Consider the following 57,671-nt stretch of genomic DNA (forward strand, 5'->3'; position numbering starts at 1 on the left):
TGAAACCTTTGGATTTAAAGATTCGGCTATACAATCTTTTGGAATTAAAACGAAGAATGATTCAAAGTTTATAGTCGAACATCTTGGTACGCATGTTTGCCAAAAAATAGCGACAAGAGCCTTTAAAGCGGTACAAAAAGTAGCTTTAAAGCAGGCGAAACGGGTCTTTTTCAAGCCAAAAGGTGAGTTTGTTTCTTTTGAAGGAAAAAACAATGAAACCTTTCTTACCTATTCCAATGGGTATGTATTCATCGGGGATATGACGTTAAAATGCCTAATTAACCCGAAGGATAAATGGCTTCAACATGCTTTACAGCATCGAGTGAAATTTTGCCGGATCATTTCTAAAATCATCAAAGGAAATCCACACTTTTATGTTCAGCTAATTTTAGAAGGATACCCCTATCAGAAGGTCAAAATGGGAGACGAGACAATGGGAATGGATATTGGTCCTTCCACGATTGCCATGGTATCGGACACAAAAGCGGAATTGAAAGAGTTCTGTGAAAAGGTGGTAAAGATAGATAAGGAAAAACGGGTAATTCAACGAAGGCTAGAACGTCAGCGAAAAGCCAACAATCCGCAACATTACAATGTGGATGGAACCATTAAGAAAGGCAAAAAGGTATGGAAAAACTCCAAACGCTATATCAAGATAAAAAAAGAGTTGGCAGAAATGGAACGGAGGTTAGCGGAGACCCGAAAAATGCTTCAATGATGGGAAACTAACCGAGTCATTGAAAGGGCGAATACCGTAAAACTAGAAAAGTTGTCGTATAAAGCCTTTCAAAAACTCTATGGCAAGAGCGTGGGAAGAAAAGCCCCGAGTATGTTTGTCAAAATGTTAAAGCGGAAAATGATGGCTTATGGCGGAACCGTACAGGAATTTTTCACTTACTCTACCAAACTATCTCAAACCTGTTTATGTGGAACAATAAAGAAAAAGCGATTGAAGGACAGATGGCATGTCTGTGAATGCGGAATCCACGCCCAACGCGATTTGTTTAGTGCTTTTTTAGCTAAACACGTTACCAAGTCCCATAAAAAGAAGCCAACAAGGAATGGGATAAAATCAAACCCTTGTTAGAAACTTGCGTCAGTGATTTAAAAGAAATGAAGAAAGAACGGAAATTAATTTCTGCGTTTGGAGTCTAAAATAATTAACAACGGTGTAGACACGCTCCGTGGGTCAATAAGCTGTGAGATGGAAGGAAATCCAACCACACGAACGAAGTTCGTCAGAACGGTTTCGACCTAAAAAGTTTCATTAGGCAAAGGTGATGCCAAGCCTCTTTCTTTTCGCATTAGGTTTGGAGAGCTAAAGTTGGTATGAAATAGAACCCCCTGCCTTCAGGCATGGGGAGTGTCAGAGGAGTGACCACTTTGATGGAAAAAAACAAAAAAAGGTACACCGCACGAAGGAAATGCGATAGCATTTTCGAGGATCTCGCGCCTTCCGCTCCAATCAACATAGTTTTAAAAATCAACAATGACCTTTAAAACAGCAAAAAAAAAAACGACCGTTTATACATGTCGTTAAAGAATCACACAAATGTATTTTTGGGGTGTCAGGTACCAATAATAACTTCAATTTTCTTAGCATAAAATGGTTTAATAAGATGCTTTTTGTTAGTTAGAAACGCGGGAAGTAAACGGGCTCTTCATTCTTTTTTTAGCCCTTATTCGATCCCCGCTATCGGGGGAGAATTTATGTTTAATTTTTTTTCTTTTAGAAAAAGGCAGAAAGAAAAAGAAAATACAATTACTCCTCTTATTATTACAAAGCTAGATAAAATTATTGAACTGTTGGAAAAACAACAAAAAGAAAATAATGAAAAAAACATTCACTTTGATCATGTACAAATACATCATCTTGAGAACATTATCTTCAGGTTAGACAATATTGAAATTGATGAATTAAGCGGGAAATTAATCATTGGAAACAATATCCATACAACCGAAGACCTAGCCAGCAACCTTGTTCAAAAGATAGATAAAGAAAAGGGAAAAAAAGAAGCCATGTCTGAAACAGCCACGTCTAATCAAATGGAAAACACCTCGAAAGGTTACCGGTTTCGCAACCATTTCTAATATTTTATTGTTTATTAATATTAGTAATTTTGATATCCTGATCTTCCATGATACCATCAATCACATCTTGGTCATTATTTAAATTAAAATTGTTTAACAATTGATTATGATTTCCAAATAGACTGCCTTGAGAATAATTCACTTTTTCATTTCCATCAATCCCTGTTACATGGGAGTTTCCTAAGAATACTGAACTATTTTGAAACATTGTGTTGACATTTATTTGTTCAAGTGTGAGGTTTGTTGTTTGATCTTCATCACTTAAATTATCAAAACAAATATTAACATCTCGGTCATCAATCGGTGTATCAATAAAGTCAGGGTCATTCAATATCGAAACATTGTGGAGAAGAAGATTAGACCTGCCACTAATACCTCCTATTACACTATTTTCTTTGCCGTGGGCACTCCAACCAATGGCATTGTTTCGTTCCCCGATAAAAATGCCACATTGTCTCTGCATTGTTTGGACATTTATATCTCCATTAAAAATAAATTGTGAAGGATTTAACATTCTTTTCTCACCACTATTTCGTTTAATCTTAAATCATATAGCACTAGTTATTTTACATTATGTTCCTAGTAGCAAGGTTGTGATATATGCCTAACGAAATTTGCAAAGATTGTGTCATTCGCCCAATGTTTGAATAAGATACTAGAAATAATAAAGGGGAACAGCAAATGATCAATATTACTTTTGAAGAAATATCAGTAGGTAGAATGAGTAATTCTTCCGGTATTTTCATTGGTAAAAAAAATACTCATAAAAAATTCCGAAAAGAAAGTGTTATTAACGAAGTAGTCGGAGTCTTGTCTGGGGACGAAAATATCGTTAGCCAAAATTATTGGGTTAAAAACAAAGAAAAATGGAAGGATGATCATTAATGTCTTCCCCCATTTTATCTCCAACCTTTCATATTGGAACGATTAAAATCGGGAGTATCGAGGGAGCCTCTTGCTTTAGCATTGGAAATAATTTTATCGAAGACTTTAAAAGCAGCAAAAGACATAACCAAGGCTTAGGTAACATTCATGGAGATCGAAACAACCTTTCACATACAAGCGCTTCATTAACAAACTGTGAGCATGAGCCTATGAAAAAGAAACCGTTGGGACAAAAAAGCAAGAACGAAAAATCATCAGAAAACCCTTAATTAATAAGGGTTTTTCTTTTTGTATTCTTCTAGATATTATTCCCAAAATTCGGTTTAAAATCTTGGTCAAAAATGGCACCGTCAACCACTTCAAAGCTGTCGTTAATGTTACTTATATTCCCTGCAACAACATTAAAAACTCCATAAAGACCCCCAAATCCCAAATTGTATTTCCTGTTGGCATCCATCCCTGTAACAATCGATTCACCGACAAAGATTGCAGCACTTGGTTGGGGAGAATTAATATTCATAATACCTAAATTGATGACTGAGGGCACTGTGATTCCTCCCGTTCAATCTTTTATTGTAAGGTATCTTATGTGTAAATGATTAGTCCTGTGAAAATAGTGAGTGAAAGTCTAGGTGTTTAACCAGACAAAAGAGGATGTCCAAAACAAAGTGCCATCCCCCTTTAACCTCCAATTTTATAGTTGAACTTAGTTTAATAAGCCACTATATATTGAGTGTTAAGCGAGGTCAGACCTTGTTGGAACATCCTCTTCCTTGTAACAACTTTACTGATTTGTTTGGCTATTTTGCGTTTTTTGGTAGTTGTATTTTGTTCGATCTACCGGAGTAAAACCTTTAGGTGTGTAAAAACGTAATAAATCTTCATTGACTACTTTATCCGATAAAGATAATTTTTCATCAACGATTTGTTGATCTTTGTTAGCTTCTGCCATTCTATCGGTTGGTAATTCCAATCCCGTAGTGGAATCATAGTATTTCCCGCCAACTGATGAGATTGTTGGACTTACAAAGTCACCATTACGGAAAGGTACTAATTGCTCATGCTGGTTAGAAAGTAAATCTGTTCCAAATTGCACATAATTTTTTGTGTCAATCCCTAGCAAGTGTAGAAGAGTCGGAAGTACATCGATTTGACCGCCATATTCGTGGTTAACTCCACCATTCATACCCGGAACGTGAATGAATAAAGGTACACGTTGCAGACCAGCATCATCAAAAGGTGTAATTTGTTTTCCGATTACTTGTGACATTTGACTATCATTGTCTCTTGAAATTCCATAATGATCCCCGTAAATAATGACTACAGTGTGGTCATACAATCCCGAACTTTTTAAATAAGCAAAGAACTGCCTTAATGCTTCATCTGCATAACGAGCGGTTTGGAAGTACCTATCGACAGATGGTACACCCGTATTATCCGGTGCAATCGTCGTATCTTTTTTATCAATTGTATACGGAAAATGATTCGATACCGTAATCAACTTGGTATAAAATGGCTGTGGTAATGTCTGAAGCATTGGGATTGTTTGCTTAATAAACGGCTTATCCATTAGCCCATATTGAGCAAGATCTTCAGGATTCATATTATAATAACTTGAATCAAAAAACTTATCATATCCTAATGACTTATACATTTCATTCCGATTCCAAAAACTTCCTGTATTCCCATGGAACACGGCAGTCGTATAGCCATGTTGATCTAGAATCGCAGGAGCAGCCTGGTACGTGTTTAAACTTTTAGTGACAAAAGCTGAACCTTGGGGTAATCCATATAATGAATTTTCTAACATAAATTCAGCATCAGATGTCTTACCATGAGCAGTTTGATGGAAAAAATTATCAAAATACATGGTGTTTGGATCCTTTGTCAAAGAATCTAAAAACGGAGTTACCTCTTCCCCATGTAATTTGTAATTGATCAGGAAATTTTGGAATGATTCCAAATGATAATAGATGACATTCATGCCCTTCGCAGCACCAAAATATTCTGGATTCGGCTCAGCGTAATTAGATTTTGTATAATTTAGAACTTCCGTAATATCATTACTATTGGCCAAAACCCTTTCGGTAGATGCTTTTGTACTTTGAATCGTATCGTAAATAGCATAATTGTACATTCCTAAATATTTCACAATATAATTTCGATCAAAACCTCTTGTTAATAATTCTGGTCGGTCAATTTCTGCTAGCCCAATATTTGTACAAGTAATGGCCAATGTTAATGAAAACAAAGCAGACATTTTTCGACGATCCCAATTAAAATCTTCCATTTTAGAAAAACGATATTTGTATAAAACAATCAAGATTATAAAATCTATGAAGAATAAAAAATCATATGGTTTTAATAAGGAAACGACACTACTGCTCACATCACCAAAATTTGATGTCTGTGTTAAAGTTGGTAACGTAATAAAATCATTAAAGAATCGATAATATAAAATATTGCTATATAAAAGTAGGGACATAAGAAAATAAATAATCATTAGCCAAGTATATTTTTTTCTTCCCTTAAAAAAGAGGGCAATCCCCAAAAAAAGTAAAGATGATCCCAAAGGATTGATGAATAATAAAAACTCTTGAAAAGGACCATCAACACCCAATTTAAACTGTGTTAATTGAGCTAAATATGTTTTTATCCAAAGGAAGAAAACAGCTAAAAAGAAAAAACTTATATTCTTATTAAAGATATTTCGAACTTTTTGATATGCAAAATTCATTTTGGTTCCTCTCCTCAAACTTCTTGCTCACTACGATATGGGTTTTCCCACTTTTGTTTATAATCCAATCATTTTCTAATGTCTATCTTACCAATTTACCATAAAAAATAAAAGAAAAGGCAAAAAAAGAAATAAAACCGTACACATGAAGAAAACGTCGTACGGTTTACGAAAATATTATATTCATTTTAGGTGGAATTTACAACTTATATGAGATTATTATTGAAATTATTTTTACGGATAGATTGTTTATGTCTCATTTTCATAAGCTTTTTCTCTTTTTCCTTTTCGTAGAAATAATAAACAACAAAGTAAGAAATAGTCCCCAACACAACACCGAATATGGCCATTCCAATTAACATGTGGATTCCTCCATGCAAAATGCTTACTAATTGATGGAAATCACCATGCATTAAATCATGAAAAGAAAAAGTTGTGTTGTGCCCTTCTTTAACTTTCATTGGAAAAATCAAATAACCAATTTTTCGAGCTAATGGTAAAAGGATTACAGGGAGAAACGATGCTTTTGCAACGACATTTCCAATGATAGCAGCTGGCAATGATCCCTTGGCTAAACGAACAATAGGTATAAACAAAATATAAATAAGTGATGCGGATGAAATAACTACCATTTCCAAGCCAAAGCCAATAGCAAAACCCATTGATACCTTTCTGGCCCCTCCTGGGGACCGAACAAGCTTTATAAAATTCAACTTAAAGGCGCGACCAATTCGTTGAAAAAAATTATACTTTTGTTGTTTTTTTTCTTTTTTTCTCAAATCAAATAACCCCCTTTTGTATATTTATCTATGCTATAGAGCAACTCGACTCCTACTGTTATTAATACTATAATTTAATAATAAGTGACTAAGTATCATTTGGAAACCAATTTAATTAAAACTTTCCCATTTATTTATAAATTTTTAAGGATTGACTACTTCAAAATCGCAAATAAGGAGAAAATCGATGAGTACACCCAACCCTAATATACTTGTTTATAGTCCAAAGCAGGCAAAAGCTTATGCTCAGTTTATCCAAGATTATGGTTTTACATCCGTAAAGTACGCCGAGTCTCTTGAGGAAGCAGAAAGATATTTACCCGATACGGAAATTATTTTGGGATGGAAATTTCCGACTAAACTACTCAGTCAATCAATTTCTTCATCGGTCAGATGGTTTCAATCGACTGGAGCCGGAGTAGATGATCTTATCTCAGATCAATCCATCCCTGAGAACATAATCCTAACACGTATTGTCGATCAGTTCGGAGCATTTATATCGGAATATGTTTTTACGTATCTCTTATACATAGTGAAAGATGTTCCACGTATGAGACAATCACAAATAGAACATCGCTGGGATTCCTTCATTTCTGAATCTCTTGCAGGAAAAACACTCGGCGTAGCGGGAATCGGATCCATTGGAGAGGAAATTGTGCGGAAAGCCCGAGCATTTAATATGAATGTTTATGGTTTAAGTTTTAGTGAAAAAAATGCTCAGATTGTGGATTGCCATTTTACCTCAGACAAATGGCGAGAATTTGTGAAAGAACTTGATTATTTAGTCCTTACGCTTCCGTTAACAGTGGATACTTATCAAGTCCTTAACCGAGAAATGCTTTTAGCAATGAAACAGGATTCCTGTCTTGTTAATGTCGGTCGCGGAGCATTGATTGATGAAACAGATTTAATCTCTGTCATGCAATCAGGTCATCTACGTGCTGCAGTTCTGGATGTATTTGAGTCAGAACCACTGGCAAAGAACCATCCCTTCTATTCTATGCCAAATGTTTATGTCACTTCACATCTGTCAGGACCTAGCACAGTAGAGGGGGTTAGTCAATTTTTTATTGATAATTTAAATAGATACGTAAATAATCAGCGATTACAAGGAATTGTTGATCGGAACCGCGGGTATTAAATACAAGCTATACTAAATCAATTAAAAGTGGGGATGTGATGGAAAGTTTACCTTTCCATCTTCCCTTTTTCAATCAGTCGATATACTTGCCTTTTTTCTGGCCTTTAGAATTTTAATTGCGTTTAAGACGATGGTTTTTACGACTGCATATGATGGCACGGCTAAAATCATTCCTAAGACTCCGGCAAGATTTCCGGCCGCAAGAAGTAATATGATAATGGTAGCAGGATGAATATCAAGACTTTTTCCAAGAATAAGCGGTGATAAAAGATTACTTTCAATCTGCTGCGAAATAATAATTACAAGCAATACTAACAAGACTTTGGTTGGCGAATCAAAAAATGCTACGATCACAGCCGGTGTTGCACCAAGAAACAAACCGATATAAGGAATAAAGTAGGTAACTGTAACTACTAAACCCATTACTAGTGCAAATGGTAAATTTATAATAAAATATCCAATAAGCACCATTATTCCAACAGTCAACGCAACTGCTACTTGTCCGTGAATATAGGAAGAAATCGTTTCCCCTGTCTCTTTTAAAATGTTCAAACCCTCATCCTTGAAAGTAGATGGGAAAAATTTAGATAAGGCAATCGGAAACTTATGACCGTCCTTTAACATGTAAAACAGTAAAAAAGGAACGGTTGCCAGAATGACCGTTATGTTGGCAATCACACCAAATATATTCGTTAGGCTTGCTGTAATCATCTCTGGAAAATTATTAGCATAGCTAATCAGCTTATGTTCGATTGTACCGAGAAGATTTATTTGTGCACCTGTTACCCATTGAAATTGTGTTGTATGAGTTAGATTGTTAAAAAAATTAATTGTTTCATTAGCATATCCTGGAATCGCCAGGGTTAAAGCAGCAAACTGCTTACTAATTGTCGGAATTAAGTTTCCAATTGCTAAAACTATCAGTAACACAGCTGCAACATAAATCAATAAAATAGCAATAATTCTTGGCACTTTTTTGCGTTGAAGATAATCAACTATAGGATTTAATAAAAAAAATAAGAAACCCGCGATGAGAATCGGAAAGAATAAGGTTGAAATGAAGATTCCGATAGGTTCGAATAAGAAAGTGATCTTGGAAGAAACAAAAATAATCGTTAAAATCAACAGTATTAGTATTAGCCAGTTTTGGAATTTTTTCAATATGCCGTCCCTCAATTTCTAAGCTCTAGTTTTGTGTTCCCACTGATTTAATAGTAGACCGATTTGTTTGTTAAAATCAAGAACTTCCTTTGTTTTTTGACTTTGTTCCCCAATTGCTTAAATCTTTTCCCATTAAGACATCTTCTAACAATTCAGGAAGATGATTAGGAGTGCATCCGAAGCATGGGATGTCCATGGACGCTAGCCTTCTTGCGTTGTTTTCATCATATCCCGGTACTCCGTGATCAGAAAGGGCCAGTAAGGCTATTACTTTAACACCTGATTCACGCATTTCTTTCATTCGTCGAAGCATCCCGGCTTGATTCCCACCTTCAAACAAATCGGAAATTAAAATAAAGATTGTCTTTGTAGGATCTGTAATGAATTGCTTGCAATAGCTAATCGATTTATTAATGTCTGTACCGCCGCCAAGCTGGATTCCAAACAACATGTCTACAGGATCGTCCTTACATTGCTCTGATAAATCCACAATCTCATTATCAAAGACTACAACATGTGTTTTCAATGCAGGTATACTGGCAAAAATAGAGCCGATAATCGATGCGTAAATCACCGATTCCGCCATCGAACCGCTTTGATCAATATCAAGAATGATATGCCATTGATTGCTTTTTCTCTTTTGGTCATAAAAATAAAATCGTTCAGGAATCATGATTTTCCGTTCTTGATCGTAATGCTTTAAGTTCCTTTTAATTGTGTACATCCAATCGATGCTTTTTGCGCCAGCTGATTGAAGCGAACGTTTTTTCCTGTTAATTGCTCCCTTTACTGCTCTCTGGACATCATTTTCAAGCTTAAGTTTAATTTCATCCACGACCACCTTCACCAGCTCACGGGCTGTCTCTTTTGTCCGTTCTGGAATTTTCCCTTTTAAGGATATTAATGTTGCAACCATCTCAATACTCGGCTTGATGTTCCTGAGTGTTTCCGGTTCAAACAATAACTGTGACAAGCCCTTACGGTCGATGGCATCCCCCTGTATCACTGAGACCACATCATCAGGAAATAAAGTACGAACATCACCGATCCATTTTGACAAATTATAACCGCCTCTTTGTCCAATTTCGGCCCCTATCTGTTGGTCATAAATAGCGGCAAGTGCTTCATCCATTAGCAATTCTTCTTGTGAAAGTAAGGAGGCTCCACCTGTGAATTGTGTTTCAGTCACTTGCCCCAATACCAATCTCCAGCGCTTCATTTTCTCATTTATACTCATGTTTAAATATCCCCAAAATCGAATTCATTTAATTCATCTATGATTGTTTCTTCCGTTGTAGTTAACGTATCATTTAAATATTCGCTGACCTGCAATTCATCATATCCCCAAATTCCTCCGAGTATTTCAGCCACCTTCGATCGATCGGACGAGGAAAAATTACTGAAAGAACGACGCAGGAATACTAGTGCCCGACGGAATTCCTCATCGCTTAATGTCGTAATATAAAGGTCCAGTTTTCCCCAAAGGTAAGTCCTTGATAAAAGAGCATATTTATTGCTCAAACAAAGGCCCTCAAACCAGCCAGCACCAAGATCAGGGGAGATACCAGGAGAAAGGCACCTAGAGACTTCTTCTTCAAGTGAACGAGAATCAATCTTATTTTTTTCAAGGAGAATCCCACAGCTATATCCTGAAAGGAGCGGATTTCGGTCATCATGTTGATATAATTCTGTCAGCATTCCATACCAAAGCGTTTCATTAACATATTCATAAAGAGCTGTTGCTGTTTCGTTCATTACCTGTATTCCAACCATAACCTCTTTTGCGCGGTCATTATTGCAGGAAGCAGCTTCCAATAATAGCAGGGTTCCGCGCAAAAACAGCCGTTCGACTAAAGGAATAAGTGTTTTTGTATCTAATCCTCTTACATTCCCAAAAAGGACAATTCGGCAAAGCTCATCGACTGCATGGGTATTTTCCACAAAATCTGCTGAATCTGTGCTCAAAAATGCAACTGTATTCCGTGCTTCCTCCATCATTTCGACCATTCCACACATATAGCTTGCACGAACTAAACGAGCCGCATCACCGATATTTTGGCATTTACTTAGTTCTTTTTTCAATTGATAGGCAGTAGCCAGTTCAATAGTTTCTCCTAACAATGTTGATTCAATAAGTTGAATTTCCACTTCAGGATTATATGTTACATTCCAAATTTCTGCCCAAGAAGCATGCTCTTGTGTATATACCACGGGCATTGCAAATTGAATACCTAACACTTGAAGTCGATGGAAAAAGAATGAGCGATGTAAATCTAAAAAGGCAGCATCTTTGCTTTTCACCCGCCTGTTTTCTCGCAAATCTAATTGAATCGGTTTGACCTCACTAGTCCTGTATTTAACCAACTTTAAACTTTTTAACTGACGAATAAAATCTTCCTGAATAGATGTCTGTGATACACCGTCCGGCAACTCTCCAATTTCCGTTCCAATTTCTATTAAAGTACAAGCGTCCACAATTACCGAAAAATCACCATTTCCAAGGCAAACGGTTGCAGCATCGCGTAAGTCCTTTAATGTAGGGATACTATTTCGAATCGATGCAAGGGCAGACGCAAGTCTGGTGGCTTCAATCACTTCTGCCGTTGAACGATAGGTCCCTGATGCTCGCAATGTTGAAACAATGTTTGTAAGGTAATAAGCTGTAAGCTTTTCTCTGTTTAGATCTTTTAAACAATTCCACATCATATGAAAATATGCAGGTGCATGATTCCCTGCACCATAACCGGATTGGGAGGATAATTTGAAGTTCGAGTACGGCATTAACGTTAAGCTGACATCTCTTTTAGGCAAGGCACTTACATCCACATCTGGAAAGGAATCTGCCAAAAGCGCCGGTACATGAAATGCACCGGTTATAACAACTACCTTATCCGGTTGATGCCCTTCATTTATAATTCGATTAATTTGTTTCCTCATATAGGATTCTCTTATTTGGTTATACTCCCATTCAGAGGAGCGGCCTGTATGTTGTTCCAGCTCTCTGAGTTGGAGGGCAAATGCATCCATTGCTGCTCGATAATTATCTAAAGAAAAGATTTGTTCAAATGAACGCTCCCAAAAGGTTTCATAATCAGATTCATCTGAGAGGCTGGCAATTCTTTCATAAATGTTGATAGGTTTTTTTTCAATATCTTCATCTTCCTGACTACGGTCAAATAGGATTGAAATTCCACTTGGCAGATCAATAAATTCTACGTGTGAATCATTTTGTTCAGCCCAAAGCATAGACCTGAATTCAGGAGAATATTCTGCTAATGGATAAACAATTGTGTTAATCGGTAATTCTGTAGTATAGGCCATCATTGCAATCGGGGGCTTCGTTTTTTGCCTTGTAATATCAGGAATTAATCCTGACATATCTGAAGGACCTTCAATTAAAACTGCAGTTGGTTTGATTTGCTCTAAAAGAGTTTCTAAATGATAAGCTGCAACAGGTGACAAATGGCGGACACCAAAGATGTGTGGCTTCATCGACCATTCAGCTCACTACAGGCATGATATAGATTTCGCCACTCAGTTCCTTTTTTCTTCATGACGTTCTCTAAATATTCCTTCCAAACCAGTTGATCCTTCCCATCTTCTTTCACAATCGTTCCCTGAAGGCCTGCTGCTAAATCATTGTCCGTAATTTGACCTGTGCCAAAGCTGCCGGAAAGTGCCATACTATTAGTAAGTAGTGAAATCGCTTCTGCAGTTGAAATGACTCCTCTTGGTGATTTAAGTTTTTCTTTACGATCCAATGTCATGCCGGATCGAAGCTCACGGAAAATGGTCACCACTTTTTCTACGACATCATCAGCAGGTAGTTCTGCTTGAAGGTTGTGCTGAGTAGAAAGTTCACCAACCCGTTTTCTGACAATATTTATTTCAGTTTCCATATCTGCTGGAGTCGGTAATATTAATATATTAAAACGTCTCTTTAAAGCTGCAGACATTTCATTAACTCCCCTGTCTCTTGTGTTTGCCGTCCCAATAACTGAAAATCCTCTGACAGCAGAAATATCCTCATCCAGTTCCGGTATGGAAATGTTTTTTTCAGATAAAATCGAAATCAGTGCATCTTGAACTTCTGACGAACAACGGGAGATCTCCTCAAACCTGGCAATTACACCCGTTTCCATTGCCCTAAAGATGGGGCTTTTAACAAGTGCCTCTCGAGTTGGTCCATTAGCAAGAAGCATGGCATAATTCCATGAGTACCTTACTTGATCTTCAGTTGTACCTGCTGTTCCTTGAATAATTTTTCCAGAATCACCATGAATCGCTGCTGTAAGCAATTCAGAAAGTAATGATTTCGCCGTCCCCGGCTCTCCAATTAGTAGGAGAGCTCTATCAGTCATTAAAGAGGCAATTGCCATCTCAATCAAACGATTATTGCCTAGATATTTTGAGGTGATATTCATAGTTCCGACCTTACCACCTGCGATAAATGTAAATACTGCACGAGGCGACATTTGCCATCCAACAGGGATAATTCCTTTGTCATGCTTTTTTATTTCTGTTAATTCATCTTCATACAACTTTTCAGCCGCTAAACGCAATAACTCCACTATAAATCTTCCCCCTTAGAATTTAAAAAATTGATTATTTCATGTAACTTGTCTTTTATAATTGGTTCTGTAATATCTTGTTCTGTTATTTGCTTTAATTCTTCGGTTACATTTTTGGGGAGTAAAGTAAATAAACCTAGATTATCGGCAATTATTCTAAAATGGAATCGGACCGATTTCATGTTTACATCTGTTTTTTTCAGGGTATCGACCATAACGTCAAATACATTTTCGTAGCCGATTTGGATCAGTGAAGTCATTACCGCCATCCCACGTTTACTTGAAAAATAAGGATTCAAAGCGATCTTGTCTAAAAGATATTGGATATGTTTTTTACTTATGACTCTTTTTGGCAGACGATAGACAAGATCCTCTTCATCAAGCGAAATGAGCAGCTCCACCCATCTTTCATCCCATTCCAAACTAAGAAACTTATTATTATCGAATTCGTGACCTGCAGTTTCATACTGGTATTCAATCTTATGAAACTTATCATCAAATGCTCTTAAGTCGAGGGTAAAGAAAATCATACGCTCCATCATTTCCAGCAGTACTTGGCCTGATGGATCCTTACGTGATCGCTTTACATATCGCGAATAAAGATCATATATTTCTTCTTTTGATCGAATGATTAAGCTTGCCAGCAAAGACAAGTCAACAAGCCCGGAGCGGCGCGGCATTCGGTGGATAGACTCAATATATTCCAGCGTTTCTTTTTCTTCACTAAATTGATACACGACTGCTGCTCTGGCTATGTTTGGCGGAATATCAATGTTCGCGATAATCTCACGGAGAAAGTCAGATATACGCTGATTATGTACTGGGTAAAAACAATATAAAACAGAAAGAAGAAGATTTCCCTTTTCCTGTTTTTTCGTTTGGAGGAATTCGTCGTATTGTGTTCTTGCAAACTCCAGCAATGCTTCCTTTAGGATGGCTGAGCTGTTGTTCACTGCAATTTCCAGGATGAGATCACAATCCTTACTTTCTAATGCCTTCATTAAACATTGTACTGCTTTTTCACTTTCTCGCTTTACCAATGCCTGATAGGCAGCTCTCCTTATTTCTAGTTTCTTGGCATTGGAATATTCCAAAAGAATTTCTTCTGCCTCATCATATGGTGTCAAAATTTCAATGGCAGCAATTCGTACCTGCTCAGATCCATTAGATACACAATCTAAATAGAAAGGCAATCCTTCTTCCCCGAGTATACGGCTTATGACCTTTAATCTACGACCATCCCCTTTTTTCCCCTTCATGGAAAATGACGATTGAAGGATTGGCAAAAGATCCTTACCATACACGGGCAATATATGTAAGGCAACGAAATCAGCAATCTCTTGGTAACTGTCATCAAGAGCATTTACGAGCGGATGGACCAATCGCAAATCAAATATTTTTTCAGTTTGATAGGCCTTCTCAATCACTTCAGCACGTCCTGAACCTTTCGTTGTTAATGCTTCAATGATCGGCTTTAACGTTAGATAGGAAAGCTCAGTTGGGTATTCGCCTTGTGCTGTTTCGTTTATCATTTCCCCCTCATCGCCCGTTTTTCCCATTGTATACAAAACGGAGGAAAGGAGCAGCGAGAGGTCCATTAAGTGTTCTGAAGAGGAATCATCTCCATTAATTAGTTTTTCTGTTAAAAGGGCTAGTCTTGTAAAAACGGGAGCCCTTTCGCCCATCTTTACGAGAACAGGCAGTTTTTTCCTTAGACTCATATCCCCGAGCGCTAGATCACTTCCGGCAATTGTGAGCCGCTTAACATCTTCATATAACTCATTTAATACAGGTATACTCATGTTCTTTCTCCTCTGTTTATCCTAGTAAACGGATCATACGGTTCGACGTGACAATCGTTAAAGGCTTAGCTGCTAATATCCCATTTTCAAGGTCATGGTGGAATCGAACTAGCATGGCATTGTTTTCAAGGTCTTTATTCGAAAGTAAATCTAATAATGGCATTGTGGTGGGATTTTTTCCGAATTCGTCTGAGAGTGTAAGCCTACTACCATCCATCCCCTCTAACATCCATTTTCCATTCACCTTCCCAAGCTTAGAAAAAGCTAAAAATTCAATTGGTTGCTTATCTGCTAGAGACTGCCTTAACTGATTTCTCACTTTTTTAACGACTTCCTCTACATTTTGCTTCGCTAGGGTTTTGATATGCTTAAGGTCTTCTATTTTTTCAAACTGGTACTCCTCGAAGCGGATACGTGGGGTTCCTTCACCAGGATACACGAACAATTCATTCATGCTGACAATAGAAAAAATCGAGTTTCCTTCCTTGATTTGTTTCACTGCTCTAAATGGACGGAAATTTTTTGTGTAATAAAGGGATCCCTTATTTAGATCCAGCCAGATTCCTTCTTCGATAAACTCCTTACGTGCACCACTTTTGGTGGAATAGAATGATAGTTGGACCAATTTGACATTAGGAATTGACAAATGGCGATCACGTAAATCAGCTAACTGCCAAATATGACCTAGTCTTTCTTCTATATCTGTCTCTACTTCCGGAAGGAGCTCTTGGTCTTCAAGTCTTTTTGTTAAATGCTGCTTACCTTTTTTACATAGTACATAAAGTTGCTGGATTTGTTCGAAGGCGAGCGAATATAATGGATCCTCAGGTAAATCCTCATGCCATAATAAAATCATTTCCCGAAGGTCGTGTTGAACCTCTTTTAAATAATAATTACCTAGTTGTTTAGCTATATCTTCTAGGTCTTTAAGTTTTTTTGCATCAATTGTCGCAAGACCAGAACGTAATAAGTGATGAATCTGGCGCTCAAGTACAGAGAGACCTTCGATCTGGGCTGTTATTTTTTTTGCTAATGCCGTTTTATTGACCTTCTTAGGAATGCTTTTTTGCTCTTTCTTTTTTTCCAGGCGTTGGGCAGATTTCTCGCGTTTTTCAACAATCTCTTCTGGTATCGGAGCTATGGAAAAATCAGCACCTTGGACAAAACAGTACATGAGCCCAAGCGAGTGCTTGCAAGGAAACTGACGGCTAGGACAAGTACAGCGGGCTACAGGTGTTTCATTGAAAAAGTCTACAGATGTTAAATAATTATTTTTCCCGCTTCCCTTACATTCCCCAAACAAAACGGAACCATCTTCACTTTTATATAAAGTGATAAATTGATTTTTCTTCACTAACCCCCAGCCGTTTTTCACCGCTGCCGCGTTAGGTGCTAAAGAGTCCACAAAAGCTTCTGATAATGTTGGCATAACTATTCCCTCTCAACTATTAAGATAGCAATATTATACCTGATAGAGTAAGTACATAAAAATAAAGATTCAAATTAAATGGAAGTTTAAAAATAATAAAGGTTATAATGGATTTACGAAAAAATTGAGGTGTGTTTTACGTTGAAAAAATCATTATTTATTTCTCTATTTTTTTCAATAGGCCTGTTTCTTATTCTCTCACCAGTCCTAATAAATTTGTCACTTACCTTAACCCAATCGTTCTAGCGGTTGTATTTTTTTGCATTCTGATCTGTTTTTTCTTTTTTGTTTTATTGATTCGTAAGCAAAGCTTTCGTTTTCCTTACGGACTGTTTTTAGGTGTGTTAGGACTGTATACCATCGCCATTTTGGTTTTGCTATTCTTTCGGCCAAACGACCAAAGCTATCAATCATGGAACCTGATTCCCTTTTCAACCATCTCATTCTATTTCTCAGGTAAGGTCAATTGGTTAATATCCTTTTATAATCTATCAGCAAATATTGGTTTGTTCATTCCATATGGGATTTTTCTGATGATCAAATATCAAAATCTGTCTTGAAACTTATTTTTATACCAATCGTTGCTATTGCTTTAATTGAAATTTTACAGTTTTTTACCCATCGGGGAAGCATGGATATCGACGATCTGATCTTGAATTTGCTTGGGGTTTTTATTGGATATTTGTTCTTTCCATCATTCAATCGGATCGTACAAATAAATCCAAGATGAATAATAATTTTCATCTTGGATTTTTTATGTGAAATTTTGAGGGTTTCTTCTAATGACATTGCTTTTAGGAGTACTGTAAAGTCTTATTTTTGAAAACCTTTAGAAAATTGATGTAATCCGGTACCTTCTCGACAGTTGTATATGGGGAAATACAATAAAATTTATGAACAAATAATGGTATCGCTTCGTTTGAATCTGAAGCAAATACAAGCTTCTGTTTTTTTGTACTTCCAAAGTAAACGATATTTCGATTATTTCCAATGTTGTCAGAAATATTTTCATTGTACTCATTTGTTGCAATTATTTCTTTTGAACTTATTCTCCCAAATAATTCATTCGGCCAGTTATTTTCTTTTTCATAGAATCTAAAAGTTGTAACTGGAGAAACTTCATTTGTTATTACAACATCAGGGAATGATTCCTTTAATGCTTTCCTAAAAGCTATATTAACTCTTAAATAATTTGCGAGGATTTTTTGATATCCTTCTACACCAAATGTTAATAATGATGCATAAATTGGGATTGAACTTCCCATTCTAGAACATTCAAGTGTATAACTTGTGTGGTAGCTTCCAAAACCCCGGTCACCTATGTATGGCGTTTCTTCAGCATCTAAATCAACGTACTTTAAATTTAACTTATCTTTAATGAGGAAAAGGCTTGTTGTGTATGGGGTTTGACCTAGTTTATGAAAATCAAAAACCATACTATCAGATAAAGAAACATATTTAAACTTTGTATGATAATCCATTAATACTTCAAGCACTTCTTCCTCAAAACCTAGTGGGTTTTCATGGAAATTGTAATCATTAAAAAATGTAAACATACCACCCATTGCGGTATCAGCGTGTAAATAAATATCTTCTAAATGATAGTTCACTTCTAATTGTTTCAAGATATTTTTAATTTCTTTTATATCATCTATACCAAATGAATCTGTAGTTCCCATAGTAGCTAATACATAAATCGGGACTCCACCATTTTCTATCACTTCAACCATCTTATTATGTAAATCCTCAAGGTTCATGGAATCATCTTCATTTACTTTTACTCTAATTAGATGGCTTGTACCAATCCCTGTTGCTTCCATTGATTTATATAAGCTGAAATGAGATAACTCAGAACAAAAAGCATACAAATTGTTTGGTACACCATCTCTATTTGCGTTTGGATACTTTTTTGCAATAGCAATTCTTAATGAATTAAAAACTGCTCCTTGTCCTCCCCAAGTCGTGTAACCTGAGCTAATCATTTCATCATACCCCACTATTTTAGAGAGGGAACTTACTATTTCTACTTCTGCTGAAGCTGCTGCTGATCCTTCAATATCCCAGATATTATTACCATTTAATAAAGTCATGAGTAAATTCCCTATGATACTAGCTGTATTTGGTAGTGGGGCTGCATTTGCTACATAACAACTGTTCACAATTCTTTGACCCTTAGCTAAATTAACTAAAGATGTAATGATTTCTTCTATTCCTATTCCCTGTTGTGGCACTGTAGATGTAACTACCTTTTGATTGTAAAAATCTTTGTTGTAATTTGGCATTTCACCTAAAGAAAGTTTATTTTCATCCTTTAATTCATCAATTTTTGTAAGTAAATCTCTAATATACGATAAAAATTCCTCTCTTTTTAATGAATCCCCATTTACACTTGGAAATAATTTTTGAATTTCTAACATTTTGATAACCTCTCGATGATATGGAAATTTGGGATGCAATAAAAAAATTAATTATGTAAAAATATGTTATTCTAAAAAGCCTACTAAATTATTTTTCCATCACTTCCTTCCATGCAATTAGATTCTTCTTAATTAAATAGATTTTTTTTATATACCTAAGTAATTTACTTAACAATGGCAAATAATCTTTCAATAAATAATATCTCTTCTGCCTAAGGTTACTCCTTTCCTGTATTACATAAATTTTACAGACAATATTATGATAGAATAATTATTCCTTCAAATCCACTAATTAGATTTTTTACTTTAAATGTCAAAATAGACCTTATATTTTAAAAATACCTACTCCTTAAATCACTTAGGAGTAGGCACTTTTTTATATTCCTCTTCCCCCATCAACATTGAGGATCGTTCCTGTTACTTTTTCTGAGAGTGGCGAACAGAGGTATAAGGCTGATTGGGCGATATCTTCTGGTTCGATTAGTTTCCCGAGCGGTATGCTACTAATAAAAACTTCCTGCTTCTGTTGCTCCAGCTCCCCTTCATGATCAGGGATGAATTTACCGAGCATTTCGGTATTGGTTGGGCCTGGGTTAATCGCATTTACTCTAATTCCAAATGGAGCAAGCTCGATGGCGAGGGCTTTTGTCAGCACTGCCACCGCACCTTTCGAGGCGCAGTAAGCATTTAGACCCGGACGGGCTCTTTCGGAAGCAATGGAGGAAATACTTAAGATCACCCCTTGTTTTTGCTTTTTCATAAAGGGAACAGCATATTTTGCTGTTAGAAAAACAGACTTTGTGTTCACGTTTAGGAGTCGATCCCATTGTTCTTCCTCTAGATCTTCGATCGGGGTAAAAGCTTGCGGGAGCCCGGCGCAATTGATGATAATATCGATTTTCCCTTCTCTTTCTGCAACTGTGTTAATGAGTTTTTTTACCGATTGAGCATTGCTTACATCCACTCCAATGGCAATTGCCATTCCATTTTTCGCTTGGATTAGACTGACTGTTTCCGCCGCAGCCTCGATATTGATATCAGCCACCGCAACGGTTGCTCCTTCATTCGCAAAGGATAATGCCATGGCTCTTCCCATTCCTGATCCGGCACCCGTAATGATGGCAATTTGGTTTTGTAACAGCACAAATTTCCCCTCCTTATCCCAGGTTCAACACAACCATTCGCACTTCAGTCATTTCTTCAATCGCATATCGAGGACCTTCTTTTCCAAGACCGCTTTTTTTCACACCACCATATGGCATTACATCATTCCTGTATGTAGACACATCGTTGACAATCACTCCACCGTATTCTAATTCTCGTGAAGCTTTTAATGCTAGATTCATATCTTTTGTAAAAATTCCAGCTTGAAGACCGTAATCCGATTTATTGGCTAAATGAATCGCTTCATCGATATTACTATACTGAATGATCGTAACAATCGGAGCAAAAACCTCCCTGCACACCACCTTCATCTCATGGGTGACATTTGTTAAAACAGTTGGATAAAAGAGAGCACCATCTCGCTTTCCTCCTAAAAGTAGAGTTGCACCAGCTGCAACAGCCTCTTGGACCCACTCTTCTGATCGGCGTGCCTCTCGCTCATCAATCATGGGGCCGACATCTGTTTCAACATCTTTCGGATCCCCTACTTTTAACTGTTTTACAATATTTAAATAAAGATCCATAAAATCATACGCTACTTTTTCGTGAACATAAATTAGTTGGACAGCAATACATGCCTGGCCTGCATTATGAAAGCTTCGGTGCGCTGTCTGTTCTGCAGCCAATAATAAATCCGCATCTTCATGAACAATGTTTGGTGAATTATTTCCAAGCTCTAAGGCGACTGGCCTCATTCCGCTTTTTGCTTTAATAGCAGCACCGACTTCACTTGAGCCAGTAAAGGTGTACATGGCAATTCTTTCATCAGAGAGCAGCCAGTCACCAACTTTATTACCAGATCCTGTGATTATTTGAAGGTATCCTTTAGGGAGTCCTGCTTCGTGTAGTAGGTTTAATAAATGGAAGGAAGCAATCGGTGTAACGGTTGCAGGCTTTAACACAACTGTATTTCCTGCCGCGAGTGCTGGAGCAATTTTGTGAGCCCCTAATAATAATGGATAGTTAAATGGAGTAATCGCACCGATAACCCCTTTTGGGACGCGAATCGTGAAACCGAGCCGATTCTCTGATCCAGGTACACCTTGTAAGGGAACCATTTCGCCCGCAATTCTTTTTCCCTCTTCTGCAGAGATTCGGAAGGTACTAATCGCGCGGTCCAATTCTCCTCTAGCATCTTTAACAGTTTTACCAACTTCTTGGACCAATGAGTGTTCTAGCATTTCCCGTCTTTGTTCCATAAGCTCAGCAGTTTTTAATAGAATTTCATATCGCTCATAAGCAGTTAATTTATTTTCCTTAAACGCTTTCTGGGCAGCAGTAACCGCTAGGGTGACATGTTCCTTCTTCGCCTTGGCAATTTTGGCAATTGATTCGCCAGTATATTTGTCATGTACTTCAGTATATTCTTCAGTCTCCACCCATTCACCGTCAATAAATAGGTGATATACAGGTACTTCCTTCGTCATTTTTTTTCCTCCAATTTGCGACTGTTCATTCATTCTATGAGAAATACTTTTAAAAATGGGGGTATAGGCTCAGATCCTTCTAATCATTTGTCTAGGTCAAAAAGTAGATTACATTAGTTTATATTTGGTCATTCAATAGTAAATAAATAAAAAATACAGTAACATTTACTATTTTCTTTTATTCATGACACTTTTTCCTTTTTCTAGTTCTATTTTTGTCGTCAATGAGCACTATTAGCGTCACTTTTTCCTCTTCCTGTTCTATTTTTGACGTTAATGAGCCCTATTAGCGTCACTTTTCCCTTTTCCTGTTTTGTTTTTGACGTTAATAAGCCCTATTAGCGTCACTTTTCCCTTTTCCTGTTCTGTTTTTGGCGTTAATGAGCACTATTAGCGTCACTTTTTCCTTTTCCTATTCTGTTTTTGGCGTTAATGAGCCCTATTAGCTTCACTTTTCCCTTTTCCTGTTCTGTTTTGGACGTTAATGAGCCCTATTACCGTCACTTTTTCCTTTTCCAGTTCTGTTTTTGTCGTTAATGAGCCCTATTAGCTTCACTTTTCCCTTTTCCTGTTCTGTTTTTGACGTTAATAAGCCCTATTACCGTCACTTTTTCCTTTTCCTGTTCTGTTTTTGGCGTTAATGAGCCTTATTAGCTTCACTTTTCCCTTTTCCTGTTCTGTTTTTGGCGTTAATGAGCCCTATTGACTTCACTTTTTCCTTTTTTATTTCTGTATTTGGCACCATTAAGCCTACCCTATTGGGTTAACATGTCCATAAAGGGTATTTCTTTTTTTATTAAAAAAATCAACAAAAAACTATAACATTTCTAATCATTTAAAAAGAACAAAGCGGTTTGCGCATAAATCCTCGATGCTTCTACTAGTTCGTCCAAATCGATATATTCATTGATTTGGTGTGGAATATGACGGTCTCCTGCCCCCGTCGTAACAATCGGAATCCCTGCTAAATGCAAAAATGTACCGTCCGTTGCACCAGGCACTCCGTTATATATAGGCTCTTTTCCAATAACAGTACGGTACGATTCTATACTTGCCTTGACAATAGGGTCATCCAAGCTTGTCTCTGTCCACGGTCGGCTTTCAATCACCTCTAACGTAGCTTTAAAATCAGGATCCTTCGAACCAAGTTGTGTTAAAATATTTTCCATATTCACTCTTAGCTGATCGTGATTTTGCCCCGGAACTGTCCGAATATCTAATGTGGTCATACAATTGTCGGGAATGACATTGATTTGTGGATCTCCCTTTTCAGGACCTAAAATAATCGTCGGGGTAATGCTCGGCCACCCTAAATAATGATGCTCCCCCACTCGTTTTTTCTCGAAATCCTCAAGAGCCATAAGCTCACAAATGATTTGCGCCATTCTCGTATTGGGATTTATTCCAGTCAGCGGCATCGCACCATGTGCCATTTTTCCGAAGGTCCGAAGTACTGCCCTCATTGCACCTTTTTGTGTGATACAGATTTGATTTTCCTCCGGCTCGCAAATGATTGCGCCATCTACCCCTTGGGCCCAGCCCCGCTTGATGAAGTGCTTGATCCCAATCATTAACCCCTCTTCATCGCATGGAATACATAGAATGATTTTCCCATTCCATTTTAGTTTGCTTTTTTTGATGGCATGGACCGCTGCGATAGCGGCTGAGAGGTTTCCTTTTGTATCATTCGTTCCTCTTCCATACATTCTGCCGCCCTCAATCACAGCTCCGAATGGATCATAGCTCCATGCACTATGGTCCCCTTCGGTTACCACATCGGTATGGCCTTCAAAAAGGATGGTTTTCCCCGGCCTTCCAGAATCGAGAATTCCGATGACATTCGGACGCCCCTTCACCACTTCTTCGATATAGACTTCTAGACCCAAGTTTTTCAAATACTCATATACGAACTGCGCAGCTCTAAGTTCATTCCCCTCGGGGTCATTTGGACGGTAAACGCTCGGTATCCGAACTAATGATTGCGTTAGATTAATTACTTCTTTATCATCGACATAATCACTGACAAGTAAAGACACTGCAACCCCTCCATTTTACAAAAAATTCCCTAAATCCTGATAAGCGGTGATTCCCAAGATACTTTCAGCAGAATGGACGGCATTTAGAATCGCCTGTTCCATAACCTTGGCTGCTAAACCACCTATAACATCCACTGACATTCTTATTCCACCAGTCGCAGCAGCAAACACGGTATCCCCGTCATACAACGTATGCGAAGGATAAATGGTCCTGGCGTAGGCGTCCTGTGCCATTTGCGCAACCTTCGTCGCTTCTGCTTTTGTTAATTCCGCATTTACAGCTACAACACCAATTGTTGTATTTGTGCCCCTTGGAATAGTCGGTTGATAGTTCTGTTCTAATAACTTCAAGCTATCAAGGATGATGCCTGTTTCTTTTACATAGGGTCCTGCTAGCATTTTTCCGGTAGAAGGATCGCGGACATCCCCCGCTGGATTAACAGCAACAATCGCACCAATCACGACCCCATTTTCCAGGCGGAGTGATGCACTGCCTAACCCGCCCTTCATACAAAATTCTAGCCCAGCTAGTTTTCCAACAGTTGCACCACAACCTGCACCGACATTTCCAGTGGGAAACTTCTCGTTTGTTGCTGTTTTTGCTGCTTCATATCCCATTTGTTTGTCGGGTCTGATTTTCGGATCCCCTACCACAAGATCAAATAACACTGCAGCCGGGACAATCGGAATTTTAGCAACACCAACATCCAGGCCAATTCCCTGCTCTTCTAAAAATTGCATCACTCCAGAAGAAGCATCTAAACCATAGGCGCTTCCACCACTCAAACAGATCGCATGTACTTTTTCTACCAGATTAATAGGGTTTAAAAGATCCGTTTCCCGGGTTCCGGGAGCAGACCCTCTCACGTCTACTCCCGCAACCGCACCCTCTTCGAACAGAATCGCCGTACAACCTGTTAATGCATTCTGATCTTCTCTATTCCCAACCTTAACTCCAGGTACATCTGTAATAAATCCAGACATTATTCGTCCTCTGAGATTTTTGACTTTTTGCTATTTCCAATCTGTTTCCAAGCTAACACAACGGCTAATGTAACGATCGTTCCGACAATTGCTTCTGGAATTCCGTTTGTGACTCCAACTGTCCATGCTACACCAGCAGTTAAATAATGCCTTACAACCGCCATCGTTAAAACAAGAACCGTATTGGTCAATGTTCCTAAAAACGCTGATACAGCTACAGCCAGATATTCATTTTTTCGATGTAGACCTGCATACACCAGCCAAGCCACAACCCCGATAAAAAGCCGCGGCAGAATGGCAACTAAGGGATCTTTAAATAGTGGAACCGTGGCATTTAAAAATGACGAAATACCAAAGATCGCACCGACAATTAAACCAACTAAAGGTCCTTGCATGATTCCGCCAATAATTGCCGGGATGTGCATGATTGTTGCATTTCCGGCAGCCGTTGGCACAGGAATATAACCGAGTCTTGTCACACCTAAAAGAATGGCCACTGCACCCAAAACGCCAGCAATCACAATATCACGAACCGTTAGTGACTTTTTCATTCCATATCTCCCCTTTTTAAATTATTTGTTTTACAAAAAATCAAAACATCTTTTTTTGAGACATTTTAATTAAAGGCTGTGTTAAACTTGGCTGTTTATTTGCGCTCAAGAAGCGAGCATCCGCGGGCGTTCCGGGGAGCCTCCTCGGCGCTTAACGACTGTGGGGTCTCCCCTTCCCAGTACTCCCGCAGGACGTTGAATATGCTTCCATGAATCATCACTGCACGAAGGAAATTCGTTAGCATTTTCGAGGATCTCGCGCCTTCCGCTCCAATCAACATAGGTTCAAAATCAACAATGCCCTTTAACATAGACTAATTAAAAAGGAAACCGATAAAAAAGCAGTAATAAGGATAATAAAAGTCCAATCAATAATACGAAATAATCTTTCTTGAGTGCTTTATAGTGGGAAAACGTACTTCTGTCATCTCCAGGGGTGTAGCAGCGTGATTCCATTGCTAGAATCAGGTCCTCTGCTCTTGATAATGCAATATTGAACAATGGGATGATGATTGGAAACATATCCTTTGTTCTTTGGATGATCCGCCACCAGCTTCCTGAACCAAAGTCCGCTCCCCTTGAGGCCTGAGCCTTCATCATTTTTTCCATTTCCATTGCAAAAGTTGGGACGAATCGAATCGAGATGGTGGTAATCAATGAAATTTCGTAGACAGGAAATTTGATTTTTTTTAAAGGACTTAACAGACTTTGAATGGCATGAGTTAACTCTGTGGTTGAAGTTGATAGGGTGAGAACGCTGCTTAAGAAGATAATTTCAATAAACCGAACGGCCGAGACAACCACTAAGCGAATACTTTCACTAGTAATCAAGACAAAACCATAATCAACGTATACCGTTCCATTTGAAAAAATTTGTCCTTGAAATAAGAGCTGAAGAATAGCCAGAATGATGATAAATGGAATAGCTGGTTTCACACCGGACAACCCGTAGCTGATCGGTATTTTTGAGACCCAAAATAAATAAACCGATACCAAAAGTCCAATGGCATTACCTATATAACTCGTATTTAGCGCAATCGCTAAAACGAGCAAAACAAATGCAAGCAGCTTAATTCTTGGATCCAAGCGATGAATAAATGATCCAGTTGGCACATACTGACCAATGGTTATATTGCGGGACAATTCAAATTCATTAGACATAACGGGTACCCTCCTCCTTTCCGGCAAGTACCTTAATAATTTCGTTTGACGCTTCATTGATGGTAAAGGCAGCAGTATTTACATTGAATCCAAGGTTGGTGAGCCGATAGAGGACCTGTACCGTTTCAGGGGTTCCGATTTGGTAGCGCTTCAGCTTTTCTTTATCCGTAAAAATCTCCTTCGGCGTGCCGTTTAACACATCGGTTCCATCAGCCATCACATAGACTCGATCAGCTAAATAGGCGACTTCCTCCATATTGTGGGAAACAAATACCACGGTCAGTTTCTCTTCCTTGTTTAAAAACTTAATCTTGTCTAGCAATTCATTCCTTGATCTTGGGTCTAAACCTGCCGTTGGTTCATCGAGCACTAAAATCTTTGGTTTTAAGGCTAAAATGCCAGCGAGTGCAACTTTACGCTTCTGACCACCACTCAATGCAAACGTCTGCCTGTCCTTCATCCTCGAAAAATCCAAACCAACAACGTCCATTGCCCATTTTACACTCTCCCTCACCTCCTTTACTGGCAATCCAAGTTTAAACGGTCCATAGGCAATATCGTCTCCAATTAATTTTTCAAAAATTTGATCTTCAGGGTTTTGAAAAACAAGCCCGACCTTTCGCCGCAACGCTTTCAAATCAAGCTTTTTCTTTGATAAGTCCTCTCCATCGATGATTACCTTGCCAGTTTCAGGTCTTATCAACCCATTGAAATGCTGAATCAGAGTTGATTTTCCCGAACCGGTGTGACCGATAATGGCGATACAATCGCCCTCATATGCATACATACCTGCTCCCTTCAAAGCTACATGCTCCATTGGTGTTCCTTTCATGTACGTATGGGAAAGGTTCTCAACTTCAATCATCATGTTACGATTCGGCATATCTCACCTTCTCACTTATTCCATTAGTTAATCTTTTTACTTCATTAATCAGCTCGTCTTCGTGGATCATATCCTTAGAGAAATCGGAATGATGATTGTGAATGATTTCTGCCAATTGGCTAATAGTTGGTATATCTAATTGAAGCTGCTCTAGCTTCTCTTTATATTTGAAAATTTCATACGGCGCCCCATCCATAACGATTTTGCCGTCTTCCACAACGATAATGCGGTTTGCTTCTGCTGCCTCAGACATCCGATGGGTGACTGTAATGATTGTCATCCCCATGCTGTTCATTTTCCGCATCAACTGGAAAACTTCTTTCCTGCCAAAACTATCTAACATGCTGGTAGCCTCATCAAATACGATACAATCAGGGTGCATTGCTAGAACTCCTGCAATCGCAACCCTTTGCTTTTGTCCCCCTGATAAATGATGCGGGGGACGTTTTCTGAATTCCGACATTTTCACCACATTCAATGCATCATCGATCCTCTTCTGCATTTCATCCCTTGGCACGCCAATATTTTCAAGGCCAAAGGCTACATCCTCCTCAACAATCGTCGCGACAATTTGATTGTCAGGATGCTGAAACACCATGCCGACCGCTTTGCGAATCTCCCTTTTGTTTATTAGTTCTTTTGTATTCAGATTGTGAACCCAAACATCCCCTGACTCTGGCGTTAATATCCCGTTTAAATGCTTGGAAAGTGTGGATTTACCTGAACCATTGTGCCCGATGATTGCGACATATTCCCCCGGGAAAACAGAAAAGGAAACATCTTTAAGAACTGAAACTGTAGTTTTTTCATTGATTTTATAGGAAAATGATACATTCTCTATACGTAGAATCGGTTCCATTTTATCCTCCTTTCCTTTTTATTTTATAATATTCAGATAATTATGTATGCATGTCTAAGATTTTAATAGGATCTCAGTAATTTGTAGTAAGTTCATATCTAATTTGTTGTTTGGGAATAACCTTTCTTTGCATGCACAAAGAAGCTGCCCAGTAGTTTGAGCAGCTTATTAAGTAGTTAAATATTTTAATAAATTGGCTGTGTTAAACTTGGCTGTTGATTTGCGCTCAAGAAGCGAGCATCCGCGGGCGTTCCGGAGAGCCTCCTCGGCGCTTAGCGCCTGTGGGGTCTCCCCTGCCCCGTACTCCCGCAGGACGTTGAATCAGCATCTTTGAATTCACACCGCACGAAGGAAATGCGATAGCATTTTCGAGGATCTCGCGCCTTCCTCTCCAATCAACAAAAGTTCAAAATCAACAATGCCCTTTAACACAGCCAATAAATTATTAATAGTATATTTTATTGAAATATAAAACGGGTGTCAGGCACCTATAATGGTGCCTGACACCCGAACAGTCATCTTGATTCTTCCAACAAATAATTATAAATGTGCTTACCTATTCTACTTATTTTCTGTTTTCCAACAAAAATGTCATCAAGATTGTCCAGCAAAACAGCAGCATAAGCAGTTCTTCCCTTATACTTGAAGATTGCACAATCATGTTCAACTCTCGGAAAGCTGCCTGTTTTATTGGCTACAAACATCCTATCAAGGTCTATCATACCTGGGAGCTTATCTTGAAATTGTTGATATTTCATGATTTCTAAAGCGATTTTCCTGCTTGCCTCGGATAAATAAGTCCCTTCATTGACAACTTTTAAACAACTAATCATATCCCTAGGACTGGTATAGTTATCTAAACCATGTTCAATTGCCTCAAAGTCCATCATTTTCCTGCTTAACACTGTATCTTGAAGTCCCATATTTTTCATGGAACCATTAATTGCTTCTATTCCCAATAAATCAATTAACAAATTGGTGGCTGTATTATCAGAGACAATGATCATTAAGGTCATTAAATCTTTAACGGTCATCATTACATTACTAGAAAGAATCTGTAATACTCCTGATCCTCCGGCTCTATTAGGAATGGATATTAATTCTTCTAAGTTTATTTTTCCTATCTCACTCTGCCTAAGTCCTTCTATTAAAATAGGAATCTTGATCACACTTGCTGAAGGAAATATTTTCTCACTATTAAAATAAAAGCTCTCGCCCTCTATTTCGATTGCCAAACCGACACGACCATTAAAGCCGTGGAGTTCTTCTTCCATATTATACTTTAACCTATCCATCGATTACCTCGTAACGGCAACCTGTGAATAATCATGATCACCGGTTTTTTTCTTATCATATAAATGACAAGCAACATAGTGGTCCTTGTCGACTTCCTGCCAGATGGGCTTGTCCATACCGCAAATATCCATCGCCATTGGACAGCGGTTTCGAAATACACAGCCGCTTGGTGGATTAATAGGGCTTGGAATCTCCCCTTTTAATATGATCCTTTCGCGTTTGTCCTCAATGTCTGGGTCTGGAATCGGTATGGCAGAAAGCAAGGCCTGAGTATATGGATGCCTCGGCTGTTTATATAACGCATTGCTTCCGGTTAATTCAACCAACTGACCCAAATACATGACTCCGATGCGGTCACTTATTTGCTTCACCATCGAAAGGTCATGTGCAATAAATAAGTACGTTAATCCTTTTTCTTTTTGCAAGCGTTTTAGTAGATTAACCACCTGTGCCTGAACGGATACATCTAGGGCAGAAATCGGCTCGTCTGCAATAATAAACTCTGGATCTAAGGCAAGTGCGCGGGCAATCCCAATCCGCTGGCGCTGCCCGCCGCTAAATTCATGTGGATAGCGGTTTGCATGATCTCGATTTAACCCGACATCCTCTAATAATTGATAGACGCGGTTTAATCGTTCTTGCTTATTTGGATATAAACTGTGAACTTCCATTGGTTCAGATATGATTTCTCGAACCGTTGACCTTGGGTTTAAGGATGCATATGGGTCTTGGAAGATCATCTGCAATTGCCTATGAAAAGCAAATCGCTCTTTCGAAACCATACTGTGGATATTTTTCCCTTTATAAACAACCTCCCCATCTGTTCTGTCATAAAGACCGATAATCGTCCTCCCTGCTGTTGACTTACCGCATCCAGACTCACCTACAATTCCAAACGTTTCACCTTTATTAATGTGAAACGTTACTCCATCAACGGCTTTTAATATTTCACCTCTGCCAATGTTAAAATACTTTTTCAGATTGTTTACTTGGAGTAGTTTTTCCATGATTATATACCTCCGTCTCAACCCAGTAGCGCCTTGCAGCACATAGTTCACGCTCGTATATGGTTCCTTCTAAAGGAATAATTTCAACCGTTTTTCCTGTTTTTGGAGAGTGAAGTAATTTTCCATCCCCATAATAAATACCTACGTGATGGACTCTCCCTTTTCCTTCTTCATAGGCAAAAAACAACAAATCCCCTGGTTCGATTTTTGCTAGTTCAATTTCTTTCCCAGCAGCCGCTTGATCTTGGGCATCACGCGGAATCACATACCCATTTGCCTTACACATTGAATAGGCGAACCCTGAACAATCATAGCCAAAGCTGCTCATACCGCCCCACAAATAGGGTAAATGAAGAAACTTTTCACCTTCGGAAACAATTGACCGACCATTTCCTCTTGCTGGAGAATCTAAGATAACAACATCCACCAAATCTAGTACACCTGTACCATCAGGGGTTTTTATGAAAACCTTCCCTTGTTCTTCATGTAGATAGGGCAAAGCTGTTTGATAGGAAAGAACCCAAGGAATTTGGTTATTCTCCCTATACAACTGGGCTTTTGGGCTCATAATAACGGCGACCGTGCCTTCTGCTAGATTCCAATCATCAGGCGATGCTGTCAATTGTGATTTTGGTACCCAGCCTGGATATCCACGGTCATCCTTGGAAGTCGTCTGACTAGGAATGATTACATATGCACAATCTGCATTTTCCTCCAAAACCACAACCTCTTCACCATATAAAAGCTGGGTTTGAACAAGGTTTTGATTACATAATTCAAGCCTTGAATCATAAGTTAATCCTTCTAGCCACGAGTCGATATGAACAGGGTTGGAAACAGCATCCTTGTCCATTTCTCGAGCTGAATCAAAAGACGTCCAGACGGTTGCTACTGGAACATTTACAATCCACTTATCCAACTAATACCCCTCCTTCAACGTTAATATGCTTTATCCCAAGGCCCGGCGCCTCTGATAGAGTAATAAATCTATTATTATATTGTATTCCACCTTCTACAATTTCTTTCGCTAACATGAGCGGTGCATCAAAGTCAAAACGAGTGATGTTTTGCTTACTTGCGGCAAAGTGAGCAGCAGCCGTTATACCAAGACGGGTTTCAATCATACTGCCGACCATACACTCAACACCGCAAGTTTCAGCGAGTTGATTGATGATCTGAGCTTGATAAATTCCACCTGCCTTCATCAACTTAATATTAATTAAATCGGCACTTCTCGTTTTTAAAACTTGAAAGGTCTGCATTGGGTTAAACACACTTTCATCCGCCATAATCGGCGTGTCAACTGCATCCGTTACCTGTTTTAGTCCATCAATATTGTCTGCTTTTACAGGTTGTTCCACTAGTTCTATCCGTAAATCACTGTCTTCCATTTTACGAATCGCACGGATCGCTTCCTTCTCTGTCCAGCCTTGATTCGCATCTAATCGGATTTTTATATCCTTCCCTACCCTTTTTCGAATCTCCTGAATTCGTTCTATATCTGTAGCAATATCATCCTTACCTACCTTGACCTTAAGAACATTAAATCCTTTCTGGATATAGGAAACCGCGTCATCCCCCATTTCAACGGGGTCGTTCACACTGACTGTAAAATCAGTTTCCAATACCTTTTTATGACCGCCGAGAAATTGATAGAGTGGCAGCTTACAAAATTGCGATAAGCAATCATAAAGGGCCATATCCACAGCAGCTTTAGGGCTAGAGTTTCCAACCAAAAGTGTCTTAAGTCCTTGAAAAATAATTTCATAGTTTAACAAACTTTTCTTTATTAAAAATGGCTTAATCACATGGTGAATCGCCGATTCAATACTCGAAAGGCTATCGCCTGTAATCACAACGGTTGGAGGTGCTTCACCCCAGCCGACGAAGCCGTTATCGCAGGTTATTTTTACAAAAATAGATTCAGCTGTGGTAACAGTTCTGAGTGCCGTTTTAAACGGCTTTACGAGCGGAACGGCGACTCTAAATGTTTCAATTTGCTCAATAATCATGATTTCCCCATCCTTTACACGATGCCGCTATCGACAATTAGTCTATTTTCAAGAGTATTCAACTTTGCAGGTACACCTAATGGAATCGAAATATTAGGATTGCAGTGACCCATTAGAAATCCCTTTAATGCCGGTTTATTGGCAAGCTTTACATAGTAGGCGATGACTTCATCCAAGGCTAATGTAAGATCCCTTTTTGCTATGCAATTACAAAAATCGCCAACAAGAATTCCGTTGGCATCCTTAAGCTTTCCAGCCATATAAAGTTGATTGAGCATCCGATCAACGGAACGAGGTTCTTCATTAATATCTTCAATGAGCAGCAGCTTACTCTTAGTATCGATTTCAAAATTCGTGCCGAGTGTACTGACTAAAAGAGATAAATTTCCACCAACAAGTTCCCCGCTTGCCTCACCCTCAACTAGAGTTTCCAATGGTGAAACTTGATCCGTATAAACGAAAGCAGACGGTTCAAACAATTGCTTAAATCCTTCTTTAGACAATGAGTGGGTATCAGATTTCCCAATATCTGAACCTAGCATCGGTCCATGGAATGTGATAAGCCCCGTTTTTTGCCGAATAGCCGTATGTAAAAACGTAATATCACTATATCCCCAAAAGATTTTAGGATTACATTTAATCAATTCATAGTCAATTTGCTCAGCAATTCTTCCGGTTCCATAGCCTCCGCACGCACAAATCACGGCTTTTACCTCGGGGTCTTGGAACATTTCATGCAAATCGTCAAGTCGTTCTTGATCTAGGCCTGCTAAATAGCCATTTATACGAGAAACATTTTTCCCCACTTTAACCCTTAGTCCTAAATCCTCCAAATAAGCGATGCCGCGCTCAAGATTTTCTTGGTTCGGCGGGCTTGCTGGAGCAATCACACCTACCTTGTCCCCTTGCTGAAGACGATATGGTTTTACAGCGTTCATAATAAGCACCTCTTCCAACATCTTCCTTTAGTCTATGTTTCTAGGACAAAAGGGATGTTCAACGAACATCCCTAAAATAATAAATTAAGAAAAAAGCACATCCTTTGTAAGCAAATGGCTAGTATTAGTCAGTGCTGATCAAGACCTTTCCGCTATTATTTCTTATCTGCCCATTTTAATTCTAAATAACCGACTGGGTGGCGAACGATTCCTATTACATTCTTATTTTGTAAGTTCACTTGGTTATAGAAGTGAATTGGAATAATTGGTGCGGCATCTAAGAATATCTTTTCTGCTTTGTACATCATTTCATAACGTTTTTTATCATTTTTTTCATTTTTAGCATCTTTAATCAATTGATCAAATTCAGCATTACTCCAGCCGGTGCGGTTCATTGGCGAACCTGTAATAAAGTTTTCCAGGAAGTTGATCGGGTCTGCATAGTCAGCAAGGAATGAGCTGCGTGAAAATTGGAATTTTAATGCTTTTTGATCGGCCGCAAATACGCTGCTTTCCATATTGGCCAATTTCACATCAACACCTAAATTTTCCTTAAACATTTGCTGTAGGGCTTCAGCCATCTTCTTGTGTACATCATTCGTGCTATACGTTAATGTAACCGGTGGTAGAGTTGTGTAATGTTCCTCTTCCATTCCTTTTTTCAAAAGCTCTTTTGCTTTTGCAACATCTGTTTTAATTAAATCACCGCTTTTTTCACGGAAATCATTTCCAGATGGATCTTTAAATCCATAGGAGACAAAGCCATATGCAGGCTTTACTTTATTTTTTACCACAAGGTCTACCAATTGCTTCTGGTTAACAGCAAGCGCAAAAGCTTTACGGATATTCACATTTTGAAACGGTGCTTTTGTTAAATTAAAACGGTAGAAATATTCACCTGCTTGATCTTCAACTTTTACGTCCCCTTCTTTTAACAACTGATCGGCAAGTTCAGAAGGTACGCTTGAAGTGTCCAGCTCACCCGTTTTGTACATTTGATATTCTGTATTTCGGTCATTTACCATTGCCCAATGGACCTTATCCAATTTCACACTTTTTGCATCCCAATATTTCTCATTTTTTGTAAAGGTAAAATCACTATTATGATTCCATTCTGCTAACGTGAATGGACCATTACCGACGAATGTTTTCGCTTCAGCAAACCATTTAGGATTAGATGTGGCCACTTTTTCATTGATTGGGAAAAAACACGGATTCGAAATAACGCTTAAGAAATAAGACTGTGGGCTTGTCAATGTGACTTCAAATGTCTTTTTATCGACAGCTTTTACTTTTACTTCATCTGCAGTACCTTTTCCTTTGTTATATGCTTCTCCACCTTCAATTAAGTACCCCAAGAATGCTGCGGGAGAACTTGTCTCCGGATTCAAAAGACGTTTCCAAGAATATACGAAATCACTTGCTGTTACATCGTCTCCATTTGACCATTTTGCATCTGAACGGATATGAAACGTATAGGTTTTACCGTCCTTCGAAACATCCCAGCTTTTTGCTGTCGCAGCTTTTGGTTGATTAGTCTCATCCAAGCGAGTTAAACCTTCCATGATATTGTTCAAGGCATTCCAAGATACTGCATCAAATCCTATTGGCGGATCAAAGGACGTTGGCTCTTGCTCATTGTTGAGGTTAAGAACTTTTTCTACTTTGGACTTACCTTTTTCATTATCCTTTGCCGTTTCAGTCCCAGCATTTGTATTTGCTGTACAAGCCGATACAGTAAATAACATGAAGACAGAAACCACCATCGTTACAAGCTTTTTCATGTTTTTCCCCCTCGTCTATTTATCATATTTAAACAAATGTTGAAACCAATACTTGTGCCCGCTCGTCCTGCAGCCAACAATCGACATAATGATGATTGCTGAGTTGCGTTCTAAACGGATATGCTCTATCACAAACTTCCATCGCATATGGACAACGTGCTGTAAAGGCACATCCAACCGGTGGGGAAAATAAATCTGGAGGTGTTCCTGGTATAGGAACTAACTCATCCCTCTCCATGTCCAACCTTGGTACAGACTGGAGCAAGCCCTTTGTATATGGATGTTGTGGTCGATAAAAAATTTCTCTCCTTGACCCTAATTCAACGATTCTCCCTGCATACATGACCGCAATTCGGTCCGCAACCTGTGCAACTACTCCCAAATCATGAGTAATGAGAATAATCGAGACGCCAGTTTTCATTTGAATTTCGCGAAATAACTCCAAAATTTGTGCTTGGATCGTTACATCAAGAGCAGTTGTCGGTTCATCAGCAATTAATACATCCGGCTGACAAACAAGGGCCATGGCAATCACGATCCGCTGGCGCATTCCCCCGCTAAATTGATGAGGGTATTGCTTTAACCGTAGTTCAGGACTTGGAATTCCAACAAGAGTAAGCATTTCAACAGCTGCTTTTTTTGCCTCGGCCCTCGATAGTTTTTTATGTTGGATAATCCCTTCCATAATTTGTTCACCAATCGAAAGTGTCGGATTTAATGCAGTCATCGGATCCTGAAAAATCATCGAAATATTAGCACCGCGAATTTTCCTAAGTTCAGATTCATTTAACTGGATTAAATCTTCCCCTTTAAAAAGGATTTCACCGGAAATAATTTTTCCAGGTGGATTTGGAATCAATCTCATAATGCTCTGGGAGGTAACACTTTTCCCACATCCTGACTCTCCAACTATCGCTAATGTTTCTCCTTTATGTAAATCAAAGCTAACCCCGCGAACCGCTTTTACTTCACCGCCATATGTTGAAAAGGATACTTGAAGTTCCTTAACCTGAAGAATTTTTTCCACGAATCTACCTCCTCAACTTAGGGTCGAGGGCATCCTGTAAGCCATCACCCAAAACATTAAATGCGAACATGGTTAAAGATATGAATAAGGTTGGGAAGAACAAACGCCACCAGTATCCCGATAGAATGGTAGACAAAGCGTCACTTGCCATTACTCCCCAGCTCGCATGCGGTGCTTGAATCCCAAGACCGATGAAGCTTAAAAAAGCCTCTGCAAATATAGCTGATGGAATAGTCAATGTCATTTGAACAATAATTGGTCCCATCGTATTTGGCAGTAGATTTTTACGAATTATTCTAGCCGTTGACGTCCCAAATGTTTTAGAGGCTAAAACAAATTCATAGTTTTTAATTTGCAATACCTGGCCACGAACAATCCTTGCCATTCCCACCCAACCTGTAATGGAAAGAGCCAGTATAATCGTTGTTAAGCCCGGACCTATCACGACCATAACTAAAATAACTACTAGTAAATAAGGAAGACCATATAAAATTTCCACAAATCTCATCATCAAATTATCGATTTTGCCGCCCTTATAGCCAGCAATCCCTCCATAGACAACTCCTATTAGAAAATCAATAAGAGCAGCAACCAAGCCAACAAATAAAGAAATACGTGCTCCATAGCAAGTGCGGGTAAAAACATCTCTTCCTAATTCATCTGTCCCAAACCAAAACGTCTTGGATGGCGGCAGATTCTGCAAAGTTAACTTTTGAGTTTCAACCGAGTGAGGCGAAATCATTGGACCAAAAATAGCCAATAAGAATAGTAAAAACAAGAAGACCATTCCTGACAGCGCCAATTTATTTTTTAAAAGTCTCAGCCAAGAATCCTTCCAATACGACAAACTAGGTCTAACAACTGCTTGTGCTTCTGTTTGGGTTCGTGCTAAAGGGACAAACCATTCATCAGGAACATCGGGCGAAATATTCCGGTTATCTTCTTGTTTCAACAATTCCATTATTTCGCCTCCTTTTTATGGAGTTTTATTCTGGGATCAAGCACCCCGTAGGCTAGATCGACTAACAAAAGCATAAGAATTAAAATACCACTATAAAACACCGTTGTCCCCATGATGACGGGATAATCACGGTTATTAATGCTGTCAACGAAGTATTTGCCCATTCCAGGAATAGCAAATATTTTTTCAATCACAAAGGTCCCTGTTAAAATGCTGGCTGCCAATGATCCTAGTACCGTAACCACTGGAAGCAAGGCATTTCGTAAGGCATGCTTGAAAACAATCTTAACAGGAGATAACCCCTTTGCTTTCGCTGTTTTGATGTAATCCTGTGTTAATACTTCAAGCATACTCGTTCGAGTTAAGCGGGCAATAATTGCCATTGGTCCTGTTGCCAGCGCCAAAATCGGCAATACCATATGTTTCGGGCTTGTCCAGGTTGCTACTGGAAAAATAGGAAATCGAACAGCTAGTTCTTCTATTAAAAAAGTTGCCATAACAAAGTTCGGTATTGAAATTCCAAGGACCGCGACACTCATTGCAACATAGTCGATAAGTCCGTTATGGCGAAGGGCCGCAAACACACCAAGTAAAATCCCTGAGACAATAGCAACAAGAAGAGTATAAAATCCCAGTTCAAATGAAATTGGAAATCCTCTTCCTAGCATATCGTTAACGGTTTGTGATGATTGTTTAATAGATGGACCGAGATCCAATTTTAAAAGTTGTTTTAAGTAATTTCCATATTGGACGATAAGAGGTTGATCTAGATGAAAGTAGGATTCGAGGTTCTTTTGTACAGTTTCATTGGTGGTTCTTTCCTCATTGAATGGTGATCCCGGAACCGAATGCATTAAGAAAAATGTTCCAGTAATGATGAGCCATAATGTAATAATCATCGCTGTTAATCGTTTAAAAAAATAATTCTTCATCCTTGACCACTTCCTAACAGAATGTTGTTCTCATCGCTAATTCGCTCATTACCAGCATGGCTTGATAGGCTTCTAAAATGTTTTTCGCCTGAAATTGGACAATGGTCGTTCCTGGAATAATTTCTGTACCAGGCATTAAATTGGCCCATTCTGCTTCACCGTAGTTGGTAAATTCAATTCTTAGAAGTGGTCTGTCTGGAGGTGTGAGTGGCTTCACTTGGTTTCTATTTTTTAGAGCTAATGTTGTTTTTTCACTGAGAAGCTGCCCTGCTTTTGCCGGTGTTAACGATATGGCTGCAGATCTTGATATCGATTCCTTTACAACAGCCGTAGTCACATTTGGAATTAGCTGTTCAGCCTCAAATGCAGTATAGTCATCACCTGCTACCATTAATAGAGGAACATCATAATATCCTGCGACATAAGCATTAAAACCTAGTTCCCCTACTGCGACATCATTGATGTATATATTGCGGAAACCAAAGATCATCGAGTGGGACATCACTCCTTTTAATGCGGCGCGGGCATGGTAGCCAACAAATACCGCACCACAAAAGGATTCATCCAATCCTTGAACCATTGAAAATGGCTTCACATCACCAGTAATTAGCTGTGTCTCCGGGTGGAGCCTTTCAATTAAAAGATTGTTCATTTTAGAATGGCTATCATTTACGACAACTTCCTTACAACCTGCGTTAAATGCTGAGGTGATGACATGATTGGCTTCATCCGTCATAATTATACGGCTTCGTTCATAATTATGTTTATTTGAATCAACATGAGTGTGGTCAACTAAACCCGTGATTCCTTCCATATCAACCGAAATATATAATTTCATCCCAACTTCCCTTTCTATTAATATATATTTTTTCACAATTATAAATTAAATTTTCTTTTTTATCAAATAATTCTAAAAATATAATTATTTAGAAATTATTTTTTTTGCTAGCAATATTAAAACCTATTAAAAAATCAACAGAATTACCATTTCACCCTCGCAAATTTAAAGGTAATAAAAATAGGCGGTGTCAGGCACCACCCATTTTATATGCAGATTAATATAGTAAGTATTTGTCACGTATATCCATAAATTTGTCTAGGTTCGGCTTCCATTCTGCTTCCATTTCCTTGACGGATTTGCCTGCTTCGATGTCCGCACGAATAGAACCATTTCCAACGAGGTTATCAAAGTAGGAAATGCCGTTACTGCTTGGTGTACGGAATTGGAATTGGTTCGGATACATGTCATGAATCGTTTTTACAATATAAAGTCCTGTCTCGAACGAATTGTACGCATCACGATCGGTGACATGGATTTGAATACCGTTTGTCAACTGGTTTGCGAACTTAGAGAATGTTGGAACATTAGATGCAGATCGGAATGTAACACCCGGTAAATGGTAGGAGTTCAGCTTTTCTGCTAAATCGTCACCATTAATGAACGGCGCACCGATTAATTCAAAAGGTCTAGTAGTTCCGCGACCTTCTGAAATGTTGGTTCCTTCAATTAAACAAGCACCTGGATAAACTAGCGCTGTATTTAAAGTCGGCATATTTGGTGATGGCATGACGAACTGTAAGGATGTATCGTCGTAATACATATTCCGTTTCCAGCCATCCATTTTTACCACTGTTAAATTCGCTCCAATGTTGAATTCCTTGTTAAATAGCTTAGCAAGTTCTCCAACTGTCATGCCGTGGCGGACAGGAATTGGATATTCACCAACGAAGGAAGAGTACTTATCTTCAAGAACTGGTCCTTCTACCTTTGTACCTGTTATCGGATTCGGACGGTCCAGAACGATAATTGGAATATTGTTCTCTTTCGCTGCTTCCATCGCAAGTGCCATCGTGTAAATGTAGGTGTAGAAACGAGCCCCTACATCCTGGATGTCGAATAAAAGCACATCCACATCCTTAAGCATTTCTGGTGTCGGTTTTTTTGTAGGGCCATATAGACTGTATACCGGTAAACCTGTTTTTTCATCTATATACTTGTCAACATATGATCCGGCTTGAGCGCTTCCGCGGACACCGTGTTCAGGGCCGTATAAAGCCGTTAATTTTACATTAGGATTTTTATAAAGCAAATCTACGATACTATTAAGGTGCTGGTCGACCCCTGTTGGGTTAGTAATCAAGCCTACGCGCTTGCCCTTAATTAAGTCAATTTTATCTTGTAAAAGAACTTCTACACCTAAACGGAACTTCTCATTCTTTTTCTCTTTATCATTTTTTGCAACGGCTGCTGTTACAGTAGAAAGGATTAAAACTAGCGTTAGAATACCTGAAAGCCATTTTTTCATCACAAAAGCGCCTCCTTTTGTTATGCTAATTTTCCGAGTTTTGTCAAATCAAACATACCTTAGAGAGCAGACATAGATGATGCTGTTAGCTTTTTATAAAATGGCTCTGTTAAACTTGGCTGTTGATTTCCGCTCCAGGCGCTCGCTTTCCGCGGGCGGTTCGGGGAGCCTCCTCGGCGCTACCCGCGCCTGCGGGGTCTCCCCTGCCCCGTACTCCCGCAGGAGTCGAGCGCCTTCCTCTCCAATCAACAAAGTGTCAAAATCAACAATGAGCTTTAACATAGCCTATAAAATTAACCCTTATTATCCTCTCCCTATTTGACACTTCTAATTAATAATCTCGTAATTGCCATTCATTATTGGTAAACGTTAACGGTTCTCCATTTAATTTTGGATGTAAAACATACCAGCCGCGATTGTTTACAGTCGAGTCGGTTTTATAGACAAAACGAAGCTTGGTTGCGTCCTTCGGTAAATCAAGCTCTTTCTTTTCCCAGCCATCGCTTGTTCCAGTAAACTCGGTTAGCTTTTGCCATGTACCGTTTAGGTAGACCTCGACATATCCATAGTCAGATTCATTTTCGAGCATATACCACGTATCGAAGCTCAGCTTGCTGTCAGTAGTCAAGGAAAGGTCGGTGTCCATTACTCGATTAAGATTATCACCGTAACCTGCAAACCAAGCCGTCTCTTTGTTTGGAATCGATACAGGGATGGAATCCGCTACCATTCTCGCAAATATTCGTCTTGTTTGATTTGTTGAAACGGTGTTTCTAGATGGGTGCACCCGGTTTGTAAGTAAAATCGCTATAGTTTTATTGTTTGGACTAACTACAATTGAAGTACCGGTGTAGCCAGTATGACCGAACGACAAAGTCCCTTCTGAAAGTGCATCCATATACCATCCTTGGCCAAGCTCCCAGCCTAGCCCATGGTCATCTCCCGGAAATTTGGTATTTTGATTTTCAAGCAGCAACTTCACGGTTTCCGGCTTCAAAATTCTTTCTCCACCATAGGAACCACCGTTTAAGAATACCTGTGCAAGCTTTGCTAAATCTTCTGCTGTGGAGAATACACCAGCATGACCAGCAACCCCATCTAGTGACCAAGCATTTTCATCATGTACCTGACCCCAAACAAGCCCGCGGTTAGGAGTAGATTGGAACTCGGTAGCAGCAATCCGGTTTTTCAAGGAGGCTGGTGGATTGTACATCGTATCCTTCATCCCAAGCGGCTTGGTAATGTGCTCTTTTACAAACACATCCTCCCGCTTACCTGACAGGCGCTCTACTAATGCTCCAATCGTAATCATGTTTAAATCGCTATATTCGTAATGGGTCCCAGGCGGATTTTTTAACGGCTGTTTAAAAACAATTCGAAGTCTGTCATCGCGAGAAGTTCCTTGTGTATACAAAGGAATCCAAGCGGTGAAACCAGACGTATGGGTTAATAATTGACGAATTGTCACGTTTTCCTTGCCGTTTTGAGCAAATTCAGGTATATATTTGGCCACTGGGTCATCTAATTGAAACAAGCCTTGTTCATAAAGAATCATCGCAGCTGTTGAAGTGAAAATTTTACTAATAGAAGCTAAGTCAAAAATGGTATTCTCCTGCATCGGAATCGGATGTTCCATTTCCGTAAAAGAACCATCCACATATTTGGCTGAATAACCATAGGCAGTTTGCTTTACAATTTTGCCGCCTCTTGCCACAAATGCGACAGCACCGGGCATAACCTTATTTGATATTGCTTGGTTCATAATCTGATCAATTTGTTGGAGAGGTGCCTCGACCATACCCGCTCCTCGTGCTGAGCCTGGATGAAGAACACTTGATGTTGGGATAACAGTTGAATTCCATGTGAAGACGGGATGAGGTTTCTGAGATGAAGAAGCATGTTTTCCTTGTTTTTCAATAGTTGGCATATAAGGTGAATCTCCTGTTGCAAAAACGGTTGAGGTTCCTAAAAAAACAGAGCAAATAGAAGTGATGATAAAGGTTTTTCTCTTCATTTACGTGCCTCCCTTTAAAAATAGTAGATTAATTGTTAGCGTTTTTCTTATGTATGAATAATATTTTGGTAACGCTTACATTTTATAGTAAAAGCATACTTGTTTTAACTCACAGTCGTCTATACCACTTAAGGCCCATCACCCTTATTTTAGGTCGTCTAAACAGACATAAAGTCATATGTCTTAAGAATTAATTTTAAATTTTTTAAAAATATAGTGAAATTTTATTTCAAATCGAATGCTATTTGAGCTATTAAAAAATCTAGATTCATAAACAGCTTCTTACTTTAAAAAAGGCTGTGTTAAACTTGCCTGTTGATTTGCGCTCCAGGCGCTTCGCTTTCCGCGGGCGTTCCGGGGAGCCTCCTCGGCGCTAAGCGCCTGTGGGGTCTCCCCTGCACCGTACTCCCGCAGGAGTCTCGCGCCTTCCGCTCCAATCAACTTAGTTTCAAAAATCAAAAATGTCCTTTAACACAGCCTTTTAAAAAAATGCTGTTTTTGCATAGATTGTAGTCTTTCGTACCATAGCCAAAAACTCGTATTAATGATGATATCGTATTCTTTTCTTTAAAACTATCGATAATATCCTTCGGCAAACTAAAACCCACATAGTAGTTTCAGTAGCTACAAAGTTTAAAGTTGGGCAACAATTTTTTCAATATAATTCCATCAAAAGGTACGATAAGTATGGTGATTAATAGTTTAGGTCTACTACACTTGGGATCACGATGGATACGTACACACACCTGTTGCCAAACATGAAAAAAAGCTACCCAGCAGTTTGAGCAGCCCATTTTAATTCTGATTAAATATTTTCCTTAACAAAGAAAAGTTTCTCGCTTACTACTTTTTCTCCCGTCATCTCTTCCCAAGCAAGTTTATAAAATGAGATTTGGTCATGATAAAAATCTGCTAACAGTTTGAAGTGTTCCGGGTCGGCAGGATTATCTGTCTTGTAATCAACGATTTTCCAGACTCCGTTTATATTATAGATAAGATCAATCACGCCTTTAACAATATAAGGATGACTCGAATTACCAGATGAATCAATCCATTCATAAAGATGATTATCCTTAGAGACAGTGATCGTAAACGGAACTTCTGTTAAGACCAGTTCTGCAGAAGGAAGCTCACTCCAAAAATCCGAGCGTTTCAAAGCATCAATTGCCTGCCTTACTTCGGTTTCTTTCTCTAATGGAAAATCGAATTGATTAAGTAAAGATGGTATATAGTTCGTTACATCATTCCCTTTTACCACTTTCTCATATACTTGGTGAATGATGGTTCCCCAGTTCTTTCCGCCACCTTCTTCTCTTTCGATGGTTACCACTTTGGAATAATCTTTTTCCTTTGTCGGTGACCAATAATCATATGACTTTTCTTTCCGTCCTTCAACCCAAGCTTGCAGTTCACTGGTTTGGGATTGGTAGTTTGTTTTATTTACTTCTTCTAATTCCCGCACGACTACTTCCATATCAATCTCTTGGATAGGAAATTCTTCAATATTTTCAATCTCAAACAAAAGATTCCAAGGATTTTTCTTATCACTCTTTGCACTAGAGCTAATGATTAAGGCCATTTCAGGACGGGTTGCAGCTACGTAAAGAATACGAAGCTCTTCAGCATTCAAATATTGCAGTTCCTCCTTTTTGTAGTCAGCCCAATCTTTAGGCAGTGCTATATCTTTAGATTGAAAACCTTTTTTTACTGTAAAGGAAAAATAGCCTTTCGAAGTATAACCTTCGCGTTTAATATGTTTTGATAAAAACGATTCAGGGTCAACAAGCTTAAAAGGGTGAGCTAGAAAAACAATTTTTGCTTCCAGCCCTTTTGCTTTATGAACATTCATTACCCTAACGGCGTCAGCTTCTTCTTCGATATTGATTACAGTCGTTTTGTTATACACCATCTCAGTTAAAAGTTCAAACACCTGCTTATAGGTTGATTGTCCATCCATTTCACGCTTTCGAAGCCCTTCAAAGATCTGGAGCAAACTCTTATATATTTGTTTGTTTCGTTGGTTTTGTATAAGTAAAATATATAATCCAGTATCTTCAGTAATTTTTTCAATGGCAATGGTCGGCGAATAAACGCGCACCCATTTTTGATATTCTCTAAGCTTGGAGATTGCCGATTCCAATTTATCTCTAACCTTTACACTTAAGGTTGCAGGGATTTCACTGTATAGAGAAAATACGCCTCCATTCATTTTCCATTGAAAGAGTTCATCATCACTGATTCCGAAAAAGATACCGCGCAATGTCGCAAGCAGGCTGACTTCATCGGTTGGATCAATAAAGGTTTGTAAGAGAATACAAAGCTCCTGAAATTCTCTCATTTCTCCTATAATAACCTCACCGCTGATGCTGACTGGAATACCATTAGCCTCAATTTTCTCAGCGTAGATAGCAATCCCTTCCGTATACCTTGTCAGAACCATAAAATCACGAGGATTATAACCTTGAGAGATTAGCTGTCCAATAGCGGAAGCAATTTGTTCCGAATCAATATCGATAATATCGTCTTTCTTTGTTACTTCAGCAGGTACAGTAAGTTTTTTGATCCCAGCCAAGGCCGCACCATTCACCTTATTAAAAGAATGGAGCGGATGATAAGCCGCCTGATATAAGGTCGCTGCTTCTGGTAAATGAGAATGAAACACTTTGTTCAACTCTTCTGTCACAGCATCGACGGTTCGAAAGTTCATCGTGAGCTGCAATACTTTTCCACCATGCTCTTCAATTAACTTCTTGACACGATTGTATGTATCAATGTCAGCACGGCGAAACCGATAGATTGCCTGCTTAGGATCACCAACCACAAATAATGAACCATTTTTTGGTTTACACTTGGTCCAAATCTTTTCAGCTGGATCTTCACTCGTTAAATAGAACATGATTTCTGCCTGAATAGGGTCCGTATCTTGAAATTCGTCCACAAGCAGACATCTATATTTAGTTTGGAAATATTGACGTACCTCCGCATTTTCCCGCAAAAGGTTGGCGGCATTAAGCAGCAAATCCTGAAAGTTTAAGAGAGAACGTTCTTTTTTTAATTGGATGTAGGTTTGCATTCCTTCTTGTAAAAAAGAAACAACCTTAGGATGACAATATTCTTTCCATTCCTGCAGAAGCGGTTTAATGTACTTATCCACTACTTCATTAATTTTTTCTTCATAATACTTAGCATCCTCATTTGTATTCCAGCGATTAAGCGTTGGTTTTAAATTTTTATCGAATAGCTCAAATAAAGATATAATCTCTTTATCTTTTGATGGGTTGAGGAAACGATTTTTCTTGTTGGCGTTAATAATGGCCGTTTGCAAAGAATCGTATCCTCTTTCTGGTTCCCGCTTTGAAATGGAACCTTTCGCTTCATTCATAACCGCCATTAATGAGTGGTAAGCAGATACCAATTCCGGCTTTTCTGCAGTGTTATCATGAACCCATTCAACATCAGGATATTCTTTCATCTGACATAGATTTTCAAACAAATTTGCAACGGAAAAACCTAGCTGATTCATTTCCTCTAGTAGAGAAGATTGTTCATTCTGCAATTTCTGCAGGAATATATGCCACGCTTCTTCTAATAACTCAGTGTCTGCCGCTTCTTCTAATTCTGTAAACGCCAAATCCAAATTAGCTTCAATCGGTCTTTCCCGCAAAAGCTTTGCACAAAACGAGTGGACCGTTCCTAAGAAGCAGCGCTCGATGTTTTGTATGGCCTCGGAAAGATAATATTTCACATCGTCATTTTGTTCTTCTTTCCACGTCTTTTCCAGCTTTGACTGAAAACGAACCTTCAGCTCATCAGCCGCTTTTTTTGTGAATGTTATGGCGACGATTTGGTCAATTGTACAAGTCCGGGTACAAATAAGCTGGACCATCCTCTCGACTAAACTTGTTGTTTTTCCAGATCCGGCACCTGCTTCCACGAGGAGGTTGATGCCAAGCTCATATTTGATTTTATCCCTTGCTCCTTGATCGATTACTATATTATTCATATGCCCTCACCCCTTTAAAACGACGTAATGCTTCATAATTCTTGTCCATTTGTTTTACTTCAAAGATGTCTTCGGTGTAAAAACTTCTTCGGCAGACCGTATTGTACTCACAAAACTTACAATCATCTTGATCATCCGTCATCGTAAAAGATCCATTGGCGAGAACATCGATCAATCTTTCAAGGATATCCAATCCATTTGTTCGGACTGTTGAGTCTTGATTTCGGACAAAACGTTCTCCAAGTCCTTTAACAGTAGGGAAGTAATAAGCACTTTCTTCAACGACCCCGGCTTCCAATTGTAAATGCTGTTCAATTGCAAGCGCATAGAGCAGATGCTGCAGCTGCCGGCCACCCTTAAAGATTTTGTTACTTCCATAATTGTATGTGCTTCCTGTTTTGTAATCGATAATATGGTACTTACCAGCTGACGTTTCATCCACCCGATCAATTTTTCCCGACACCTTAATCGTTTTTCCAGATGGTAATGTAATTTCCGCAGGCTTATTTTCCCCAGCACCAAATGTGTATTCAAAATAAATTGGCCTGTACGTTTGACAATGAGTTTCTTCCTCTTTTAGGAAAACTCGGCAGCATGCAATGATATCATTCACTTCCAATTGAAAAATACGATCATTAGGAGGTGGAAGAATCTCTTTTTGCTTATTGATTAATTCCATGGCAATTCCAATAAGTAATTCTTCATGATTTTCATTTGGCTTACTATTGTTTTCCTTTTGCAGTTCCTGATAAAAAGTTTCAAAAGTTTTGTGCAGCAGGCTCCCTCTTGTAGCTGCATCTAACCACTTATAAGGGTCAAAAGCAATCTCCTCTATAGGCTTCACTCCAAGTACCTCTCCCAGGAAATAAGAAAAAGGACATGCTGCGAGTGTCTCTAACTTACTTGCAGTCATAATTTTTTCTTCATTTCGACGAGGGTCAAAAAGTCTTGGATCAATGGATACAAGTCCATCATATTCTGTAAATTGCTCTTGAAGACGGTTCTTCTCTGCTTGTAGACCATGTGCTAGATTAGAATAATGTTCATACATATCTCTACTGATTGCGATATGGTTATTTTGAACAAGATGCTGGTTCCAGTAATCCCGTTCATCAAAAGCCTCTACTGCAACTAGTGGGGAAGGAAGTTGTTTTACATCTTTAAATTCCGCATCAGGCTTTCCTATTTTCATCCGGTAGCATTGTAAAAATAAATAAGCAGGACTTACAGCTCTATTCTCATTCACATCAAAATTACAATAACTTACGGTTACATTCCCTTCGCATTGGGCAAGGAGCTGTAACATCGTATATAGCTTTTCCTGGCCGCTTTCTTGTATAAACGGCAAGCTATTTCCAATTTTTTTTCGTTCCATATCAAGAAGTAATGGGTCTTCACTAGACCCGCCGGGAAACTTTCTGTTGTCCAATCCAACGATAAAAATATTCGATCGTGATTGGTAGATTCCATTTTGATAGGAAGAAACATGCAAATGGCCTGACTTTGGATTGGAACGAAGTACTCGTAAAGAAAGCAGTAAATCCTCCAATTTATCGAAAATAGAATACCGTGGATAGGTTTCATCCGAATACAGCAGAACTTTATCGATTTCATCAAGCAGCGCAATCTTTGCTAGTTCATCAAGAGCAGAAGTCGTTTTACAAAAGTTTTTAATCATAAACGACAGGCCTATGAGGGCCGCTTTATAATTCATATGTTCTTCATTGTTAGGAAGCTTACTTGTTAAAGTCTTTAACCAATTCATCACCCATGACACTTGGTTAGCACGATTTTTATAATTGGCTTTTCTCTCTTCATCTTCTTGCTTACCTGCCTTCTCGAGGAGAGAGTGAATTAGCTCGTTTAATTGAGTAACATAGCGTTCTTTCCCCCAGCCAATCTGGGCATTGCGTAGCATCCGAGTTATTCTAGTATTAGAAGGTGCTCCTTCTTTTAACTCCAGCAATCCTTGATTGATCAAATCAAGAAAGGCAGTTACACGATAATTTGATTTTATCCATTGTAAAATTCCTGCTGCGAGCCGTCCTGGCCGGCTAAATGCAATTGGGATCCCTTCTCCAAACGTAACGGGAATATCCCATTTTTGCGAAAAGTGATATAAGAGGGTTATATATTTTTCTCCACTTGTATAATAAATGATATTTTCGTCAAGCAGAGATTGAGAGCATTTTATTTTTTGAAAAATATTTTTGATCTCTAATTCTTCTGTTTTTGCCGTTAATAAAGAAATATGTGCTGATTCCTTTGCGTTGTCTAAGTCGTATAAATAGCTCAATGGAACAGGTTTACCCCAAAGAATGGAACGAATGCCTGTCCGTTCAGGTATTTTTATACCGTTAACGGGCTGGAGAGGCAATTTTACAGTTGTTTCAGGAAGTATTTTATTTAATAATTTTTCCTCTAAATAGGATAAAGAAAGATTGGATTGAAGAATATTGATGGTCTGACTATTTGTTTCTGCATATTGAAATGCCATGCGTAACAACTCAGCTTGATCGATTAATTGATGCTTTTGTAAGTGATCCTCATAGTTTGTAAGGATTTGCTGTATATCTTGTCCTTTTTTTTCGGTTAGAAACATGTCAGGAGTTAGAGAATGACTGGTGTATCCGGCCATTCGTAAGGTATGAATCGTTTGAAACATTGTACGGCTAAATGAAGCGGTTATTTCCATCTGATCAAAGTAGTTGAGCAGCCCATTTTCCTTTAATTTAGAAAGGACTAAATAGGAAAGCTGTGAACCTACGGTCGCATCGATTACTTTATAAGGTTCCTTTGAATGATTCTCAAGGATTTCCAATGCCAAATCAACGACTGTTTTATATTTTAAATTAATGGCTAAAAATCCACGTTTGACATAAGCTTCGATGATTTGCTCACCTATCGAGTATTGGTCAACGATTATCACTTTTTCTTGAAAAGGGTAGTCTGTCATAATAGAATGCAATTTCTTCACTAGCGATTTCATAAGTCCCCTCCTATGTTAATAATCCTATTGCCTAAATTTAAAGATTAGCAAAGTATCTCTTAAAAATTTGAATATATACAAGGGTTACTTTCTCCTTTAATTAATCACCCGGATACTTTTAAATAGCGGAAAATATTAACCCATTTGATTAACAATTCTATTTTTACAACTCCTTCGATCTTCTAGATCGATAATCCCATTATATACCTTTTCTTAATTGAACCTTACCTATTTTAGGGAAAGGTAAAAACACTTGCCCCTCAGCAAGTGTTAATGGTATTTTTTATAAAATTTTTCCGATTCTTCTCTCATTCTCTCAACAAGGGATAGAGGGGTTAACACTTTGGCATCACTCCCCCATGTAAGCAGCCAACGAACTAATCCGTCACTTATGATAGCTTGTGTCGAAATGCGAAATGTGTCTTCCCCAATCGGACGAACAGCAACCTCACGTCCGAAGCGATCAATCACTACATTGATTAAATGTGCATCAAATTCAATTTCAATCAGTGACTCTTCTCCCGAATACATGTGAAAAAGCTTTTCGGTATACTTTGTTATATTAAAAAAAGGATCACAAACAAAGGTTTCGTTACAAGAAGTAACATCTCTCATTCGATCCACTCTGTAGTGGCGGATTTCCGTATTTGGCAAATATTCTCCGATCAAATAATAATAGTCATTATTCCAAACTAGAGCATATGGCTTTACCCTGTAAAACTCTCCATTTCGATTAAACTGGAACTTTTTATTTAGATCGTATTTTCCATACTTAAATTGTATTATTTGAGAATTTGAAATAGCCGTATGTAATTCATGAATCGTGTATTTTATTTTATGATCTTCACTTTTTACGCTTTCAGAAACGAGAATCCTATTTTTTAGTTGTTTTGCTTGGTTTTCACTTGTTAATTTTTCAATCTTACTTATTAGATTTTCCGTCTCCGCCTTAGAGATAAACTTTGCAGCAGAAACTGCATCTATTAGCATACGCAATTCGTATATTTCGAACAATCGATTCTGGTGGCTGTAGTATTTTTCAACACCGTCTTTTTCTTGATTTATCGTCACATCAAATAATTTAGATTCTTCTAACTCCTTCAAATCGGATCTAATTGCCTTTATTCCAACGTTAACGTCATATTCCTCATAAAATTTATCAAGAATTTGTTTTAAGGTTAATTCATTGTCCTCATCAGTATATTTTTTTAGTAAATCTTGTAATCTAATAAGCCGTTCTTTGACAGTTATTTTTTGAGAAGTAGAGTCACTTGGCTTTGCTTTCAAAATAATCACTCCGTAAAGTCCATTGTGTAAGATTGAACTTCTATTAAACGAATCTTTATTTAAATTCCACAAAATCGAAATAAATTCCTTTATTTTTTATTTCATTCTAAAGAAGTACGTACTAAAAACACACTGTGAAAATAATGTTCACAGTGCGATTGAATTTATAGTTCAGTCTATTTTTTCTTATTCTTTTGGTTAGCTTTTTTTGCATTATCGCTTTTGCCATTGCCATTCTTCGAGGCTACGGATTTTTGTTTTTTGTTATTTTTTGATTTTTTTGCCATCATCATCATCCTCTCGGTAAATAGAATGTATTGCACTTGTATCTTAATATAGATTATTCACATATGGTAAAATTTCACATAAAAAAGGCGACTTTGTGCCGCCTTTTTTTGTCCTATAATATTGAAGTTTGAAGCATTTAAAGTGACATCAAATAAATTATAAGAAATAGCTGCCTCTTTTGAGATAGCTTTTATACTTAGGAAAATTCTTTTACGCTTTTTTTCGAGTTGCTAGGAAAATACAAATTTTATAGCATTTCTCTCCTATAATCCTGTAAATCTCTTCCCTTTTAATACTTGTTTAACAATTTATTACCAAACCTTAACGTTGGATTTACAATAACTTTTCAGAGGTAATGTAAACTCATAATTAGTTAAAAATTATATATGGTAGCTAATTGTTAATATAAAAAATATTTCTCCTCACTCCACACCTTAAACTTAAATTCAATAAAACATCGATACAACAGTATAGGAGGGTTTATGGAAACATCAACATTCAGCAAAACGACTTTAAAAACTAAAAAACACTTTACATTTAAATATGGAAAGAATGCTTGGCGTCGTCGACTCCTGGCAGTTGTCACTCCTATAATTCTACTTTTAGTTTGGCAAATTTTTGTGTTAATCGGGTTATTAGATAGCCGTTTTTTCCCTACTCCTACTTCAATAATGATACAAGGCTATGAAGATATTTTATCTGGTCAGTTGCTTAACGATGTAACAATCAGCCTTACTCGGATACTGATCGGTTTCATAGGAGGAGCCATACCAGGTATTTTATTAGGGCTCAGTATGGGGCTCTTTAAGCCAGTACGTTATGTTTTGGACCCTATTATTTCCTCCACTTATCCAATTCCTAAACTTGCACTTATGCCTTTAATCATGCTGATTTTTGGTTTAGGTGAAACTGAAAAATATGTTGTGATCATGATTGGTGTATTTTTTCCTGTTTTGATTAGCACCGTTACAGGTGTTTTACAGCTTGATAAGAGGTATATGGATGTAGCAAAGGATTTTGGGGCTTCACGATTAGAGTATTACACTACCATTGCATTACCAGGATCATTGCCAATGATTTTTACTGGCTTAAAATTAGGTCTTGGAATGTCACTACTGTTTCTGATGACTGCTGAGATGGAAGGGGCCACAGGAGGCATTGGTTACAGAATATGGATTTCCTACAGTATCTTTCAAATAAAGGATATGTATGTGGGTTTTATATTGATGGCATTAATCGGGTACTTTTCTAACCTGCTTTTAGATGAAATAGAGGCCAAGATCGTGCCTTGGAAGAGTTGAGATACATACATTAGATAGTTTACTATCAACACTCTTAGGAGGTATTGCATGAGTATGGATCAAGCAGATTACAAGATAAAAATAGATTCATTGGGGAAAGAATTTGAAAGTCCACGGAAAAATGTAATTGCTATTGAAAACGTATCTTTAGAGATTAAACAGGGTGAATTTGTTTGTATAGTCGGTCCTAGTGGTTGTGGTAAAACGACTCTTTTACGAATCTTAGGAGGGTTTGAAGAAAAATCTACTGGTACCGTGTCGATCATACATAAAGATTCTGAAAAGCCTTTAAAATCAACAGTTTTTCAGGAAGACTCCATCTTTCCCTGGATGACCGTTCGAAAAAATATTGCCTATGGGCTTAAGATACGAAAATTGCCAAGAAAAGAGATCAAAAAAATAACGGATCATTATATTGAAAAAATTGGTTTAGCTAAGTTCGCAGAATCTTATCCCCACCAATTATCTGGAGGAATGAAACAGCGTGTCAGCATTGCTAGAGCTTTTGCCATCGACCCAGAAATTCTTTTGATGGACGAGCCCTTTTCGAACTTAGACGAGCAAAATAGATTCAAATTACAAAAAGAACTTTTACGGATCTGGGAAGAAACAAACAAAACGGTAGTGTTTATTACCCATAGCATCGATGAAGCCATTTTTTTATCTGATCGTGTTTTTGTCATGAGTTCTCATCCTGGAACCATATCAGCAAGTTTTTTAGTAGATATTCCACGACCTAGAACCATCGAAAAGGTTCGTCAAAGTGAGAGATTTCAACAGTTATTTGGAGAAATTTGGGGTCTGTTGAAAAGTGAAGTAATGTGATTCCAAAAAAATTGAAGTAATGAACAACCAAAATAAATGAAATAGATTATGAAGGAGAGATTGCAAATGAATCGCAAAAATATTGTAAATATCTTAGCTTCAGGAATGATCATTACCTCGTTATTAGCTGGTTGTGGAGTAAGTTCTTCCTCGAAAACCTCCGCAAATGCTACGAGTCAAGGGAATGCCAACTCAAATCAATTACAAACTGTGAAAGTAGCGATGGATGATCCCTCTCCAGCAATGGCTGGTCTTGTCTTAGCTGATAAACTAGGTTACTTTAAGGAAGAAGGAATCAAGTTTGAACCAGTGACCTTTGCTTCTGGCGCAGATTCCATGACAGGTCTTACTTCTAATCAAGTGGATGTAGCTTCTGGTTTAATTTCAGCATCAATATTTAATTCAGTTCAACAAGGGTTGAATGTAAGTATCGTTGCTGACCAGGGAAGGAATCAACCAGGGAAGGGCTTTTTTGAATTTGTTTTACGAAAAGATGTAGCTGATAAAGTGAAGGATTATTCCCAACTGAAGGGTCTTACGCTGGCAATTGCCTCCAAAGGAAACATTAATCAATTGGTACTGGATAAAGTGTTAGAAAAAGGTGGACTTACGGAAAAAGATATTACCCTTAAGGTTGTAGATGATTTTAATGACTTTAACATTGCTATGGCAAACAAGGCAATAGATGGTGCAGTGCAAATTGAACCAAATATTAGTGTAGGTATTAAGCAAAATATTTTAGTTCCATTCAAAGATCCACAGGAATATGCACCTAACGAAGAGACTGGTGTTATCATGTATAGTCCAGATTTCGCTAAGAAAAAAGACCTGGCTACTCATTTTATGACAGCTTATTTAAAAGGAGTAAGGGCATACGATAACGCATTCATTAATGGAAGCGAAAATAAAGACAAAATTGCAAAGATTATGTCTGAGTACATGAAGACACCTGTTGACCAACTTGACCAAATGAATATGCCTCTCCTTGATCCAAACGGTTACGTTGATCCAAAGGCAATACAATCTGATGAGGACTGGTATGTACAACAAGGTACTATTAAGAAGCCCATTTCAGCAGATAAGGTTGTAAATTCGGAATTTGTGAATGCTGCAATTAAAACAATCGGAGAATATAAAAAACAATAATGGATAAGAATGCCCTAAGAATACTCGAGGGCACTGAAAATCTGCCGAATTTTTCATTTACTGAATACACCTATAAAAAAAGCCGACATTCATTCACGTATTATTGGGGTGAAAAGTCGGCTTTTTCTTAATTTTTTAGCTATGTTTTGCTTTACTTAACCAACTGCTACCGTTACATAATCATAGTTAAATTATACTCGTGCTCCAAGAAGTGATTCCACACTTTCACGGAATACTTTTGTATGACGATCAATATCTTCAACTGTTGTCTGGGAAGAAATCAGTGCCATGTTGTGGAAAGGAGTCATTAAAATTCCTCGATTTAGAGCATACAGGTGCATGTAGCGATCCAGTTCATAATCAGCTGCTGAAGCGGCTTCCCCACCGTTTTTTGGTGGAGTGTCACGGAACCAATACTCTGTACGGCAACCGAGACGCTTAACAATCCAAGGGAGGTTATGTTCTTTAATCACCGACTCCACACCATCACAAAAACGTTTGGCTAGAGAAATATTTCGATCATAGGCTTCCGCTGTAAGAACATTTTCCAAGGTTGCACGCATTGCGGCCATTGATAGGGCATTCCCTGCTAGAGTGCCTCCAATACCGCCGACATCGGCACCCTCAATGTCTATCGTACCACGGATTCGCTGAGCTAGTTCTTCACTGAAACCGTACACAGCTGTTGGAATCCCTGCACCAATTGCTTTCCCAACTGTTAACATATCCGGTTTGAGCCCATAGGTTCCAGTATAACCTCCAGGACCAGCACTCATCGTATGCGTTTCATCATAAATCAATATAGTACCCGTACGACGAGTAATTTCTCGTAAAGCTTCTAGGTACCCAGGATCAGGATGAATAATACCTATATTGGTCATAGCTGGCTCGGCAAGAACGGCAGCGACATCCCCGGGAGCCAGAGCTTTCTCTAATGCTTCAATATCATTAAATTCTACGACCTTGGATGTTTGAGTAACATCGGTTTGTGGACCGATATTCCCATGTCTAGGAATAGGCACACCATCTTGCAATGTAATGAAGGCTTCATCAACCGTCCCATGATAACTATAATTGAATACCAATATATACTTTCGTTTGGTGAGATGTCGGGCTAAACGTAGGGCAAAACGGTTCGCGTCTGTTGCTGAAATCGCTACTTGCCAGTAAGGTAGACCAAACCGGCGAGAAAGCTCTTCTCCTACCCAGACTGAATCTTCTGTCGGTAACATAAAAGTAACGCCGTTATCTATTCTCTCTTTAATAGCAGAAATGGCACTTTCAGGGGCATGACCTGTCATAGAGCCTGTGTCACCTAAACAGAAATCAATATACCGATGGTCGTCTACATCGGTAAAATGAGCACCATGGCCACTTTTCACAAAAACGGGGTAGCTCCCAGCCCATTTGACCATCCAGTTCATCGGTACTCCATCGATTAAACTTTTCTTGGCACGCTCGAATAATTCCTTGGAACGAGGGTGAGTTTCTTCGAAGAGCTGCAGTTCTTTATCTAAAAGTTCCTTTAAACGATTTCTATTGATCATGATCACATTCCTATTCATTTTCCCTCATCCTAACTATTGTTCATTAACTGAACTTTTTTGATCAATCTCCAGCCACGTCAGTTGAATTAAACCGATTTTCACCTTGCTCATAAGGAGAATTCCTCAACAATTTCATGAACCACTTTTCCGTCTACCATCGTGAAAACAACCTTTGTATTTTTAATTTCCTCGTAAGGAACGTCAAATAAATTTCGATCAAGGACAATGATATCCGCCAATTTTCCGGCTTTAATTGTTCCTAGTTCCTGTTCGCGAAATGAACCGTAGGCTGGTGCAGCTGTATAAGCATACAAGGCATCTTTTAAGGAAATGCGCTCGTTTCCATCCCATACAACTCCTTCATCGTCTAACCTTGTTACTGCACGATAAATTCCGGGCAGCGGGCTTAGCCCGACGACAGGATAGTCTGTGCCAAATACCATGGTTGTGCCTCGATCTATCATGGTTTTCAGTAAATAGTTATATTTCATTCGCTCTTCACCGATGAGTTCCTCGTAGACATCTCTTGTCGTGACATTGATATGCTCCGGTTGAACTGAGGCAAGGACCCCCAATTGGCCAAACCGGTCAATATCGTTTGGATGAATCATTTCGACATGTTCAATCGAGTGCCGCGAATCCCTGACCCCATTTTCCTGTTGTGCCTTTTCAAATGCATCCAGTGCCAAGTGAACCGCCCCATCTCCAATACAATGGAAACGGACCCTGAATCCTTCCCGATCTGCCTCAACTGTCCATTTTTTGATCGTTTCCTCCGGGAACACGGTCCCTCCCTTTGTAGACAGATTGTTGGAATACGGTTCGAGCAAGTAGGCAGTAAAACTGGTGGTCACACCATCGGCAAACTGCTTGAAGCCGCAAAATTGAACCATATTACTTTTATATTTGTCTCGTAAACTCTTGGCTAACTCCAGGTCGCCATTCAATGGAGCGACGAAATGAACTCTTGTCGTCAGCTTGCCGGCTTCCTCATAATCGGCATAAAGCTCGGCCTCCTCGACACTCATGTCTGGAATCCTTAAAAGGTCATGGACAGACGTGACCCCGTTTTTAGCTGCTTCTTTTAAGAAGTTATCAAGTAATTTTTCCTTTATTTCAAGACTAATAGGCAGCACACTTGTAACCAGACCCACAGCATGCTCCAATAATAGCCCTGTCGGCTCGCCATGCTCATCCTTGACAATTTCTCCGTATGCTGGATTTTCCGTATCTCGGTTAATCCCTGCCAGCTCCAATGCTTTAGAATTAACCCAAGCACTATGAAACTCCGCCTGATACAAGAGAACGGGGCGGTCCGGAATGAGTTCATCCAAATAGCAGCGATGCGGCTCGCCTTCCTCCCATTGATTTTGTTCCCAACTGCACCCGATGACGAATGGTTCGTACGGTTTTGCATCGGCATATTTTTTGACCATTTGGGCCGCCTCTTTTGCCGACCTTGCAGAATGAAGCCGGACACTATCATTCAACAGCCCGCCCATTAATAAATGAATGTGAAAGTCATGAAAACCCGGCATAATCAGTTGGTCCTCAAAATGATAGATTTTCGTTTTTTCATCCGTATACTTTTTACAATCTTCTATTGCTGTAACTTCAGCAATTTTATTTTCTTTTATTAAAATAGCCGCAGGTTCTGGGGTGTCTGCCTCCCCGATTAAAACGGCGTTTCCACTAATCACAATGTCTGCAATGAATGTCAATGGTATCCTCTCCTTACAAAGATAATTCGTTACTTGAATCGTCAAAATCGATTTGCGGTGGCTGGACCCGGAACATTTTGGTTTTATATGCCAAATAGATAAGGCCTACAGCCACCCATATTCCTCCAAGCATCATGGAGTTACCATCTAAGCCACTCCACAATTTGATTGATATAATTGCCCCAATCAATGGAAGAATGAGATATAGA

At 38.6% G+C, this 57,671-nt stretch carries 48 protein-coding genes (1 of these 48 only partly in view); 11 read left to right on the plus strand and 37 right to left on the minus strand.

From position 1 onward, the window contains the following. Positions 1–259: 259 nt before the first annotated feature. The 3 genes from BN1082_RS00395 (at position 260) to BN1082_RS00405 (ending at position 2,091) form a co-directional block, all read left to right on the plus strand. Entirely contained in the window at positions 260–718 is a 459-nt protein-coding gene (locus BN1082_RS00395) for a hypothetical protein (protein ID WP_090629382.1), read from the plus strand. A 123-nt stretch (positions 719–841) separates the two neighbouring features. Continuing rightward, the gene (locus BN1082_RS28785) at positions 842–1,087 is read left to right on the plus strand and encodes a zinc ribbon domain-containing protein (protein ID WP_176699600.1); all 246 of its coding nucleotides are present in this window, start codon (positions 842–844) and stop codon (positions 1,085–1,087) included. Positions 1,088–1,710: 623 nt separating this feature from the next. Continuing rightward, complete coding sequence (locus BN1082_RS00405) at positions 1,711–2,091, plus strand: hypothetical protein (protein ID WP_090629389.1); 381 nt, start codon at positions 1,711–1,713, stop codon at positions 2,089–2,091. Between the two features lie 4 nt (positions 2,092–2,095). On the opposite strand, the gene BN1082_RS00410 is transcribed toward BN1082_RS00405, so the two are convergent. After that, positions 2,096–2,605, minus strand: a complete 510-nt coding sequence (locus BN1082_RS00410) for a hypothetical protein (RefSeq protein WP_090629392.1) — start codon at positions 2,603–2,605, stop codon at positions 2,096–2,098. A gap of 167 nt (positions 2,606–2,772) precedes the next feature. Here BN1082_RS00410 and BN1082_RS00415 point away from each other — a divergent pair, with 167 nt between their 5' ends. Together BN1082_RS00415 and BN1082_RS00420 are read left to right on the plus strand one after the other, a co-directional pair. After that, positions 2,773–2,976, plus strand: coding sequence for a hypothetical protein (locus tag BN1082_RS00415; protein ID WP_090629396.1), 204 nt, complete (start codon positions 2,773–2,775; stop codon positions 2,974–2,976). Next, complete coding sequence (locus tag BN1082_RS00420; RefSeq protein WP_090629398.1) at positions 2,976–3,245, plus strand: hypothetical protein; 270 nt, start codon at positions 2,976–2,978, stop codon at positions 3,243–3,245. Before BN1082_RS00415 ends, BN1082_RS00420 begins: the two co-directional genes overlap by 1 nt. 29 nt (positions 3,246–3,274) lie before the next feature. Here the strand turns inward: BN1082_RS00420 and BN1082_RS00425 are convergent, their stop codons facing one another. The 3 genes from BN1082_RS00425 to BN1082_RS00435 all read right to left on the minus strand — a co-directional run bounded on the left by BN1082_RS00425 (position 3,275) and on the right by BN1082_RS00435 (position 6,492). After that, positions 3,275–3,496: a hypothetical protein gene (locus BN1082_RS00425; RefSeq protein WP_245640253.1), complete on the minus strand. Its 222-nt coding sequence runs from the start codon at positions 3,494–3,496 to the stop codon at positions 3,275–3,277. A 264-nt stretch (positions 3,497–3,760) separates the two neighbouring features. Further along, positions 3,761–5,713, minus strand: coding sequence for a lipoteichoic acid synthase (gene ltaS / locus BN1082_RS00430; RefSeq protein WP_090629404.1), 1,953 nt, complete (start codon positions 5,711–5,713; stop codon positions 3,761–3,763). A 206-nt stretch (positions 5,714–5,919) separates the two neighbouring features. Then, a complete protein-coding gene (locus tag BN1082_RS00435; protein WP_090629406.1) occupies positions 5,920–6,492 on the minus strand; it encodes a DUF2062 domain-containing protein in 573 nt (190 codons plus the stop codon). Between the two features lie 187 nt (positions 6,493–6,679). Here BN1082_RS00435 and BN1082_RS00440 point away from each other — a divergent pair, with 187 nt between their 5' ends. Continuing rightward, positions 6,680–7,633: a D-2-hydroxyacid dehydrogenase gene (locus BN1082_RS00440; protein ID WP_090629409.1), complete on the plus strand. Its 954-nt coding sequence runs from the start codon at positions 6,680–6,682 to the stop codon at positions 7,631–7,633. Positions 7,634–7,702: 69 nt separating this feature from the next. Here BN1082_RS00440 and BN1082_RS00445 read toward each other — a convergent pair whose 3' ends face one another. The 6 genes from BN1082_RS00445 to BN1082_RS00470 form a co-directional block, all read right to left on the minus strand. Beyond that, positions 7,703–8,794 (minus strand): AI-2E family transporter, encoded by a 1,092-nt coding sequence (locus BN1082_RS00445; protein ID WP_245640254.1) that lies wholly within the window; start codon positions 8,792–8,794, stop codon positions 7,703–7,705. Positions 8,795–8,870: 76 nt separating this feature from the next. Continuing rightward, a complete protein-coding gene (locus BN1082_RS00450; RefSeq protein ID WP_090629412.1) occupies positions 8,871–10,031 on the minus strand; it encodes a VWA domain-containing protein in 1,161 nt (386 codons plus the stop codon). A 2-nt stretch (positions 10,032–10,033) separates the two neighbouring features. After that, on the minus strand, positions 10,034–12,286 hold the full coding sequence (locus BN1082_RS00455) for a DUF5682 family protein (RefSeq protein WP_090629413.1): 2,253 nt from the start codon (positions 12,284–12,286) through the stop codon (positions 10,034–10,036). Beyond that, positions 12,283–13,365 (minus strand): ATP-binding protein, encoded by a 1,083-nt coding sequence (locus tag BN1082_RS00460; RefSeq protein ID WP_425412088.1) that lies wholly within the window; start codon positions 13,363–13,365, stop codon positions 12,283–12,285. The genes BN1082_RS00455 and BN1082_RS00460 overlap by 4 nt, the downstream gene beginning before the upstream one ends. Further along, on the minus strand, positions 13,365–15,167 hold the full coding sequence (locus BN1082_RS00465) for a HEAT repeat domain-containing protein (protein WP_090629418.1): 1,803 nt from the start codon (positions 15,165–15,167) through the stop codon (positions 13,365–13,367). Before BN1082_RS00465 ends, BN1082_RS00460 begins: the two co-directional genes overlap by 1 nt. 16 nt (positions 15,168–15,183) lie before the next feature. After that, positions 15,184–16,596, minus strand: a complete 1,413-nt coding sequence (locus BN1082_RS00470; RefSeq protein ID WP_090629420.1) for an SWIM zinc finger family protein — start codon at positions 16,594–16,596, stop codon at positions 15,184–15,186. Positions 16,597–16,937: 341 nt separating this feature from the next. Here BN1082_RS00470 and BN1082_RS27195 point away from each other — a divergent pair, with 341 nt between their 5' ends. Both BN1082_RS27195 and BN1082_RS00480 read left to right on the plus strand, forming a co-directional pair. Further along, on the plus strand, positions 16,938–17,156 hold the full coding sequence (locus BN1082_RS27195; RefSeq protein ID WP_176699601.1) for a VanZ family protein: 219 nt from the start codon (positions 16,938–16,940) through the stop codon (positions 17,154–17,156). Next, positions 17,153–17,326, plus strand: a complete 174-nt coding sequence (locus tag BN1082_RS00480; RefSeq protein ID WP_176699602.1) for a VanZ family protein — start codon at positions 17,153–17,155, stop codon at positions 17,324–17,326. The genes BN1082_RS27195 and BN1082_RS00480 overlap by 4 nt, the downstream gene beginning before the upstream one ends. Before the next feature lie 64 nt (positions 17,327–17,390). Here BN1082_RS00480 and BN1082_RS00485 read toward each other — a convergent pair whose 3' ends face one another. From BN1082_RS00485 to BN1082_RS00605, 24 genes are all read right to left on the minus strand, one after another. Next, the gene (locus tag BN1082_RS00485) at positions 17,391–19,013 is read right to left on the minus strand and encodes a pyridoxal phosphate-dependent decarboxylase family protein (RefSeq protein WP_090629427.1); all 1,623 of its coding nucleotides are present in this window, start codon (positions 19,011–19,013) and stop codon (positions 17,391–17,393) included. Positions 19,014–19,389: 376 nt separating this feature from the next. Then, positions 19,390–20,157: an SDR family NAD(P)-dependent oxidoreductase gene (locus BN1082_RS00490; protein ID WP_245640255.1), complete on the minus strand. Its 768-nt coding sequence runs from the start codon at positions 20,155–20,157 to the stop codon at positions 19,390–19,392. 13 nt (positions 20,158–20,170) lie between these two features. Continuing rightward, positions 20,171–21,604: an aldehyde dehydrogenase family protein gene (locus tag BN1082_RS00495; protein WP_090629430.1), complete on the minus strand. Its 1,434-nt coding sequence runs from the start codon at positions 21,602–21,604 to the stop codon at positions 20,171–20,173. Between the two features lie 827 nt (positions 21,605–22,431). Further along, positions 22,432–23,640 (minus strand): M20 family metallopeptidase, encoded by a 1,209-nt coding sequence (locus BN1082_RS00500; RefSeq protein WP_090629432.1) that lies wholly within the window; start codon positions 23,638–23,640, stop codon positions 22,432–22,434. A 15-nt stretch (positions 23,641–23,655) separates the two neighbouring features. Continuing rightward, positions 23,656–24,624: a P1 family peptidase gene (locus BN1082_RS00505; RefSeq protein ID WP_090629435.1), complete on the minus strand. Its 969-nt coding sequence runs from the start codon at positions 24,622–24,624 to the stop codon at positions 23,656–23,658. Beyond that, the gene (locus BN1082_RS00510; protein ID WP_090629437.1) at positions 24,624–25,175 is read right to left on the minus strand and encodes an ECF transporter S component; all 552 of its coding nucleotides are present in this window, start codon (positions 25,173–25,175) and stop codon (positions 24,624–24,626) included. The genes BN1082_RS00505 and BN1082_RS00510 overlap by 1 nt, the downstream gene beginning before the upstream one ends. Positions 25,176–25,493: 318 nt before the next feature. Beyond that, on the minus strand, positions 25,494–26,336 hold the full coding sequence (locus tag BN1082_RS00515; protein WP_090629440.1) for an energy-coupling factor transporter transmembrane component T family protein: 843 nt from the start codon (positions 26,334–26,336) through the stop codon (positions 25,494–25,496). Further along, entirely contained in the window at positions 26,329–27,219 is an 891-nt protein-coding gene (locus tag BN1082_RS00520; RefSeq protein ID WP_245640256.1) for an energy-coupling factor transporter ATPase, read from the minus strand. Before BN1082_RS00520 ends, BN1082_RS00515 begins: the two co-directional genes overlap by 8 nt. After that, the gene (locus tag BN1082_RS00525; RefSeq protein ID WP_090629443.1) at positions 27,206–28,078 is read right to left on the minus strand and encodes an energy-coupling factor transporter ATPase; all 873 of its coding nucleotides are present in this window, start codon (positions 28,076–28,078) and stop codon (positions 27,206–27,208) included. The genes BN1082_RS00520 and BN1082_RS00525 overlap by 14 nt, the downstream gene beginning before the upstream one ends. 515 nt (positions 28,079–28,593) lie before the next feature. Continuing rightward, positions 28,594–29,373: a serine hydrolase gene (locus tag BN1082_RS00530; RefSeq protein ID WP_090629445.1), complete on the minus strand. Its 780-nt coding sequence runs from the start codon at positions 29,371–29,373 to the stop codon at positions 28,594–28,596. Positions 29,374–29,376: 3 nt separating this feature from the next. Continuing rightward, on the minus strand, positions 29,377–30,381 hold the full coding sequence (locus BN1082_RS00535; RefSeq protein WP_218055132.1) for an ABC transporter ATP-binding protein: 1,005 nt from the start codon (positions 30,379–30,381) through the stop codon (positions 29,377–29,379). Further along, positions 30,338–31,300, minus strand: a complete 963-nt coding sequence (locus tag BN1082_RS00540) for a C40 family peptidase (protein WP_245640257.1) — start codon at positions 31,298–31,300, stop codon at positions 30,338–30,340. Before BN1082_RS00540 ends, BN1082_RS00535 begins: the two co-directional genes overlap by 44 nt. Beyond that, complete coding sequence (locus tag BN1082_RS00545) at positions 31,293–32,393, minus strand: dipeptide epimerase (protein WP_090629448.1); 1,101 nt, start codon at positions 32,391–32,393, stop codon at positions 31,293–31,295. Before BN1082_RS00545 ends, BN1082_RS00540 begins: the two co-directional genes overlap by 8 nt. Positions 32,394–32,407: 14 nt before the next feature. Continuing rightward, positions 32,408–33,331 carry a S66 peptidase family protein gene (locus BN1082_RS00550; protein ID WP_090629450.1) on the minus strand — a complete coding sequence of 308 codons (924 nt, stop codon included), beginning with the start codon at positions 33,329–33,331 and terminating at the stop codon, positions 32,408–32,410. A gap of 155 nt (positions 33,332–33,486) precedes the next feature. Further along, entirely contained in the window at positions 33,487–35,115 is a 1,629-nt protein-coding gene (locus tag BN1082_RS00555; RefSeq protein WP_090629453.1) for a peptide ABC transporter substrate-binding protein, read from the minus strand. A 28-nt stretch (positions 35,116–35,143) separates the two neighbouring features. Further along, positions 35,144–36,142, minus strand: coding sequence for an ABC transporter ATP-binding protein (locus BN1082_RS00560; protein WP_090629456.1), 999 nt, complete (start codon positions 36,140–36,142; stop codon positions 35,144–35,146). A gap of 4 nt (positions 36,143–36,146) precedes the next feature. Next, on the minus strand, positions 36,147–37,103 hold the full coding sequence (locus BN1082_RS00565) for an ABC transporter permease (RefSeq protein ID WP_090629458.1): 957 nt from the start codon (positions 37,101–37,103) through the stop codon (positions 36,147–36,149). Further along, a complete protein-coding gene (locus tag BN1082_RS00570) occupies positions 37,103–38,035 on the minus strand; it encodes an ABC transporter permease (RefSeq protein ID WP_090629461.1) in 933 nt (310 codons plus the stop codon). The genes BN1082_RS00565 and BN1082_RS00570 overlap by 1 nt, the downstream gene beginning before the upstream one ends. A gap of 13 nt (positions 38,036–38,048) precedes the next feature. After that, complete coding sequence (locus BN1082_RS00575; protein WP_090629463.1) at positions 38,049–38,873, minus strand: M55 family metallopeptidase; 825 nt, start codon at positions 38,871–38,873, stop codon at positions 38,049–38,051. A gap of 217 nt (positions 38,874–39,090) precedes the next feature. Continuing rightward, on the minus strand, positions 39,091–40,341 hold the full coding sequence (locus BN1082_RS00580) for an exo-beta-N-acetylmuramidase NamZ family protein (RefSeq protein ID WP_090629466.1): 1,251 nt from the start codon (positions 40,339–40,341) through the stop codon (positions 39,091–39,093). Between the two features lie 331 nt (positions 40,342–40,672). Next, complete coding sequence (locus BN1082_RS00590) at positions 40,673–42,355, minus strand: serine hydrolase domain-containing protein (RefSeq protein ID WP_090629471.1); 1,683 nt, start codon at positions 42,353–42,355, stop codon at positions 40,673–40,675. Positions 42,356–43,160: 805 nt separating this feature from the next. After that, the gene (locus BN1082_RS00595) at positions 43,161–46,358 is read right to left on the minus strand and encodes a UvrD-helicase domain-containing protein (RefSeq protein ID WP_090629475.1); all 3,198 of its coding nucleotides are present in this window, start codon (positions 46,356–46,358) and stop codon (positions 43,161–43,163) included. After that, on the minus strand, positions 46,351–49,347 hold the full coding sequence (locus BN1082_RS00600; RefSeq protein ID WP_090629478.1) for a PD-(D/E)XK nuclease family protein: 2,997 nt from the start codon (positions 49,345–49,347) through the stop codon (positions 46,351–46,353). The genes BN1082_RS00595 and BN1082_RS00600 overlap by 8 nt, the downstream gene beginning before the upstream one ends. 270 nt (positions 49,348–49,617) lie before the next feature. After that, positions 49,618–50,634, minus strand: coding sequence for a helix-turn-helix transcriptional regulator (locus tag BN1082_RS00605; protein ID WP_090629481.1), 1,017 nt, complete (start codon positions 50,632–50,634; stop codon positions 49,618–49,620). A gap of 770 nt (positions 50,635–51,404) precedes the next feature. Here BN1082_RS00605 and BN1082_RS00610 point away from each other — a divergent pair. The 3 genes from BN1082_RS00610 (at position 51,405) to BN1082_RS00620 (ending at position 54,194) form a co-directional block, all read left to right on the plus strand. Next, positions 51,405–52,223 (plus strand): ABC transporter permease, encoded by an 819-nt coding sequence (locus tag BN1082_RS00610; RefSeq protein WP_090629483.1) that lies wholly within the window; start codon positions 51,405–51,407, stop codon positions 52,221–52,223. A gap of 48 nt (positions 52,224–52,271) precedes the next feature. Then, a complete protein-coding gene (locus tag BN1082_RS00615; protein ID WP_342666622.1) occupies positions 52,272–53,048 on the plus strand; it encodes an ABC transporter ATP-binding protein in 777 nt (258 codons plus the stop codon). Positions 53,049–53,114: 66 nt separating this feature from the next. Continuing rightward, positions 53,115–54,194, plus strand: a complete 1,080-nt coding sequence (locus BN1082_RS00620) for an ABC transporter substrate-binding protein (RefSeq protein ID WP_176699603.1) — start codon at positions 53,115–53,117, stop codon at positions 54,192–54,194. Positions 54,195–54,385: 191 nt separating this feature from the next. Here BN1082_RS00620 and BN1082_RS00625 read toward each other — a convergent pair whose 3' ends face one another. From BN1082_RS00625 to BN1082_RS00635, 3 genes are all read right to left on the minus strand, one after another. Next, a complete protein-coding gene (locus BN1082_RS00625; protein ID WP_245640258.1) occupies positions 54,386–55,759 on the minus strand; it encodes an aspartate aminotransferase family protein in 1,374 nt (457 codons plus the stop codon). Positions 55,760–55,848: 89 nt separating this feature from the next. Next, positions 55,849–57,462 (minus strand): amidohydrolase, encoded by a 1,614-nt coding sequence (locus BN1082_RS00630; RefSeq protein WP_090629489.1) that lies wholly within the window; start codon positions 57,460–57,462, stop codon positions 55,849–55,851. Positions 57,463–57,475: 13 nt separating this feature from the next. Then, a protein-coding gene (locus BN1082_RS00635) for an APC family permease (RefSeq protein WP_090629492.1) crosses the window boundary here: on the minus strand, positions 57,476–57,671 show its final stretch. Its footprint extends 1,160 nt past the window's final position; 196 of the gene's 1,356 nt are visible here — the last part of the coding sequence; its start codon lies beyond the right edge, outside the window; the stop codon is at positions 57,476–57,478.

Source organism: Neobacillus massiliamazoniensis (genome assembly GCF_001048695.1).
In the GTDB taxonomy this organism is placed as follows: domain Bacteria; phylum Bacillota; class Bacilli; order Bacillales; family Cytobacillaceae; genus Neobacillus; species Neobacillus massiliamazoniensis.

Bases quoted from the DNA above. Each gene is read 5' to 3' on its own strand.
- BN1082_RS00395 (WP_090629382.1), top strand. From the start codon at position 260: ATGACGTTAAAATGCCTAATTAACCCGAAGGATAAATGGCTTCAACAT.
- BN1082_RS28785 (WP_176699600.1), top strand. From the start codon at position 842: ATGTTAAAGCGGAAAATGATGGCTTATGGCGGAACCGTACAGGAATTT.
- BN1082_RS00405 (WP_090629389.1), top strand. From the start codon at position 1,711: ATGTTTAATTTTTTTTCTTTTAGAAAAAGGCAGAAAGAAAAAGAAAAT.
- BN1082_RS00410 (WP_090629392.1), bottom strand. From the start codon at position 2,605: ATGTTAAATCCTTCACAATTTATTTTTAATGGAGATATAAATGTCCAA.
- BN1082_RS00415 (WP_090629396.1), top strand. From the start codon at position 2,773: ATGATCAATATTACTTTTGAAGAAATATCAGTAGGTAGAATGAGTAAT.
- BN1082_RS00420 (WP_090629398.1), top strand. From the start codon at position 2,976: ATGTCTTCCCCCATTTTATCTCCAACCTTTCATATTGGAACGATTAAA.
- BN1082_RS00425 (WP_245640253.1), bottom strand. From the start codon at position 3,496: ATGAATATTAATTCTCCCCAACCAAGTGCTGCAATCTTTGTCGGTGAA.
- ltaS (WP_090629404.1), bottom strand. From the start codon at position 5,713: ATGAATTTTGCATATCAAAAAGTTCGAAATATCTTTAATAAGAATATA.
- BN1082_RS00440 (WP_090629409.1), top strand. From the start codon at position 6,680: ATGAGTACACCCAACCCTAATATACTTGTTTATAGTCCAAAGCAGGCA.
- BN1082_RS00450 (WP_090629412.1), bottom strand. From the start codon at position 10,031: ATGAGTATAAATGAGAAAATGAAGCGCTGGAGATTGGTATTGGGGCAA.
- BN1082_RS00455 (WP_090629413.1), bottom strand. From the start codon at position 12,286: ATGAAGCCACACATCTTTGGTGTCCGCCATTTGTCACCTGTTGCAGCT.
- BN1082_RS00465 (WP_090629418.1), bottom strand. From the start codon at position 15,167: ATGAGTATACCTGTATTAAATGAGTTATATGAAGATGTTAAGCGGCTC.
- BN1082_RS00470 (WP_090629420.1), bottom strand. From the start codon at position 16,596: ATGCCAACATTATCAGAAGCTTTTGTGGACTCTTTAGCACCTAACGCG.
- BN1082_RS00485 (WP_090629427.1), bottom strand. From the start codon at position 19,013: ATGTTAGAAATTCAAAAATTATTTCCAAGTGTAAATGGGGATTCATTA.
- BN1082_RS00495 (WP_090629430.1), bottom strand. From the start codon at position 21,604: ATGACGAAGGAAGTACCTGTATATCACCTATTTATTGACGGTGAATGG.
- BN1082_RS00505 (WP_090629435.1), bottom strand. From the start codon at position 24,624: ATGTCTGGATTTATTACAGATGTACCTGGAGTTAAGGTTGGGAATAGA.
- BN1082_RS00510 (WP_090629437.1), bottom strand. From the start codon at position 25,175: ATGAAAAAGTCACTAACGGTTCGTGATATTGTGATTGCTGGCGTTTTG.
- BN1082_RS00515 (WP_090629440.1), bottom strand. From the start codon at position 26,336: ATGTCTAATGAATTTGAATTGTCCCGCAATATAACCATTGGTCAGTAT.
- BN1082_RS00520 (WP_245640256.1), bottom strand. From the start codon at position 27,219: ATGCCGAATCGTAACATGATGATTGAAGTTGAGAACCTTTCCCATACG.
- BN1082_RS00525 (WP_090629443.1), bottom strand. From the start codon at position 28,078: ATGGAACCGATTCTACGTATAGAGAATGTATCATTTTCCTATAAAATC.
- BN1082_RS00530 (WP_090629445.1), bottom strand. From the start codon at position 29,373: ATGGATAGGTTAAAGTATAATATGGAAGAAGAACTCCACGGCTTTAAT.
- BN1082_RS00535 (WP_218055132.1), bottom strand. From the start codon at position 30,381: ATGGAAAAACTACTCCAAGTAAACAATCTGAAAAAGTATTTTAACATT.
- BN1082_RS00545 (WP_090629448.1), bottom strand. From the start codon at position 32,393: ATGATTATTGAGCAAATTGAAACATTTAGAGTCGCCGTTCCGCTCGTA.
- BN1082_RS00550 (WP_090629450.1), bottom strand. From the start codon at position 33,331: ATGAACGCTGTAAAACCATATCGTCTTCAGCAAGGGGACAAGGTAGGT.
- BN1082_RS00555 (WP_090629453.1), bottom strand. From the start codon at position 35,115: ATGAAAAAGCTTGTAACGATGGTGGTTTCTGTCTTCATGTTATTTACT.
- BN1082_RS00565 (WP_090629458.1), bottom strand. From the start codon at position 37,103: ATGGAATTGTTGAAACAAGAAGATAACCGGAATATTTCGCCCGATGTT.
- BN1082_RS00570 (WP_090629461.1), bottom strand. From the start codon at position 38,035: ATGAAGAATTATTTTTTTAAACGATTAACAGCGATGATTATTACATTA.
- BN1082_RS00575 (WP_090629463.1), bottom strand. From the start codon at position 38,873: ATGAAATTATATATTTCGGTTGATATGGAAGGAATCACGGGTTTAGTT.
- BN1082_RS00580 (WP_090629466.1), bottom strand. From the start codon at position 40,341: ATGAAAAAATGGCTTTCAGGTATTCTAACGCTAGTTTTAATCCTTTCT.
- BN1082_RS00590 (WP_090629471.1), bottom strand. From the start codon at position 42,355: ATGAAGAGAAAAACCTTTATCATCACTTCTATTTGCTCTGTTTTTTTA.
- BN1082_RS00595 (WP_090629475.1), bottom strand. From the start codon at position 46,358: ATGAATAATATAGTAATCGATCAAGGAGCAAGGGATAAAATCAAATAT.
- BN1082_RS00600 (WP_090629478.1), bottom strand. From the start codon at position 49,347: ATGAAATCGCTAGTGAAGAAATTGCATTCTATTATGACAGACTACCCT.
- BN1082_RS00610 (WP_090629483.1), top strand. From the start codon at position 51,405: ATGGAAACATCAACATTCAGCAAAACGACTTTAAAAACTAAAAAACAC.
- BN1082_RS00615 (WP_342666622.1), top strand. From the start codon at position 52,272: ATGAGTATGGATCAAGCAGATTACAAGATAAAAATAGATTCATTGGGG.
- BN1082_RS00620 (WP_176699603.1), top strand. From the start codon at position 53,115: ATGAATCGCAAAAATATTGTAAATATCTTAGCTTCAGGAATGATCATT.
- BN1082_RS00625 (WP_245640258.1), bottom strand. From the start codon at position 55,759: ATGAATAGGAATGTGATCATGATCAATAGAAATCGTTTAAAGGAACTT.